General features: G+C 35.8%; 51 protein-coding genes, 2 tRNA genes and 2 pseudogenes (1 of these 55 running past the window's edge). 29 read left to right on the top strand and 26 right to left on the bottom strand.

The features are described 5' to 3' along the window. The 9 genes from ACFIO5_RS03765 to ACFIO5_RS03725 form a co-directional block, all read right to left on the bottom strand. A protein-coding gene (locus ACFIO5_RS03765) for a hypothetical protein (protein ID WP_375634657.1) crosses the window boundary here: on the bottom strand, positions 1–51 show its 5' portion. 309 nt of this gene lie to the left of the window's left edge; the window shows 51 of its 360 coding nt (coding positions 1–51); it begins with the start codon at positions 49–51; the stop codon falls past the left edge of the window. A 108-nt stretch (positions 52–159) separates the two neighbouring features. After that, positions 160–969, bottom strand: a complete 810-nt coding sequence (locus tag ACFIO5_RS03760) for an MBL fold metallo-hydrolase (RefSeq protein WP_375634092.1) — start codon at positions 967–969, stop codon at positions 160–162. A 10-nt stretch (positions 970–979) separates the two neighbouring features. Next, positions 980–1,753: a TatD family hydrolase gene (locus tag ACFIO5_RS03755; RefSeq protein ID WP_375643107.1), complete on the bottom strand. Its 774-nt coding sequence runs from the start codon at positions 1,751–1,753 to the stop codon at positions 980–982. Further along, on the bottom strand, positions 1,743–3,302 hold the full coding sequence (gene metG, locus ACFIO5_RS03750) for a methionine--tRNA ligase (protein ID WP_375705102.1): 1,560 nt from the start codon (positions 3,300–3,302) through the stop codon (positions 1,743–1,745). The genes ACFIO5_RS03755 and metG overlap by 11 nt, the downstream gene beginning before the upstream one ends. A 76-nt stretch (positions 3,303–3,378) precedes the next feature. Beyond that, the gene (locus ACFIO5_RS03745) at positions 3,379–4,422 is read right to left on the bottom strand and encodes a DNA polymerase III subunit delta' (RefSeq protein WP_375636746.1); all 1,044 of its coding nucleotides are present in this window, start codon (positions 4,420–4,422) and stop codon (positions 3,379–3,381) included. Then, the gene (gene tmk / locus ACFIO5_RS03740) at positions 4,419–5,063 is read right to left on the bottom strand and encodes a dTMP kinase (RefSeq protein ID WP_375634099.1); all 645 of its coding nucleotides are present in this window, start codon (positions 5,061–5,063) and stop codon (positions 4,419–4,421) included. Before tmk ends, ACFIO5_RS03745 begins: the two co-directional genes overlap by 4 nt. 28 nt (positions 5,064–5,091) lie before the next feature. After that, a complete protein-coding gene (locus ACFIO5_RS03735; protein ID WP_375677215.1) occupies positions 5,092–6,255 on the bottom strand; it encodes a D-alanyl-D-alanine carboxypeptidase family protein in 1,164 nt (387 codons plus the stop codon). Between the two features lie 1,090 nt (positions 6,256–7,345). Beyond that, positions 7,346–8,245 carry a septal ring lytic transglycosylase RlpA family protein gene (locus tag ACFIO5_RS03730; RefSeq protein ID WP_375634100.1) on the bottom strand — a complete coding sequence of 300 codons (900 nt, stop codon included), beginning with the start codon at positions 8,243–8,245 and terminating at the stop codon, positions 7,346–7,348. Positions 8,246–8,780: 535 nt separating this feature from the next. Further along, a tRNA-Lys gene (locus ACFIO5_RS03725) sits at positions 8,781–8,856 on the bottom strand. Positions 8,857–10,057: 1,201 nt separating this feature from the next. Between ACFIO5_RS03725 and lexA the strand changes: the two genes are divergently transcribed. Beyond that, the gene (lexA, locus tag ACFIO5_RS03720; protein ID WP_375634102.1) at positions 10,058–10,762 is read left to right on the top strand and encodes a transcriptional repressor LexA; all 705 of its coding nucleotides are present in this window, start codon (positions 10,058–10,060) and stop codon (positions 10,760–10,762) included. A gap of 461 nt (positions 10,763–11,223) precedes the next feature. Beyond that, on the top strand, positions 11,224–12,537 hold the full coding sequence (gene rimO, locus ACFIO5_RS03715; protein WP_375634653.1) for a 30S ribosomal protein S12 methylthiotransferase RimO: 1,314 nt from the start codon (positions 11,224–11,226) through the stop codon (positions 12,535–12,537). Positions 12,538–13,075: 538 nt separating this feature from the next. Here the strand turns inward: rimO and ttcA are convergent. The 4 genes and pseudogenes from ttcA to ACFIO5_RS03695 all read right to left on the bottom strand — a co-directional run bounded on the left by ttcA (position 13,076) and on the right by ACFIO5_RS03695 (position 16,665). Further along, positions 13,076–13,951, bottom strand: coding sequence for a tRNA 2-thiocytidine(32) synthetase TtcA (ttcA, locus tag ACFIO5_RS03710; RefSeq protein ID WP_375634106.1), 876 nt, complete (start codon positions 13,949–13,951; stop codon positions 13,076–13,078). A 268-nt stretch (positions 13,952–14,219) separates the two neighbouring features. Continuing rightward, a complete protein-coding gene (rpsD, locus tag ACFIO5_RS03705) occupies positions 14,220–14,837 on the bottom strand; it encodes a 30S ribosomal protein S4 (RefSeq protein WP_273722651.1) in 618 nt (205 codons plus the stop codon). Positions 14,838–15,007: 170 nt separating this feature from the next. Next, positions 15,008–15,835: a glutamate racemase gene (gene murI / locus ACFIO5_RS03700; RefSeq protein ID WP_375634652.1), complete on the bottom strand. Its 828-nt coding sequence runs from the start codon at positions 15,833–15,835 to the stop codon at positions 15,008–15,010. Beyond that, positions 15,828–16,665: pseudogene (locus ACFIO5_RS03695) on the bottom strand (RNA methyltransferase). Before ACFIO5_RS03695 ends, murI begins: the two are co-directional and overlap by 8 nt. A gap of 303 nt (positions 16,666–16,968) precedes the next feature. On the opposite strand from ACFIO5_RS03695, the gene sfsA reads away from it, so the two are divergent. From sfsA to radC, 3 genes are read left to right on the top strand one after another with little or no spacing between them, the layout of a single operon-like run. Then, entirely contained in the window at positions 16,969–17,685 is a 717-nt protein-coding gene (gene sfsA / locus ACFIO5_RS03690; protein ID WP_375634651.1) for a DNA/RNA nuclease SfsA, read from the top strand. After that, positions 17,678–18,508: a type I methionyl aminopeptidase gene (gene map / locus ACFIO5_RS03685; protein WP_375634112.1), complete on the top strand. Its 831-nt coding sequence runs from the start codon at positions 17,678–17,680 to the stop codon at positions 18,506–18,508. The genes sfsA and map overlap by 8 nt, the downstream gene beginning before the upstream one ends. Before the next feature lie 17 nt (positions 18,509–18,525). After that, positions 18,526–19,320 (top strand): RadC family protein, encoded by a 795-nt coding sequence (gene radC / locus ACFIO5_RS03680; protein ID WP_375613419.1) that lies wholly within the window; start codon positions 18,526–18,528, stop codon positions 19,318–19,320. 44 nt (positions 19,321–19,364) lie between these two features. On the opposite strand, the gene ACFIO5_RS03675 is transcribed toward radC, so the two are convergent. The 4 genes from ACFIO5_RS03675 to ACFIO5_RS03660 form a co-directional block, all read right to left on the bottom strand. Beyond that, entirely contained in the window at positions 19,365–19,577 is a 213-nt protein-coding gene (locus ACFIO5_RS03675; protein WP_375621268.1) for a DUF3126 family protein, read from the bottom strand. Positions 19,578–20,196: 619 nt separating this feature from the next. Further along, on the bottom strand, positions 20,197–20,970 hold the full coding sequence (locus ACFIO5_RS03670) for an alpha/beta fold hydrolase (protein WP_375634114.1): 774 nt from the start codon (positions 20,968–20,970) through the stop codon (positions 20,197–20,199). Continuing rightward, positions 20,967–21,479 (bottom strand): DUF192 domain-containing protein, encoded by a 513-nt coding sequence (locus ACFIO5_RS03665; RefSeq protein ID WP_375634116.1) that lies wholly within the window; start codon positions 21,477–21,479, stop codon positions 20,967–20,969. The genes ACFIO5_RS03670 and ACFIO5_RS03665 overlap by 4 nt, the downstream gene beginning before the upstream one ends. Before the next feature lie 248 nt (positions 21,480–21,727). After that, positions 21,728–22,303 carry a cold-shock protein gene (locus ACFIO5_RS03660; protein WP_375634118.1) on the bottom strand — a complete coding sequence of 192 codons (576 nt, stop codon included), beginning with the start codon at positions 22,301–22,303 and terminating at the stop codon, positions 21,728–21,730. A gap of 323 nt (positions 22,304–22,626) precedes the next feature. On the opposite strand from ACFIO5_RS03660, the gene ACFIO5_RS03655 reads away from it, so the two are divergent. The 5 genes from ACFIO5_RS03655 (at position 22,627) to ACFIO5_RS03635 (ending at position 27,485) form a co-directional block, all read left to right on the top strand. Next, positions 22,627–23,760, top strand: coding sequence for an ABC transporter substrate-binding protein (locus ACFIO5_RS03655; RefSeq protein WP_375634120.1), 1,134 nt, complete (start codon positions 22,627–22,629; stop codon positions 23,758–23,760). A gap of 114 nt (positions 23,761–23,874) precedes the next feature. After that, positions 23,875–24,951: a branched-chain amino acid ABC transporter permease gene (locus ACFIO5_RS03650; protein ID WP_375634122.1), complete on the top strand. Its 1,077-nt coding sequence runs from the start codon at positions 23,875–23,877 to the stop codon at positions 24,949–24,951. Next, positions 24,951–26,009 (top strand): branched-chain amino acid ABC transporter permease, encoded by a 1,059-nt coding sequence (locus ACFIO5_RS03645; RefSeq protein ID WP_375613416.1) that lies wholly within the window; start codon positions 24,951–24,953, stop codon positions 26,007–26,009. The genes ACFIO5_RS03650 and ACFIO5_RS03645 overlap by 1 nt, the downstream gene beginning before the upstream one ends. Continuing rightward, positions 26,006–26,788, top strand: a complete 783-nt coding sequence (locus tag ACFIO5_RS03640; RefSeq protein WP_375611930.1) for an ABC transporter ATP-binding protein — start codon at positions 26,006–26,008, stop codon at positions 26,786–26,788. Before ACFIO5_RS03645 ends, ACFIO5_RS03640 begins: the two co-directional genes overlap by 4 nt. Further along, the gene (locus ACFIO5_RS03635; RefSeq protein WP_375634650.1) at positions 26,775–27,485 is read left to right on the top strand and encodes an ABC transporter ATP-binding protein; all 711 of its coding nucleotides are present in this window, start codon (positions 26,775–26,777) and stop codon (positions 27,483–27,485) included. Before ACFIO5_RS03640 ends, ACFIO5_RS03635 begins: the two co-directional genes overlap by 14 nt. A 94-nt stretch (positions 27,486–27,579) precedes the next feature. Here ACFIO5_RS03635 and gatA read toward each other — a convergent pair whose 3' ends face one another. Next, on the bottom strand, positions 27,580–29,064 hold the full coding sequence (gatA, locus tag ACFIO5_RS03630; protein ID WP_375705101.1) for an Asp-tRNA(Asn)/Glu-tRNA(Gln) amidotransferase subunit GatA: 1,485 nt from the start codon (positions 29,062–29,064) through the stop codon (positions 27,580–27,582). Positions 29,065–29,095: 31 nt separating this feature from the next. After that, positions 29,096–29,383, bottom strand: coding sequence for an Asp-tRNA(Asn)/Glu-tRNA(Gln) amidotransferase subunit GatC (gene gatC, locus ACFIO5_RS03625; protein ID WP_375634126.1), 288 nt, complete (start codon positions 29,381–29,383; stop codon positions 29,096–29,098). Positions 29,384–29,530: 147 nt separating this feature from the next. Here gatC and ruvX point away from each other — a divergent pair, with 147 nt between their 5' ends. Further along, a complete protein-coding gene (ruvX, locus tag ACFIO5_RS03620) occupies positions 29,531–30,010 on the top strand; it encodes a Holliday junction resolvase RuvX (protein ID WP_375618120.1) in 480 nt (159 codons plus the stop codon). Here ruvX and ACFIO5_RS03615 read toward each other — a convergent pair. Then, on the bottom strand, positions 29,995–31,614 hold the full coding sequence (locus ACFIO5_RS03615; RefSeq protein WP_375634649.1) for an acyl-CoA dehydrogenase family protein: 1,620 nt from the start codon (positions 31,612–31,614) through the stop codon (positions 29,995–29,997). The two genes, ruvX and ACFIO5_RS03615, sit on opposite strands and share 16 nt — an antisense overlap. 125 nt (positions 31,615–31,739) lie before the next feature. Between ACFIO5_RS03615 and ACFIO5_RS03610 the strand changes: the two genes are divergently transcribed. The 4 genes from ACFIO5_RS03610 to dprA are packed head-to-tail and all read left to right on the top strand — an operon-like array spanning position 31,740 to position 35,839. Then, the gene (locus ACFIO5_RS03610; RefSeq protein ID WP_375634130.1) at positions 31,740–32,705 is read left to right on the top strand and encodes an aspartate carbamoyltransferase catalytic subunit; all 966 of its coding nucleotides are present in this window, start codon (positions 31,740–31,742) and stop codon (positions 32,703–32,705) included. After that, the gene (locus ACFIO5_RS03605) at positions 32,702–34,003 is read left to right on the top strand and encodes a dihydroorotase (protein ID WP_375634648.1); all 1,302 of its coding nucleotides are present in this window, start codon (positions 32,702–32,704) and stop codon (positions 34,001–34,003) included. Before ACFIO5_RS03610 ends, ACFIO5_RS03605 begins: the two co-directional genes overlap by 4 nt. An 11-nt stretch (positions 34,004–34,014) precedes the next feature. Beyond that, a complete protein-coding gene (gene plsY, locus ACFIO5_RS03600) occupies positions 34,015–34,647 on the top strand; it encodes a glycerol-3-phosphate 1-O-acyltransferase PlsY (RefSeq protein ID WP_375634647.1) in 633 nt (210 codons plus the stop codon). After that, positions 34,604–35,839: a DNA-processing protein DprA gene (gene dprA, locus ACFIO5_RS03595; RefSeq protein WP_375705100.1), complete on the top strand. Its 1,236-nt coding sequence runs from the start codon at positions 34,604–34,606 to the stop codon at positions 35,837–35,839. The genes plsY and dprA overlap by 44 nt, the downstream gene beginning before the upstream one ends. On the opposite strand, the gene ACFIO5_RS03590 is transcribed toward dprA, so the two are convergent. Then, positions 35,769–35,975: a hypothetical protein gene (locus ACFIO5_RS03590; protein ID WP_005773510.1), complete on the bottom strand. Its 207-nt coding sequence runs from the start codon at positions 35,973–35,975 to the stop codon at positions 35,769–35,771. The genes dprA and ACFIO5_RS03590 overlap by 71 nt on opposite strands. 264 nt (positions 35,976–36,239) lie before the next feature. Between ACFIO5_RS03590 and topA the strand changes: the two genes are divergently transcribed. The 7 genes from topA (at position 36,240) to ACFIO5_RS03555 (ending at position 44,879) form a co-directional block, all read left to right on the top strand. After that, positions 36,240–38,813, top strand: coding sequence for a type I DNA topoisomerase (gene topA / locus ACFIO5_RS03585; protein ID WP_375634137.1), 2,574 nt, complete (start codon positions 36,240–36,242; stop codon positions 38,811–38,813). Between the two features lie 3 nt (positions 38,814–38,816). Beyond that, positions 38,817–41,093 carry a ribonuclease R gene (gene rnr / locus ACFIO5_RS03580; protein WP_375636763.1) on the top strand — a complete coding sequence of 759 codons (2,277 nt, stop codon included), beginning with the start codon at positions 38,817–38,819 and terminating at the stop codon, positions 41,091–41,093. 276 nt (positions 41,094–41,369) lie between these two features. Next, a complete protein-coding gene (locus ACFIO5_RS03575) occupies positions 41,370–42,542 on the top strand; it encodes an MFS transporter (protein WP_375634644.1) in 1,173 nt (390 codons plus the stop codon). 102 nt (positions 42,543–42,644) lie between these two features. Further along, positions 42,645–42,812, top strand: coding sequence for a 50S ribosomal protein L33 (gene rpmG, locus ACFIO5_RS03570; protein ID WP_004864083.1), 168 nt, complete (start codon positions 42,645–42,647; stop codon positions 42,810–42,812). Positions 42,813–43,144: 332 nt separating this feature from the next. Further along, positions 43,145–43,708: a thermonuclease family protein gene (locus ACFIO5_RS03565; RefSeq protein WP_375634643.1), complete on the top strand. Its 564-nt coding sequence runs from the start codon at positions 43,145–43,147 to the stop codon at positions 43,706–43,708. Between the two features lie 28 nt (positions 43,709–43,736). Continuing rightward, positions 43,737–44,366, top strand: a complete 630-nt coding sequence (locus ACFIO5_RS03560; protein WP_375634145.1) for a uracil-DNA glycosylase family protein — start codon at positions 43,737–43,739, stop codon at positions 44,364–44,366. Between the two features lie 21 nt (positions 44,367–44,387). Beyond that, the gene (locus tag ACFIO5_RS03555) at positions 44,388–44,879 is read left to right on the top strand and encodes an Lrp/AsnC family transcriptional regulator (RefSeq protein WP_375608344.1); all 492 of its coding nucleotides are present in this window, start codon (positions 44,388–44,390) and stop codon (positions 44,877–44,879) included. A 48-nt stretch (positions 44,880–44,927) separates the two neighbouring features. Here the strand turns inward: ACFIO5_RS03555 and cobT are convergent, their stop codons facing one another. The 3 genes from cobT to glpD form a co-directional block, all read right to left on the bottom strand. After that, on the bottom strand, positions 44,928–45,914 hold the full coding sequence (gene cobT / locus ACFIO5_RS03550) for a nicotinate-nucleotide--dimethylbenzimidazole phosphoribosyltransferase (protein WP_375634147.1): 987 nt from the start codon (positions 45,912–45,914) through the stop codon (positions 44,928–44,930). Between the two features lie 391 nt (positions 45,915–46,305). Next, a complete protein-coding gene (gene dusA, locus ACFIO5_RS03545; RefSeq protein ID WP_375634149.1) occupies positions 46,306–47,286 on the bottom strand; it encodes a tRNA dihydrouridine(20/20a) synthase DusA in 981 nt (326 codons plus the stop codon). A gap of 698 nt (positions 47,287–47,984) precedes the next feature. Continuing rightward, positions 47,985–49,514 carry a glycerol-3-phosphate dehydrogenase gene (glpD, locus tag ACFIO5_RS03540; protein ID WP_375634151.1) on the bottom strand — a complete coding sequence of 510 codons (1,530 nt, stop codon included), beginning with the start codon at positions 49,512–49,514 and terminating at the stop codon, positions 47,985–47,987. A 345-nt stretch (positions 49,515–49,859) separates the two neighbouring features. On the opposite strand from glpD, the gene ACFIO5_RS03535 reads away from it, so the two are divergent. The 4 genes from ACFIO5_RS03535 (at position 49,860) to ACFIO5_RS03520 (ending at position 53,117) form a co-directional block, all read left to right on the top strand. Further along, complete coding sequence (locus ACFIO5_RS03535; protein ID WP_375634153.1) at positions 49,860–50,732, top strand: DsbA family protein; 873 nt, start codon at positions 49,860–49,862, stop codon at positions 50,730–50,732. Positions 50,733–50,974: 242 nt separating this feature from the next. Continuing rightward, positions 50,975–51,472: an acetyl-CoA carboxylase biotin carboxyl carrier protein gene (gene accB, locus ACFIO5_RS03530; RefSeq protein WP_375634155.1), complete on the top strand. Its 498-nt coding sequence runs from the start codon at positions 50,975–50,977 to the stop codon at positions 51,470–51,472. A gap of 14 nt (positions 51,473–51,486) precedes the next feature. Next, positions 51,487–52,845 (top strand): acetyl-CoA carboxylase biotin carboxylase subunit, encoded by a 1,359-nt coding sequence (accC, locus tag ACFIO5_RS03525; protein WP_375606916.1) that lies wholly within the window; start codon positions 51,487–51,489, stop codon positions 52,843–52,845. 196 nt (positions 52,846–53,041) lie between these two features. Then, a tRNA-Thr gene (locus ACFIO5_RS03520) sits at positions 53,042–53,117 on the top strand. Between the two features lie 100 nt (positions 53,118–53,217). Here ACFIO5_RS03520 and ACFIO5_RS03515 read toward each other — a convergent pair. Together ACFIO5_RS03515 and ACFIO5_RS03510 are read right to left on the bottom strand one after the other, a co-directional pair. After that, positions 53,218–53,581, bottom strand: a pseudogene (locus ACFIO5_RS03515) (XRE family transcriptional regulator). After that, the gene (locus tag ACFIO5_RS03510) at positions 53,541–54,140 is read right to left on the bottom strand and encodes a hypothetical protein (RefSeq protein ID WP_375634349.1); all 600 of its coding nucleotides are present in this window, start codon (positions 54,138–54,140) and stop codon (positions 53,541–53,543) included. Before ACFIO5_RS03510 ends, ACFIO5_RS03515 begins: the two are co-directional and overlap by 41 nt. Here ACFIO5_RS03510 and ACFIO5_RS03505 point away from each other — a divergent pair. The 3 genes from ACFIO5_RS03505 to ACFIO5_RS03495 all read left to right on the top strand — a co-directional run. Further along, on the top strand, positions 54,120–54,773 hold the full coding sequence (locus ACFIO5_RS03505; RefSeq protein ID WP_375634351.1) for a radical SAM protein: 654 nt from the start codon (positions 54,120–54,122) through the stop codon (positions 54,771–54,773). The genes ACFIO5_RS03510 and ACFIO5_RS03505 overlap by 21 nt on opposite strands. Next, complete coding sequence (locus tag ACFIO5_RS03500) at positions 54,766–56,550, top strand: MFS transporter (RefSeq protein ID WP_375634353.1); 1,785 nt, start codon at positions 54,766–54,768, stop codon at positions 56,548–56,550. The genes ACFIO5_RS03505 and ACFIO5_RS03500 overlap by 8 nt, the downstream gene beginning before the upstream one ends. Before the next feature lie 954 nt (positions 56,551–57,504). Next, positions 57,505–57,671 (top strand): Arm DNA-binding domain-containing protein (locus ACFIO5_RS03495; RefSeq protein WP_375701145.1); only part of this gene is annotated, 167 nt, incomplete at its 3' end.

Below are 57,671 nucleotides of genomic sequence, written 5' to 3'. Positions count from 1 at the left end.
GGAAACCGCTAAAACCACAATACATACACCCCGCTTAAAATTCTTATACATAAAAGCCTCATTTTTGACATAAAAACACTAAATATGTCAAAAATGAAATAAAATAAAGGATAAATTTAAAAGTGTTTTATTTAACTTAAAATATTGCGCATAATAAGCTTACGCATCTGTTTCAAAAGTAAGACCTTGATATGCAGGTTTTACATAGGATGGAACGTAATTTATTACCTTATTGTAATCCAGCGATCTGTCCATATGTGTGAGTATTGCTTGTTTTGGCTTTAAATATTCTATCCACTGTAATGCTTGATCAACAGAAAAATGACTCGGATGGGATTTAAATTGAAGAGCTTCAATGATGAGAACATCTAAATCCATTAATTTGGATAAAGTTTTTTCAGGAAATTTACTAACATCCGTACAATAGGCAACATTCCCAATCCGAAAACCTAAGGAATGAATGTTTCCGTGGTGTTGTAAATGTGTATTGACACTTATTTCTCCGCCCTGCCCCTGAATAATAAATTGGCTATCTTCATTGATAAGATGTTCTTTTAAAATGGGAGAATAAGATGAATCTTTTAGAGTTTGAAAACAATATCCAAAAGCACTTTTGAGATGCTCTAGTGTAAATCTGTCGGCATAGATATCTATTAAACGTTTTTGTGCAAGTGCATAGCTGCGTAAATCATCAATACCGTGGATATGGTCTGCATGAGAATGCGTGTAAAGAGCAGCATCAAGATGGCTTACACGCGCATCGATCATTTGTGAGCGAAAATCTGGACCTGTATCAATAACGATCGTTGTTTTGTCTCCAGAAGGTTTAATACGTTCAACTAATAAAGAACTTCTGTAGCGTTTATTTTTAGGGTTATTCGGATCACATGTTCCCCAATCACCATTAGGTCTTGGCACTCCTGGAGAAGGACCACAACCTAATATTGTAAATCGGTATTGATCACACATATCTTTTGCCTTATTTCATTTTGCTAAATAAACGAAAAGCATTACGCGTTGTTATTTGAGCTATTTCTTCAATGCTTAAGCCAATTGTTTCAGCCAAAACAGCTGCTGTATAACATACAAAAGATGGTTCATTTGTTTTGCCCCGATGGGGATTAGGTGCTAAGAATGGAGCATCTGTTTCCACTAACAAATGCTCATGGGGCACAATTTTTGCTATTTCACGGATTTCAAGTGCGTTTTTAAAAGTAAGAATACCCGAAAAAGAAATATAACCACCAAGTTCAATTCCAGCACGAGCAAGTTGCATTCCAGACGAATAACAATGAAGGATAAAGGGAAAAGCTCCTTCTTTTATCTGTTCACGTAATATTTTCTCCATATCGATATCGGCATTGCGTGAATGTATAACAAGAGGAATCTGTGTTTCTCGAGAAGCAATGATATGTTCTTGAAAAACTTTCTTTTGCTCTTCTGGTGTAGAGTAATCATAATGATAATCAAGGCCCCCTTCCCCAAACGCAACAATTTTAGGGTGATTCGAGAGCTGTATAAGCTTTTCCGCTGTAATATTTTGTTCTTCATGCGCGTGATTGGGGTGTGTTCCAACGGAACAAAAGACTTGATCATAGCTTTGCGCAATGGCTAACAGTTTATCTAACTTATGAACATGGGTTGAAATTGTTATCATACGTTTAACGTCAGCATCTAAAGCCCGTTGGATAACATTATCCAAATCTTGTGAAAAGTCTTCAAAATCAAGATGACAATGTGTATCAATCAACATGATGAGTGTCTTCTTTCTTCAAGATATAACGAGGAAAAATTGGTTCTGGTGGTGGAAGATTAAGCCCTTCTTGAATTTTTGAATGACTTATATGATACAATAACCGATCATCTTCAGCAACCGCAAGGCTATCAAGAAGTTTCGCAGCTGATTGGGGGATGAAAGGCAAAAGCATAATTCCTATTCTCCGCAAGATTTCTACAGTTATATAAAGAACTGTAGAAAATCGCTCTCGATCATTTTTACGTAAACTCCAAGGTTGTTCGTTGGCAAAATAACGATTGGCATCTGCTACAATTGAAAAAATAGCTGAAAGTGCTAAATGCATACTATAAGAACACATAGCTTGGTGTACAGTTTCAAGTACTTGAAGAGATTGTTCTAAAAGCTGTTTATCTTGAGCTAAAAATGAAGCTGGTTTCGGGACTTGTGCATTACAATTTTTGGCAATCATAGACAAACAGCGCTGTGCTAAATTACCAAGATCGTTAGCAAGATCAGCATTAATACGGTTCACAAGGCTTTCATGACTATAACTACCATCTTGTCCGAATGGCACTTCACGGAGAAGGAAATAACGGACCTGATCAAGACCATAGTGATCAACCATTTCAAAAGGATCAACGACATTTCCAATAGATTTTGACATTTTTGCACCACGATTAAGTAAAAAACCATGTGCAAAAATACTTTTAGGCAATTCAATTCCAGCAGACATTAAAAATGCCGGCCAATAGACTGCATGAAAACGAATAATATCCTTACCAATAATATGCGTATTTGCAGGCCAAAAATCACGTTTTTTTGAATTTTCATTGAAAAAACCTATTGCTGATAGATAATTTGTAAGCGCATCAACCCAGACATACATCACGTGCTTTGGATTCTCAGGAACAGCAATTCCCCAGTTAAAACTTGCGCGTGAAATAGAGATATCTTTTAAACCTGATTTGATAAAACTTATAATTTCATTACGCCGCTCAAATGGAGCAATAAAATCAGGATGTTTTTCATAATATTCAAGAAGAGCTTTTTCATAATGAGAAAGTCTAAAAAAATAACTTTCTTCTTCATTCCATTCAACTGGAGAGCCTAATTCCTTCTCACGACGGATGTTGTCTGCTCCAATTTCCGTATCTTTTTCTTCATAATAGGCTTCTTGGCGAATCGAATACCACCCCGTATAATGACCGAGATAAATATCGCCATTTGCTTCCATCTTTTTCCAAATTTCTTGACAAGCTTGATAATGGCGTTCTTCTGTCGTACGGATAAAATCATCGTTAGAACAATTTAATACTGCAAGCATTTTTTGAAACACCGCACTATTACGATCTGCAAGTTGCTGAGGTGATATGCCTAATGCTGCTGCGGTTTGTTGCATCTTGAGACCATGCTCATCTGTACCAGAAAGAAAAAATACATTTTTTCCGTTTAACCGTTGAAAGCGGGCTAAAACATCGCTTGCAATGGCACTATAAGCATGTCCAATATGTGGAGCACCATTAGGATAAAAAATGGGAGTTGTTATGTAATATGTGTCACGCATGTCATACTCGTTGTAAAACGCTATAAATAGAAGATATTATGACATAACGTTTGTTCATCGCATTGTCACGGAAAAACTAATTCTCATGAATGATCTTATGAACTTTAAAAAGTAAGTTAATAACAAACTGCTTTTTATCGAGATTAAACAGTTGTATTTCCTCTATTTCTTGATGAATCTCCTGCCATTTTTCCGCATATTTTTTTGAGAGAAATAAGTCTCCCTTTTCAACGAGCATGATAGCTTTTTTTTGAATTTTATTAAGAATTTCATCACAAAATTGTTGAAATTGAAATGTAGAGTAAGCAGATGAAAATGTTTGTGCAAGAGTATGTACAATTGTTGCGTTACAAACAGGTTTCTCTAGGAAAACATCAATTGTTTTAATAATTTCAAGACCGCCATGGCAAATAAGTAAAGCGGCTTTTCGAGGGCTTCCTTTAGATTTTTTAATAATCATTTCAATTGTTTTTTCATCAGGTAAATCCTGATGGGCGAAAATATGTGTAATAACTTTTTTCATTTCATCGTTATTCAACGGACGAAAAGAAATTTTTTGACACCGTGAATGGATTGTTGGAAGCAATTTTCCTGAAGAATGTGCGATAATAACAAATAACGTTTTTGTAGGTGGTTCTTCAAGTATTTTGAGAATTGCATTCGCTGCATTTCTATTCATATCATCTGCAGAATCAATAATAACAATACGCCATCCATTATCTTGTGATGTTCGGCTTAAAAAATGCATAATATCACGGATATCATCAACGAGTATTCCTGTTTTAAACTTTTGCGTTTTCACATCAAATCGACGTGAAATATACAAAAGACCAGGGTGACTTCCTTGTGTAATTTGGCGCCATGGGGTAGAATAAGGATCGGGTTTCAAGAAAGCACTCTGTTGAAAACTTAAAATGTTCCAAGCAAGATGAAAGGCTAATGTAGCCTTTCCAATCCCATATTCTCCTTCAAATAATAATGCATGATGCAAACGCTCTTCTTTAAGCATTTGTGTCAAAAAATGACGCACATCCTCATGACCAAAGATAACATTGTTCTGGGATGGTGATAAAATTGTATCAATATCATCATATTGGCGTAAGGTATTTAAATTACTCATGAAAGCTGATCCAACAATACCTGATGACAAATATTTTTTATTTGATGAGCAATAGCTTCTACTGAGCCAGTGGCATCAATGACTCGAAATCTATGGGGTTCTTGTTTGGCCAATTGAAGAAAAGCCTGACGCCTTTGTTCTTGAATTTCCAACTGATCTTTTTCAAAATAATCAATTTCTTCTGTTTTTTTTCTTCGCAAATTTGCACGCTTCATACCACACATTGCTGGCATATCTAATAAAAATGTTAAATGAGGCAAAATACCATTGAGCGCAATACACTCTAAAACAGAAAGAAAAGAAGAACTGACTCTATTATTGAGTCCTTGATAAACGCGTGTAGAATCAATAAAGCGGTCACATAAAACGATTTTACCTTTTTGCAAAGAAGGTGCGATAACCTCAGTAACATGGTCGACACGTGCAGCTGTAAACAAAACAGCTTCAATCAACGGTCCATACTGTCGCGCCTGCCCCGACAACAAAATATGCCGGATTGCTTCTGCTCCTGGCGTTCCTCCTGGTTCTCGTGTTGTGACAACATCATAACCTTGGTGAGAGAGAGACTCAGCAAGTAAAGAAATCTGCACCGTTTTCCCTACCCCGTCCCCTCCTTCGAATGTAATAAAATAACCTGACACGTATGATCTTAACCTTATTAGCGCGTAACTATAAATATTTCCGTAACCATCCAATTGTTATTTCATAGAATGCATTTTTTACTTTTGCAAAGAAACTTCCTTCCCAAACATTCATTCCGGCAAAAACTGGTTTTTCCAGAAGAACCTTTTTATCTTCTAAAATTTGAATAACGCCAACTGATTGCCCAGAAACGATGGGAGCTTTCAATGGACCATGATATTTAATTTTTGCTTTAACATTTACTTTTTTTTCATTCGAAAGCATAAAACTTATTGGTGTTTTAACAATGAGTGGAACAAAATTTTTCTTACCACCATAAACAGCAGCACGACCAACTATTTCTCCTTTTCTGAAAATCGTTTTGAGATCAAAAGCCGTCATTCCCCATTGAAGAATGCGTTCTATTTCTTTTGTATATTTTTTACCATCTTGCAAACCATTGATTGCTAAAAAAAGACGTCGATGATTTTTAGAAATAGTGGCAACCATTGAAAAACCTTCTTTTTCACTGTAACCAAAACCAAATCCTTCTACACCAATTTCCTTAGAAATAAGAGGGTTTTTGTTACGTTGAAAAATATTATTCCATGTAAAATGAGACTCACAATAAAGTGCATAATAATCCGGATATTCCTGAACAATATGACGTGCTAATATAATCATATCACGCACAGTTACAAATTGTCCCTCTTCGGGTAGCCCTGTTGCATTAACAAAATGACTCTGAGATAATCCAATCATTTTTGCGCGCTGATTCATCAGTTTTACAAAATGATCTTCATGTCCTGATATTCCTTCAGCAAGAATAATAGCAGCATCATTTCCATTGACAATAATTAAACCACGCAACAGATCAGAAACACTGATTTCTGTTTTTATCTTTGCAAACATAGTGGTTGTACCAGAAGGTGCTCCACCCTTGCGCCAAGCATTTTCACTGACCTTAAATTTCTGCGTACTTTTTAATAATCCTTTTTTTAATTGATGAAATACAACTTCTGCTGTCATCAATTTTACTAATGAAGCAGGAAAAAAAGGAATAGCACTTTGTTTTTCATAGAGTACTGTCTCTGTATCATCATCGAGTAATAACAATTGGTATGCGGGAGTTTGAAAATCTTGTGCTCTCCCCCACGTATCAAATGCCAATACTCCCCATAATATCAATAAGATCCTTAATGCTGTATACATAGCTGCTCCTCCCATCCCAAAGATCAACATAAAGAATCTTATATAGGAAAAAACTTTTTGATTTCTGAAAATTGAGGAATTATTTACAACTCATAAAAAGATTTTATTTTCATTTAGCTTTAGAAAAAATAATATGACACGTTTTTTATCTTCTATATAGGTTCAGTTTAACATTTTAAATGTATGAGAGACAAAAGATTTTTTCCTATTTTTATTGATAGTATTTTGATTTGTTATGATAAATTATCATTTTAAAATTGAAGCTAACTCAAAGATACTGTAAGATTCTCTCATCCCCTCTTCTCATATTGAATTCATTAAAAATCGCTTACTTACGGGTCATAAGTAGGGTTCGTATATGGATAAAAATTATTAAAAAAGAGAGTAAAAATACTTCTTATCAACCTCTCAAGTGTTAAGAATTATCGCACAAAACATTGGGGACTTGCAAAGTGTATGATGGTGTCGATTTATATCTTCATAAGTGTAAAGATGCTGATATCTAAAGGCGTTAACAGTTATACCATTCACAGGCGCTGTCGTAAAATAGGCTTGTAGCGTGTTAAAGTATGTCTCTTTTAAATAAGTCCATGAATTGGCAATGTAAGTGTATTTTGTTTGAGACGCTCTGTTTTTCGTGAGGGAACTTACTCCATTAAAGAACATGATAAACAAAAGCATGAGATAATGCATAATCTTTTCATAAGATATTACCGTAGATACTTTAGAAAGATACAAGGACGAATCAAAAGAAAATATTTTTTTACTTGTTAAGCTTTTTATTCCTCTCAAATCGATTGTACAAGTTGTTTTAGAGATTACAAAAACAGACTTATACAATAATCTACCTTCGTCCAGCAAAAGCTATTACAGCAAGAAAAGTACACGCTTTATTAAGCAAGCAATATCATAAAACGACGAATAGGCCAGCAATGGAGTGGAAAGTCCGTACTAAACTTATAATGATAGAACCCAACCACGCTTTTTGAAAAGGACAACGCGCTTTAAGATAAAAATCCTACACTAAATCCGTAATTTCTTACCTTTTTTACTAAAAAATTATATAGATAAAAAATCAATGCATTTTTTCTTAAAATAGTTGTAGCCAATTAACCTTTGTTTTTTTGTTTAGCTTATTTATAGAAGCAACTTGATCGAATGGTATCGGCTTATCAACCATGATAGGACCAATTTCTGGCAATTTAACTGCAACAGTTTTATTACGTTGTTCTTGTTCAACAGCAGCTGCTTTAGCTAATTCTTTTTTGTTCCCTGTATTGCGCTGCTCTTTTAACAAAACAGTTTCTCTTTTTTTCGCAACATTTTCCGACGCTAATGAATATGGGGCAGCATTTCCAGGAGTATAAGAGGACATTAAATATGCAGCATCATAATAGCCAACAGGTGCTTCAGCAATATATTCTACTTTAACATCTGCGACCCCCCTATCTACATACCCCAGTATTGTCGCAGCTTGCCTTGATAAATCAATGATTCTGTCTTTCATAAAAGGTCCGCGATCATTCACTCTAACAACGATTGAAGATCCATTTTTTAAATTAGTAACACGAGCATAGCTAGGTAAAGGCATTGTAGGATGAGCAGCAGTCAAAAGATTCATGTCATAAATTTCACCATTGGCAGTTAAACGTCCATGAAAATCTGAACCATACCAAGATGCTTCGCCAACACGTTTATAAGTTGGATCACTTTGAGGATAATACCACTTTCCTTTTATTTGATAAGGTTTACCAACAATCACTCGTCCACGCTTTTTTTCTTCTGATTGATTCTTCTTATTGGATACTTGTTGAGGTAGTACAGAAGTGTTTACGTTAATTGGTTTATTATGATAGGAATCTTTTATTGAAAAATTCATAGTTTGGCTTGCGCAACAAGATACCAGTGACTGAGAAATGACAATCATAGAAAACAATTGAAGTGTTGGTTTAATCATAAAAGTAATTTTCTTTTTTCTATTTGAAGGCATCTATTCAGTCCACTTATTTCTGTTAAGTACTACTGTAAAAACCACGTCACGCTTTTGTACGCAACGGAAGAATTTACGTTTTTAAATGATTCCCCTCGCGTATATACCACTCTTGAATTGTCCCCTTTTACCAAGAAATTAACGTATTGTTAATCTTTTTATGGTTTTCATACGAAATAAATGTAGTCTAGTAGATATTAAAAAGATTAAAAGTTAAACAAATCAACATCTTATAGAAAATTCATTTCATAATATAAGTGTGAATAAGTGGTGATTTTAGCAACTGTTTTGCGAATCATGTAATGCAGTGGATATTAAAAAAAACACCTATGGATTGAGAAAATTAGAAACCACATGTGCTGCCAACGCAGGTACAACCCTATCCATAAGCTTAAAGCTCTTTTTTGTTGGAAAGGAGACAGCATAACATCGCTCTATTCCAAAACAGCTGATAAAAATAGAATCAATAAAAACTTCAAAAAGAATCAAAAAAAGATTCTTAAATTTTTTATAGCCTATTGATATTACTTAAATTTGGTGAGCGCGCAGGGATTCGAACCCTGGACCTACTGATTAAAAGTCAGTTGCTCTACCAGCTGAGCTACGCGCTCTCACACAAGCTATCTAGTTTGCATACTATCTAGTTTGCAGAAAGTGAAGGGAACATACGGTTGACTTTCCATTTGGTCAACACCTTTTGAAAAAAAATATTATTATTTTCTTCAGTTATCAATAATTTTCCGTTTTCGCCCCTTTACTTCATCATTGTATAAGTACTCTTTAATCTTCTTTTTGAAGTTTCAATAAAGGAAAAATTTCACTGCAAAATATTGCATAGATTCGAAGCGTTAAAATTATGAGAAATACCCCCTTCCCCTCACATGGGTTGTTGAGCATAATGGGTAGAGAAGAAAAAATACCTTTTATTATAATATTATTTTTATATCTTAGTGTTCAATTTTCAAATATGAATACAGCTTTATAAGATAATATATTGATTTATAATAATTTATCATTTTTTACTTGAGTGAAAAGTCTCAAATAATGTAAGTTTTTCTCATTTCAAATCTTTTTTATATTGAAACAATAAAAAGCATTTTCTTGACCGATATAAGTGAGAGAATAAAACTATAAAAAAGAAATGAAAATACCTTTTATGCCTCCTTTTAATAACCAAAAATTATCGCAACATTAGGGGTCATGAAAATAGTATATAGCGGTTGACACGTTAGACTTGAAAATGGAACAATGAGCAACAATGGCTTTGAGAGTATGATTTTTGTTCATGTATAATGAATAATAACGAAAGCCAATTTATCCTATAGAATAAAGTAGATATGAAGCAAAATTTAGTCTCATTGAAAATATCCCGAATGACTATAAATTATGCTCACTATTAGAGCTGTAGATAATTTTACTAAGAATAAAAAAGCAGAAATAATATGCAGTATGCAAAATGATTTTAAGTGTTCTGAATATATAGAATGCCTTCTAGTTAACTTTTTTATATTAAAATTTACAAAATACGTAAATATATTTTTAGAAGAAAAGGATAATACTAGTCACAAAATTTAGTATTGGATAATTCAGTCAGAACTATAAAGTATATTTATACATTATTTAATATTAATGTATATATACAGTATATAAATAACAATTTAAATATATCTATAAATAAAAATATTGATTTATTAAATTGATAAGATCAAAAACAAAGAAAATAATTTTGATTTGGCGATAAAAATTGTAAAAGTTCTATATATAAATGTATTTTTACTTTACTAATTTTTATTATTTTGATTGGAATATTGAATGTTAACATGTAAACAATATGAGCTACTCTTGTTTATTCATAACCATATAAAAGAAACTGGTGTTCCTCCTTCTTTTGAAGAAATGAAAAATGCATTAGAACTTTCTTCAAAGTCTGGTATTCATAAGCTCATTATAGCCTTAGAACAACGAGGTTTTATACGTCGCTTGCCCAATCGTGCTCGTGCTGTGGAGGTGATTCGACTCCCTGAAAAAATAACATTTAACCTTTCTTTAGCACGTAAAATTTCTCCCAGTATGATAGAAAGAAAGAAAAGAGAAATATCAAAAAGTTTGAGTCCCTTTGATGAAGAAGAAAAAAAAAATATCACCATTCCTATTATGGGACGTATTTCTGCAAGCGTACCCGCCTCTGCTATACTGCAACAAATAAACAGCCTTTCTCTTCCACTCGATATGGTTAATACAGGTGAGCACTACGCATTAGAAGTTAAAGATGATTCTATGATGGAGGCTGGTATCCTTGATAAAGATACGATCATTGTGAAACGTCAAAATACAGCAATAACAGGTGAAATTATTGTTGCGTTTATTGATAAAAAAGAAGCCACATTAAAACGTTATCGACGCAAAGGAGCTTCTATTGCATTAGAAGCTGCAAATCCTCATTATGAAGTACGGACATACGAATCCGAGCGTGTAGAAATACAAGGCAAACTTACCGGTCTTATTCGAAAATATTAAAAAATAAACCTTATAGTACGCGATAGATATCGCAGTAAGAAACTGTTGAGCATTTTTTTATTGTGCCACACGCAATTGACTTCTTCTCCACAGCCAAAGGATGCCCCCAATTAGGTTTATAAACAATCCAGATCCTTATCGAGCGGGTTTCACTTTCCCCTTCCCCTCCATGTCCTTCTCTTACGCAAGGCTTGACAAGTAAGTTTTAAAATATTCACCACGTACTTTGAAAAGAACTTAAATGCTTTGAAGGAAGCAGCCTTATATCATCATCCTCAATGACGGAATTTTACGATATAATAAGACAAAATTGTATGCATGCATAAAAACATATAAAATTTTGTAGAAAAAAATCAAATAACTTTGTAACAGATTGTATTGCATAGGTATAAAAATAAAGAACATTATTTTTAAGTTAATAAAAGCGTAACTCAATCATTCATAGTAATTGTAGGATCATTATGGTAGCACCTCGTATTAGTTTTGTCTCCCTCGGATGCCCAAAAGCACTCGTAGATTCTGAGCGAATTATTACACGCCTTCGCTCTGAAGGGTATGATATTTCACGTCAACATCAAGGAGCTGATGTCGTTATTGTGAATACCTGTGGTTTTCTTGACTCGGCAAGGAGAGAATCATTAGCCAATATTGATGAAGCTCTTAAAAAAAATGGAAAAGTTATTGTAACAGGGTGTCTTGGTGCTGATCCTGATGCTATTCGCCAAACATATCCTAATGTATTGGCTATTACAAAACCGCAAGCTTATGAAAGCGTTATAGAAGCTGTTCATACAGCAATTCCTCCTGTTCATGATCCTTTTCTTGATTTAGTTCCTCCCCAAGGTATTCGTTTAACACCTCGCCATTACGCCTACTTAAAGATTTCTGAAGGATGCTCTAATCGGTGTAGTTTTTGTATCATCCCTACTTTGCGTGGTGATCTCACTTCACGTCCCATCAGCGATGTTCTTCGTGAAGCTGAAAAACTCGTGCAAGCGGGTGTAAAAGAACTTTTGGTTATTTCACAAGATACGAGTGCTTATGGTATTGATCTTAAATATCTCGAAAATTCTTGGAAAGATCGTACAATCAAAACGAAATTCTTTGATCTTTGTCGTGAACTAGGCGATATGGGTATTTGGGTACGTATGCATTACGTTTATCCTTATCCCCATGTTGATGAAGTTATCGAACTTATGGCTGCAAAAAAAATTCTTCCTTATCTGGATATACCTTTTCAGCATGCATCACCGACTGTTTTGCATCACATGAAGCGTCCCGCACTTATGGAAAAAACAAATCGTAGAATTGAAAAATGGCGGAAAATATGTCCAGATCTTACTTTGCGATCAACATTTATCGTTGGTTTTCCTGGTGAAACGAATGAAGATTTTAATATACTTCTAGAATGGCTAGAAGAAGCAAAAATTGAACGCGCGGGGTGCTTTAAATATGAAGAAGTAAAAGGAGCTGCCGCAAATGATTTGGGATTAGAAAATATTCCTGAAGAGGTGAAAGAAAACCGCTGGCATCGTTTTATGGCAAGACAACAACAAATTTCTACACATCTTTTAAAGAAAAAAATTGGAAAAAGACTCCGAGTGCTTATCGATGAAAGTCAAGGAAAAGTTGCCAAAGGACGTAGTCAGTACGATGCTCCAGAAATAGATGGTGTTGTCCATATATCATCACGACGCCCACTGCGTGTTGGTGAATTTGTCACCGTTAAAATCGAACAATCGGATGCCTATGACCTTTATGGTATAGCAGTTTAAAAATTTAACTCCTTCCCTGTCCTCAATGATGAAGATTTCTATTAGCATCGGTTTATAAAAAGATCAGCTACTCACAATCGAACTTGATCACTTATATAGCTCACTTCATGAGAATTTACGAGCAATCCTTGCTCTGAATGTTTGCTATACACTCCCAAAATACAAAGCAGTTATATATTCTCTTAATTTAATGCCTTAAATGAGCTTTAAATGGCGGTGACAGCGGCGCAAAAGAATAAAATCCACAAGGTTCACCATTTTTAATTAACAAAAGAGCAAATCGACAACCGTACTATTTTCCCATTTTTCATATTACGACAGTCATTGGTTAGTGAAAGGAAACTTTTTTCAAGAGTGTTTTATGCACACAAGAATTTCCTTTGTGATATGCAGGCAGATGTTTTTTATAGATGCAATATAAGAGAATTTGAAACAAAACAATCTGACGGTATTTAAATTAAAAAACAATAAATTATCATTATAAATAAGTATCTTATCGTAAATTCTTTGAACTTATTTTTTTAATATCTAATTTTTATTAACACGTTTTAAAATCAAAGAATTTCTTATCAAGCAAATGACTTGGGCGTACATTTGTTAAAGCGCGAATCATCGTATCTTTACGTCCTGGCATTTGTCTTTCTATATTTTTCAGCATTTCTTTCATTGCATTACGTTGTAATCCATCTTGACTACCGCAAAGATTACAAGGAATAATTGGAAATTGCATTTCTTGAGAAAATTTTTCCATATCTTCCTCAGCAGCATAAACAAGAGGACGTAACACAAAAAGATCTCCTTCATCATTTTTAAGTTTTCCAGGCATAGCAGCTAATCGACCACCATGAAACAAATTCATAAAAAATGTTTCTAAAACATCATCACGATGATGACCTAAAACTAATGCAGAACATCCCTCTTCACGTGCAATACGATAGAGATTACCACGTCGTAATCGAGAACAAAGTGAACAATATGTCTGCGACTCTGCCAATTTATCTGTAACAATGGAATAAGTATCCTGATATTCAATACGATATGGAATTTTATAAGAACTTAAAAAATCTGGAAGAATATGCTTAGGAAATCCTGGTTGCCCTTGATCAAGATTACAGGCAAGAATTTCAACGGATAAAAGACCTCGCCACTTTAAGTCTAAAAGAAGCGCTAATAAACCATAAGAGTCTTTTCCACCCGATAAAGCAACAAGCCATTTTTTCCCTGTAGAGAGCATAGAAAAATCATCCAAAGCTTGTCGCATATGACGTAAAAGTCGTTTGCGCAATTTATTAAATTCTACGCTTGAAGGAGCAACACGAAACATTGGATGACAATTATCTGCTTCGCTTATTAAAGGATCATCTCTCCCTTTGTTTTCTTCTATTGCCTGATATTCAACTGAAACATCATTCATAATACCATATCCTGCACAATAAACGGCTCGTTTTGCAAAGATAAAAACAAATATTAAAGCAAGCTTACATTTATGTTTTTTGAATTTATAAATTAGATACATAAAAAAGAAATGGAACTATACAAATTTATGACTATAAAAACATAGCAATAAACTTAATATAGAACCATTTACAAAAAGAACTTATTAACTTCAAATATTGTAAGAATAACACAATATTTTGAAGTTATCATAATAGAAGAGAGAAATAATTTCTCTTACAGAAAAATTATCGAGAATAAAATTCAACAACCAAATTAGGTTCCATTTGCACAGCATAAGGAACATCTGCAAAAGCAGGAATACGTGTAAAGGTTGCTTTCATCTGTTTATGATCTGCTTCAATATAATCAGGGACATCACGTTCTGCCAATTGCACTGATTCTAACACTAAAACAAGTTGTTTCGATTTTTCCCGAACCTCAATAACATCACCTGGTTTACAACGATAAGATTGAATGTTTGTGCGCCGCCCATTGACATTAACATGACCGTGATTGATAAATTGGCGAGAAGCAAAAATCGTAGGTACGAATTTTGCACGATAAACAACAGCATCCAAACGTGATTCTAACAGACCGATAAGATTTTCGCCAGTATCGCCCCGTCGACGAGCTGCCTCTTCATAGGTTTTATGAAATTGTTTTTCTGAAATATCTCCATAAAACCCTTTCAATTTCTGTTTAGCGCGCAACTGAACCCCATAGTCAGAAAGTTTTCCTTTACGACGCTGTCCATGCTGACCTGGACCATAATCACGACGATTGACAGGAGATTTTGGACGCCCCCAAATATTTTCTCCCATACGACGGTCAATTTTATACTTTGTTGTTTCGCGTTTACTCATCGCATTTCCTTATAAAATAAAACACGAGATCTTAAGACCCCAAGGAAACGCGCCCTCCTCTGCCTTTAAATACTAAAGACTGACAGAATACCTTAACATATCAATATGCAAAGTTATCCACGGGACACGTCAATTAATGCTATTTTCTTGAAAAAATAGCTAGATCATCATTATTGGTCTCGTAACCCAAAGTCAACTCCTTTCATGAGTTTTAAGCCAAATCCTTTAAACAAATTCTCCGTTAAAGAAGTGATATTTTTCGATGTCAACAACGCAAAATCTTGATATTTCTTTATATATTGATGGTGTATCTTTCCCGACAATGGTAATAAAGATCTGATATGTTTGGCGATCGCTTTCGCCGGATCAATCCACTCAACGGACCATAAAGCATGTTCACGAAAGAAATTAATCAAAAAAGGATAATGTGTGCAGGCTAAAACAATAACATCCGTATATTGTCCATTTTTTTCCACAAAACATGGCAGGATTTCTTTTCTTAACTCTTCTGAATCGATAGATTTTTCCCGTAAATAATCTTCAGCAAGTCCAGCCAGCTTTTTACTTCCTACAAGCTGAACATGACACTGTCTAGCAAAAGAGTTAATTAATTCATTTGTATAAGCACGTTTAACTGTTCCAGGAGTCGCTAATACGGAAATAAAACCAGATTTTGTTTGTTCAGCAGCTGATTTAATTGCAGGAACCGTTCCTACAAAAGGGATATGAGGAAAATTCTGTCGTAAATCTGCTATCATCAGTGTAGAAACAGTGTTGCAAGCAATCACACATAAAGCTGGATTGTAACGTGTTAAAAGATTTGTAAAAATCTTCAAAATACGCTCTTTCAAAATATTTTCTTTCCAATTTCCATAAGGAAATCCTGCATCATCAGCAACATAGATAAATTGCATGTCAGGGATAAGAACACGCGCTTCCCTGAACACTGTTAAACCACCAATACCGCTATCAAAAAAAAGAACAGGTCGTTCATCCATTAGTTTTCACACTTATTTTTAATTTTTTTACGATCACGCTCTTCCGGTGCTCTACTCCCCCGTGGATATTGTGGCGAAAAATGATCCAAAGAAGATATAATGCCTCGCAATAAACGAACCTCAGGTTCACTAAAGTTAGCGCGCGTAAAAACAGAGCGCAAATTTGCAAGCATTACTTCTTTACGTTCTGGTGGTCTAAAATACCCACGGATATTCAAAGCCTCTTCTAACTGAGATAAAAAACCATGGAATATTGTTTTATTTGCAGGTTCCATCTCTGCTGCACGAAATGCCGTATCGCTGACATTCTCTAAACCAGTTTTCATCCATTCGTAAGACATTAAAAGAACCGCTTGCGCAATATTAAGTGACGCAAAAGCAGGATTAACTGGAAAAGTAATAATTTCATCAACAAGGCTGATTTCATCATTTTCTAGTCCCCATCTCTCTCTTCCAAAGACAATCCCGGTCTTATGTCCGATACTTTCACGCTGACGTAATACGCTTGCTGCTTCGACAGCACTTTTTACAGTTTTAAATCCACATCTTTCACGTGCTGTTGTGGCAAAAACATAGTGTAAATCTGCAATTGAATCACGCAATGTGTTAAAAATTACAGCATTGTTAATGACATGATCAGCTTTACTTGCAGCAGCTCTAGCTTTTTCATTTGGAAACATTTCTCGAGGTTTGACTAATCGAAGCTTAGAAAGCCCAAAATTTGCCATTGCCCTTGCGACCATACCAATGTTTTCAGGAAGCTGCGGTTCAACTAAAATAATAATGGGACCATTTGTTAAATTTTCACGATTCCTATTCGTTCCTGCCATCAATTTTACCTAGTTTCACTTAAACTATCTCCCTCTCCACTGTTTTTACGAAACCTTTTTCACAATACTCTAATGCTGTTTAATAATAAATTATAGATAATCTATCTTTTCATTCAAAGATAATAGTTTCTAAACCTAATAATAAATTTTAAAAGCCATTAAAGTGAACGATGGAATTTATAACAATTTATATAAGATATCGTAGCGTTTTTTACATCAATTTTATCTTTTTTTAATAGGGAACAGCCCCTGTAAATCATAATCTCAGTTGAATTATGAAATCATAAATCCTAAAAAAGGGATATGCACTTTATTCCCAAACTTTTTCCTGCAAAGCTTATCCGTCGTTATAAACGTTTTCTTGCGGATGTTCAACAAGATGATCAGCATGTCCTCACCGTGTCTGTACCTAATACAGGATCAATGCTTGAATTAACAGCTTTCAACACCAATATTTGGCTTTCTTATCATAACAACATCAAACGAAAATATGCCTATCAATTAGAAATTATTGAAGCCGATAATACTTTGGTTGGCATTAATACTTCTTTACCCAATAAACTTGCGTTAGAAGCAATTCAAAACGGATTACTACCAGAATTAAGTGGATATAAAACAATTTTAAAAGAACAACGCTATGGGACACAATCACGAATTGACTTTCTTTTACGTGATGACATTCTTCCTGATTGTTACCTAGAAGTCAAAAATGTTCATTTTATTCGTCAGAAAGGATTAGCAGAATTTCCTGATAGCGAAACAAAACGTGGTGCACGTCACCTTGATGAGCTCGTAGGAGTTGTACAACAAGGAAAACGAGCTGCTATGCTTTATATTATTCAACGAGAAGATTGCTCAGCTTTTACAATTTGTCATGATCTTGATCCACTCTATGGACGTAAGTTTGATTTAGCATTAAAATCAGGAGTAGAATGTTATGCTGTAAAGTGTCATGTAAGTGTAGAAGGCATTTTTCCGATTCAGAGAGTAAAAATAGAAAATAGAAGAAACAATGACTGAGTATATCGAATATAATAAAATCCCTTTAAAATTTAATGGAAAAATCCGCATTTTCGATGATTATGCTTTTGCTAAAATGCGTGAAGTTGGTCGTATTGCTGCAGAATGCCTTGATGCGCTTACAGATATTATTAAGCCGGGCGTTACTACGCAAGAAATAGATGATTTTGTATTTATTTTTGGAGCTAAGCGAGGAGCACTTCCTGCTGATCTAAATTATCATGGATACAGCCATTCATGCTGTACATCTATCAATCACGTTGTCTGCCATGGCATTCCCAATAAAAGACCTTTGCAAGAAGGTGATATTGTAAATGTTGATGTAACCTTTATCCTTGATGGTTGGCATGGGGATTCAAGCCGAATGTATCCTGTTGGAAAAATTAGGCGTGCAGCAGAACGCTTGCTAAAAATAACCTATGAAAGTCTTATGCAAGGAATCGCTGTCGTTAAGCCTGGAGCAACGACAGGTGATATTGGGGCAGCCATTCAACAGTATGCTGAATCTGAACGCTGTTCAATTGTGAGAGATTTTTGCGGACATGGTATCGGCCAGCTTTTTCATGATGCTCCCAATATCCTCCATTATGGAACCCCTGGAGAAGGAGTTGAATTAAAACAAGGTATGATGTTTACAATTGAGCCTATGATTAACCTTGGTAAACCACAAGTTAAGATTTTATCTGACGGTTGGACTGCTGTTACCCGTGACCGCTCTCTGACAGCACAATATGAACATACAATTGGTGTTACAAATGAAGGGTATGAAATATTTACACAATCTCCTAAAAATATTTTTTATATTCCAAATTCGCATACCTAACGCAATGTAGAGATGTTATGGCTAAAAAATTAAATCAAAAGGAAGATACTCAAAGTAATCACTTTGCATTAACATCGAGTTCTCCACTCACCCCAGTATCAGAAAGAAAAAGTGAAGAGCCTCAGAAAAACGCACAGCTTCATAAACATTATCAAGGCCATCGTGAACGTCTTCGGAAGCGCTATTTAAAGTCAAAAGGAAATGCAATTGAAGATTATGAATATCTTGAATTATTGCTTTTTCGCACAATACCCCGTGCAAACACAAAACCCATAGCTAAAAATTTGATAGCACGTTTTGGTTCATTAGCTGATGTGTTGGGAGCGGATATTCACCGACTTCAAGAAATTCCAGGATGTGGTCCCGCCACTGCAGTTGATTTAAAAATTATTTCAGATGTTGCTGGACGTCTTGCTCGTGCGCAATTGTTTAAGCGCGATATTTTTTCATCATGGGATAAAGTGTTAGCGTATTGTAAAGCTGTTATGGCTCACGAAACACGTGAACAATTTCGTATTTTGTTTCTTGATAAGAAAAACGGCTTACTTGCTGATGAGGTACAACAAACTGGAACCATTGATCATACCCCTGTTTATCCTCGTGAAGTTATTTCTCGAGCTTTAGAGTTATCCGCATCAGGACTTATCTTAGTCCACAATCACCCTTCTGGCGATTCCACCCCCTCTAATGCAGATATAACAATGACATATAGATTAAAAGATGCAGCAAATGCATTAGGAATTATTATCCATGACCATCTTATTATTGCACGAAATAACCATACGAGTTTTAAAGCGTTAAAACTTATATAAATCTTATGGGATAAAAAAGACTTCATTCAACTATGAATAACGAATCAATTTTCTAAATCAATATCTAATATAGCCATTGAGAAATTATAGGAGAGCTCATCTTCATCTTCATCTCGATAGATAATGCCTAAAAACTCATCTCCCATATAAACCTCACAAGAATCACTCTTTTTAGGCCGTGCTCTGACTTGCAATGCTGAGTTTTGGAATATATTTTTAAAATAATTATCAAGTTTTTTTATTTCATCAGCATTCACTATGCTCTCCTGTTTTTTGAAACGATTAAAATAATTGCGTGTCGTGCAAATAAGACACTCTTATGATTCTGTAACGTCAGTAAAAAAGCATAATCTGAATATTTACTTAATATTACATATATTCACAACGTTCTTTATGCATTCATAAAGAACGTTTACAAAAGGAGTCTATCATTATTAAATATACCCGTATAGATTAAAAAATGGCAAAAAAAAACTGTATATTTTTAATAATTTTACTTTATCTCCAATTTTAGCATCTGTATTTAAAACGCATATTCGTAAAAATAAATTGATCAATAATTTATAATTTTGTTTATTTTATAAAAAATACAAATAAAAATATTTTTTTATTTAAAACTACATTTTTTAGCAAAAAATATTTATTACATCATTCGAAAATAATTCTTTTTAATAACCTTTAAATTATAATTATCTAATCTTAGAAGAATTACGTCTCTGGAAAATATACAAAATAAGCTAATAAGAGTTTATTTTTCTTTTCATTTTTTATAAAAACTTATGTCACAACAGAAAGATTTTTTAATAAGCTTTTTTCAATTTATACGAAATAAAAATATTGGGTATTTCTGTAAATTCTAAAAGCTATGAAGAGTTCTTATTTTATAGGATAACGAGAAAGAAAATCGATAACGCCTTTTTTATAAACTTTATCGCCTACAGCAAACATATGATCTCGATCAGGAATTGATAAAGCTTTACCACAAGGCAACAAGGCTGCCAATGGCTCTGCATCACCGCCAATTTCATCTAATGAACCAACGGCAACAAGTGCTGGTTGTTTGATTTTGTAAACTTCAGACACCGTTAACTCCTGTTTTGATGTAATGATACAAGCAGCAAGAGCACGCCTATCGCTTTTCGTTTGATCTGCAAATTTACGGAACATTAAACCGCGCGTATTGGTAATAGTGGAAATATCTTCTGTTAAAAGGGCCTCAGCAACAGGCTCCCAATTTCCTGCTCCCGTCACCATACCAATACCTAAACCACCAAAAATAACACTGTGTACATATGTTGGATGCAAAAGAGCCATGAAAGCACTAATACGAGCCCCCATAGAATATCCCATAACATGGGCTTTAGATAACTCTAAATGCTGCAGTAACTTTACTGCGTCGCCAGCCATAGCTTGAGGTGTATAAAAGACAGGATCATAACTTTTAACTGAATCTCCGTGACCGCGATTATCAAGAGCAATAACACGATATCCTGCTTCAGTGAGAATACGAAACCAACCCGTTGCATACCAATTCACCCGTGCAGAAGATCCAAAACCATGGATCAACAAAATAGGCGCGCCCTGCCCTTCTTCTCGATAAGCAAATCGCAAACCATTATATTCAAAAAAACGAATATCTTCAGCGGTCATTTTTTATTGCACTTTCCACAAAGTACAGGATGAATAACACGTTGTCCTTTTTGTATCTTTTTTTTAGAAACTTCACCAGCGTTAATTTCAAGTGCAAAAGCTGCAGGAACTTCTGATGAAATGGTATTTGTTGAAAGTGGAGAAGTATTTTCAATAATCGATACAATAATTCCCTCAGAGTTTAAGAAAATCATATCTAAAGGTAAAGGCGTATTTGCCATCCACATAAAAATTTTCTGCTCATCTCCCGATCGAGAACTTTTTAGCTGCTTAAAGAGCATTGCACGATCGCGTGGAAAATCAGTTCGATACATTAAACCAGCTGCTGCTTGAGATGGCGTAAAAGCAATCTCTACCTTATAAAAAACCGAACCTTGCTTTGTATGTATTTCTAAAGGAATTGGATGCACAGGAATCTCTATGGGCTCCTTTGCTACAACAACACGCATATCTAACATAAAAAGCATCACCAATAAAACAATATGCCCCTTTTTAAAAGGCTTTAACATTCTTGTCTCCACCACAGAAAAATTTTAAATTTTGTTTCTAAATAAAAGGTACCAGAGTTTAAAAGTCAAAAAAAGAGGATTGCTTCCTTGTTATTTTCTAGTTTCTTTCAACGTAATATGCGAAATTTTCTTCATTTGGTTTATGGATTCACGAGAGCCATATTTTCTTTAAAAATCTACCTCTATAGCAATTTACGGAACAACAATCTTTAAAAATATAGAAAACATACTGATTTCACTCGTGAAATTCAATGCGTAGCTAAAGGAATGCCTATGTCCGGATAAATCTCTGCTGTCATTAAACCTTTTTCTCCTTTACCAAAACGTACAAGAACAACTTGGCCAGAACGAAGCTCTGCTAAGCCAAAACGGCGCAATGTTTCCATATGAATAAAAATATCTTCTGTTCCTTGCCCACGGCTAAGAAAACCGTATCCTTTGTCACGATTAAACCATTTAACAATTGCTCGTTCTAGTCCACTTTCTGGAGTAACAACAACATGGGTACGGGCAGGAACTTCTGATGGATGAATTGCTGAAGAACAATCTATAGATTTCACCTGAACACACTTTAACCCTCGTTCAGTTTTTTCCACAGCACAAATGACTTTAGCTCCCTCTAAAGCTGTTTGAAAACCATCCCTTCGCATTACCGTAACATGCAATAATATATCGGGAAAATGAGGTAAATCAGGTACAATAAATCCATACCCCTTACTACCATCAAACCACTTAATGACACCACTGATTTCGATAATCTCCCCACAAGCACCTATACTATCCTCAGATGGGGAACAACCCTTTAATGCATCCTTACTCGTCATAATAACGTGATCCTGTAGCTTATAAATTGTACGATATTGATTCTCTAAGTTTAAGTAAACATTGCTCTTGTATCAACACGCAAGCCCCAAGATAAGATTTCCCCACATTGTCGTATCTTCTATGTTAATGTCAGAGAATATCAACATGAATATTTATAAAACTATTTGATTGTACACTTTACATACCTTACAAGGGGTGCCCTACAAAAGAGGTCATATAAAAGTTTTTTTACATAATGATATTTTGATTAATGTGTAACTTGCATGATGAAGAAGTTCAATATAAGGTGAAAAAACGACAATTCAATTAAGGAAAATGCGCAATGCAATTGAAGAAAATCCTTACGATAATCGCAGCATTTATGGCATTTACAGCAAATGTTTATGCGAGTGAACCTATTAAGATTGGTGTTTATCTTCCATTAAGTGGTCAAAATGCATTTGGAGGTCAGCTTGAAATTAGAGGTATAGAATTAGCCCATAAAAAAGTTCCAGAAATTTTAGGACGTAAAGTGGAACTTGTTATTATTGATAACAAATCTGATAAAGTAGAAGCGGCTAATGCTGTTATGCGTTTAACAGCAAGTGAAAAAGTGAGTGGAATCATTGGTAGCTATGGTTCTTCACTCTCGTTAGCAGGTGGTGAAATATCTGAAAAGGCAAAAACTCCAACCATTGCAACGTCCTCAACAAGTCCCCTTGTTACACAGGGTAAAAAATATTACTTTCGTGCTTGCTTTATTGATTCCTATCAAGGAGTAGGAATCGCAACTTATGTAAGCCAAACTTTACACGCAAAAAAGGCTGCTATCCTTAAAGATATTTCAAGCGATTATGCTATTGGTCTTGCAAGTTATTTTACGCGTGCTTTCAAAAAATTAGGTGGTGAAGTTATCTCAAATTTAAATTATAATTCTGGAGATCAGGACTTTTCAGCTGTTCTCACGCAAATTATCGCCCAGAAACCTGATATCTTATTCATTCCATCTTACTTTTCTGAAGGTGCTATCATCATGAAACAAGCACGAGAATTAGGGGCGAAGTTTCAAATTATGGGTGGAGATGCTATGGATAATCCAGAAACCATTACGATTGCAGGAAAAGCTGCAGAAGGTTTCTTACATACGACACTTCCCTATAGTGAGTATATGCCAAATATGTCAGTAGCTGCGCAAGAATTCACAAAAGAATGGAAAAAAGCTTACCCGGACAAAGAGCCAAATATCAATTCTGTTTTGGGATACACGAGTTATATGATGTTTATGAAGGCTATTGAAAATGCTGGTAGCACTGATCGTGAAAAAATTACTATCGCACTTAGCAAATTAAAAGATTTTCCTACCCCCTTTGGGGATATGTCAATGGATGAAAATCATAACCCTAAAATTCCTATTGGTATCATTAAAATACAGGATGGAAAACGTGTTTATTTAGAAGAAGTTAAACCTGCTTTTTAATTAAAAAGTTTTATTTACTAAAATGCAAGAATTGGTTGAGGATTTTTTTCTCAACCAAAAACTTAGAAATTTCTTATTATCCTATGTAAATTAACAAATGTGGAAGGATGAGAGATGAGCACTGAAATGTTCATCCAGTACTTTTTTAATGCACTGGCATTGGGATCTCTTTATGGGCTTATTGCTATTGGCTACACCATGGTCTACGGTATACTGAGACTCATTAATTTTGCTCACGGTGATATCTTTATGCTGGGAGCATATTTTGTTTTCTTTTCCACAATTGGCTTTATGCCTGCTTGGGTAGCTTTTCTTCTTTTGTTTTTTGCTGCTCTTGTTTATTATTCGGTCTTTATAGGCTTTAAAAGGCGTCCTCCAATTTATTGGATTGCTGCTTTTTTAATTCTTGCGCTAGGATTTGTTTATTATTTTAAAATTTCCCCGCAAGATTTTACACCGATTTGGGTTTTAGCTCTTTGTTTTTCCATTTTTATTACAAGTGCTGTGGGTGTTGCTGTTGATCAATTTGCTTATAAACCTCTACGCCATGCTCCGCGTATTTCGGCACTTATCGGTGCAATTGGTGTTTCTTTTTTTATTGAAAATCTTGCTACTGTACTCTTTAGTGGTGTTCCGAAAGGTGTACAACAGCCAGATTTTCTTGTAACACCATTTTTATGGCATCTAGGATCAGGAGCAGATGGTATCATCAGAATTGCTCCCATGTCTCTGATCGTTCCCTTTGTGTCATTAATTCTTATTTTATTACTATTATGGATTATCCATAAAACAAAACCGGGTCTTGCTATGCGCGCAATCTCCCATGATATTGAAACAACACGTTTGATGGGTGTGTCTGTCAATAAAGTTATTGCGTTTACATTTGGAATAGGCTCAGCTCTTGCCGCCATAGCTGGTATTATGTGGTCTTTACGTTATCCTCAAATTCAGCCTTATATGGGTGTTCTTCCTGGTCTCAAAGCATTTATCGCTGCTGTTATTGGGGGTATTGGTTCGATACCAGGTGCAATGTTGGGAGGATTATTATTAGGGTTTATTGAAATTATGATTATCGCATTTTTCCCTGCGCTATCTGGATATCGAGATGCCTTCGCTTTCATTTTATTGATTCTGATTCTATTGATATTGCCCACAGGATTAATGGGTAAAAGAAATCAGGAGAAAATCTAATGGCAAAGTCAGCGACAACTGTTTTATCGTGTATAAGTGTTTTAGTTCTCATAGGTTTTTTATTTTATGCTGATAGCCATTTTAATGACTATACGCTTCGTATCATCAATCTGATTGCTATTAATGCGATATTGGCAATTTCGCTTAATTTGATTTACGGTTTCACAGGTATGTTTTCTCTTGGACATGCTGGATTTATGGCTATTGGTGCTTATGTTTGCGCAATTTTACTTCTTTCCCCTGAACAAAAAGAAATGATGTGGATTCTTGAGCCTATTGCTGAACCATTATATCATTTGCAGTTACCTTTTTTTATCGCTGTTGTTGTAAGTGGTTTGTGTGCTGCTGTTGTAGGTTTATTAATTGCTTTACCAATATTGCGTCTTGGTGGCGATTATCTTGGAATTGCAACATTAGGTTTTGCGGAAATTATTCGCATTGTCATTACGAACGCAACATCGCTCACAAATGGCTCTTTGGGAATCAAAGGAATACCTCAAAATGCAACATTATGGTGGAACTATGGTTGGCTAGCATTTACAGTTCTCTTTATTGTCCTCTTACTGCAAAGTAATACTGGTAACGTATTACGTGCTATTCGTGATGATGAAATAGCTGCGAAAACTATGGGAATTAATGCTTTTTTCTACCGTAGTTTTTCCTTTACTGTTGGAGCGTTTTTTGCAGGTATAGGTGGCGCATTAATGGCGGCTCTTATTTCAACCATTGATCCAAAAATGTTTAATTTTCTTCTGACTTTTAATATTTTAATGATTGTTGTTGCTGGTGGTCTCGGTTCAATTACAGGGAGCATTATTGGCAGCATTATTATTACAGTCATGCTTGAATGGCTTCGTATTATTGAAAGTCCATTTGACTTAGGTTTTATACATATTCCAGAAACCCCAGGGCTTCGTATGGTTGTTTTTTCCCTTTTATTGCTGGTAATTATCTTGTTTTGGAGAAAAGGGTTAATGGGACAACGAGAATTTTCATGGAATGGAATTTATAGCTTTTTGACACGCAAAAAGCTTTCTAATACTGAGGGAAAGCTATGAACGACAATATCCTTTCACTCAATAATATTGTAATGCGTTTTGGCGGATTAGTTGCTGTAAATAATGTTAATATGGCAATTAAACGAGGAAGTATTACTGGATTAATTGGTCCCAATGGTGCTGGAAAAACAACAGTTTTCAATATGATTTCTGGATTTTATGCTCCTACAAGCGGCATCATTCTTTTTGATGAGAAAAAAATTTCTGGAGCGTCTCCTTATATTATCTGTAGAAGCCATATTGCCAGAACATTTCAAAATATTCGTCTTTTCTCAGGGTTAACGGTTTTGCAGAATGTTATGGTAGGAGCGCATGTTCGACAAAAATATCCTTGGTTTTCTTCAGCTCTCTTTTTTTCAAAAGCAATAAAAGAAAAGAAGGAAGTTTATAAAAATTCCTTGGAGCTCCTTGAACAGCTACAACTTGATCACCTTGCCAATCAATCGGCAACAGCTTTACCTTATGGTGTGCAACGACGTCTAGAAATTGCACGTGCGTTAGCCACAAAGCCCAAATTGCTTCTTCTTGATGAACCTGTTGCTGGCATGAATCCACAAGAAAGTGAAGATCTTAGAAAATTCATAGCAAAAGTGCAAAAAGACTTTGATCTTACAATTCTTCTTATTGAGCACGATATGAAAGTGGTTATGGGACTTTGCCAACATATTTTGGTTATGGAATATGGCTGTTGCATTGCCAGTGGTACACCAGATGAAATTCGTAATAACCCTAAAGTTATTGAAGCTTATCTTGGCGGAGATGTTTATGGATATTCTTAAAATAAAAAATCTTTACGTTCATTATGGCGCCATTAAAGCTGTCCAAAATCTTTCTATGTCCATAAAGCGGGGCAGTATTGTCACTTTAATTGGAGCCAATGGTGCAGGAAAAAGCAGTATTGTACGTTCTATTACAGGGCTTAATCGCTCTGTTTATGGAGAAATTACCTATAATGGCAAATCTATTATTAAAAAATCACCAGAAGAGATTTTGCGATTAGGGATTGCTCTAAGCCCTGAAGGACGACGTATCATGCCCCATCTCACTGTTTTAGAGAATCTTCATCTAGGCGCTTATATTCGTCACGATAAGCAGGGAATTTCCCGTGATATTGAATGGATATTTGACCTTTTTCCGCGCCTACGTGAAAGAGCAAAACAGTTGGGAGGAACAATGTCAGGTGGTGAACAACAGATGGTTGCTGTGGGCCGTGCACTTATGAGCAATCCTGATATGGTCATATTAGATGAACCCTCGTTGGGGTTAGCACCACTTCTCGTTCAAGAAATTTTTTCGATTATTCGAAAAATTAATGATATGGGAAAAACTGTTCTTCTTATTGAACAAAATGCATTTGCTGCACTTTCCATAGCTGACTATGCTTATATTTTAGAGGTAGGACATATTTTATTTCACGGTGAAGGAAAAACTATGCTCTCTGATTCGCGTGTTAAAGAAGCCTATCTTGGTGGGTAAGACTACGAATTAAGGAAATAGAGCTCATCCCTCCACCTTTTAAAAAAGCATTTCTCATTAAGGATGAGAAATGCTCCTTTGTGAATTTTGACTATTACATCCACCATTTTTCTGCACTGAATATTCCTGCTTCTTGTTCAATAATGTGCGCTATCTGAAAAATGACTTCTTCAGAAAAAGGTTTACCAATCAATTGCAATCCTAGAGGTAAACCATTTGATGACAGACCAGCAGGAACAGAAATTCCTGGTAAACCAGCCATATTAACTGGTACCGTAAAAATATCATTAAGATACATTGCTACAGCATCATTTTTTATTTTTTCATCAGCAATACCAAAAGCAGGTGTTGGTGTTGCTGGTGTCAAAATAGCATCAATGCCTGAAGCAAAACATTGATCAAAATCACGTTTTACGAGTGTTCTTACTTTTTGAGCTCTTAAATAACAGGCATCATAATAACCTGATGAAAGAACATAAGTCCCAACCAGAATGCGCCGTTTGACTTCATCACCAAAACCAACAGAACGCGTATTTTCATACATCTCAATGATGTCTTTTCCAGGAATGCGCAAACCAAAACGCACACCATCATAACGCGCTAAATTAGAAGAGGCTTCTGCAGGAGCTATAATGTAATAAGAAGGTAGAGCATATTTTGTATGGGGCAAAGAAATATCTTTAATCTCAGCACCTGCTTCTTTTAACCAATTTATTCCTTTTTGCCAAAGCTCAATAATTTCTGAAGACATTCCATCCACATGATATTCTTTTGGAATACCGATTTTCATTCCTTTGATTGATTGACCAAGATAACTTTCATAATCAGGAACTGGTAAATTGACGGAAGTAGAATCTTTTTCATCAAAAGAGGCCATTGATCTGAGTAAGATAGCACAATCACGAACATCTCTAGCAACAGGTCCAGCTTGATCAAGAGATGAAGCAAACGCGACAACGCCCCATCGCGAACAACGTCCATAAGTTGGCTTTATTCCTACAGTTCCAGTAAAAGCTGCTGGTTGACGTATTGAGCCACCTGTATCGGTTGCAGTTGCACCAGCACAAATTTGTGCAGCAACAGCGGCTGCGGATCCCCCCGAAGAACCACCGGGTACGAGTTTTTCATTTGAGCCTTTTTTTCTCCATGGACTAATAACGGGACCATAATATGATGTTTCGTTGGATGAGCCCATAGCAAACTCATCCATATTAAGTTTTCCTAACATCACAGCACCATCTTGCCATAAATTAGCCGTGACAGTTGATTCATAGTGCGGTTTAAAACCATCAAGGATATTTGAACAGGCTTGAGTATGAACACCATAGGTTGCAAAAAGATCTTTAATCCCCAAGGGAATTCCTTCCAAAAGCCCTCCCTGTTCTTTCGCTAAGCGACTGTCTGATTCAGCAGCCATTTTCATTGCCTGTTCTGCTGTTATTGTTACATAAGCATTCAAAGTTGGATTTGCCAACTCTATTGCTTGTAAATAAGCTTCCGTTAATTCTGTTGCTTTGAGATTTTTCTTTGTTAGAGCATCACGAGCTTGCGCAATTGTGAGAGTTGTTAAATCAGTCATATTGGTTCTCAAATTTCAAAAATATAAAAAGTTACTCAACAATTTTTGAGACAAGAAAAAAATTTTCTTCTGTAACAGGGGCATTGGCTACAATATCTGCTGCTTTATCGCCATCTGTAACACTATCTTCACGCATTCGTAGTGTCATCGGCATCACAGATGTTAATGGCTCAACTCCACTGACATCAACTTCATTCAATTGCTCTACAAAACCTAAAATAGCATTGATTTTTTTTGTCACAGGTTCTATCTCATCATCGTGGAGGGCAATCCTTGCTAAATGTGCTATCCGCTTGACTGTCTCTTGATCAACAGACATACTCTTTACGCCTTTCTGCTTTTTTGTTTATTTATTGATCTTTATTCTGGCTATACAAGGCTGCACTTGTAAGTGCAAGAATATTAGATAACATGAATAAAGAATATAACTATAGATCTGAAACATTAAAAAACGTATTATACCTTTATGACTGTTATTAATATAGATGAAGTTATAACACATCTTTTGCCTAGACAAACAATAGCAGGCTTAGATTTAGGGACAAAAACTATCGGAATTGCGATTTCTGATAGGGGGCTGATTGTCTCAAATCCGCGTCCTGTACTACAGCGAAAAAAATTTACAGAAGATGCTTACACACTTATTAAAATTTTTGACCGTGAAAATGTAGGCGTTATTATCATTGGCTTACCTCTTAACATGAATGGAAGCAGTGGCTCTCGTGTTCAAGCAACCAGAGCTTTTGTGAGCAATATGAAAGCTTATACAAAAATTCCATTTGTTTTTTGGGACGAACGTTTATCAACAATTGCTGCGGAACGGTCTCTTTTAGAAATGAATGTATCGCGCGCTAAACGAGCAAGCCGTATTGATTCGGCAGCCGCCGCTTTTATATTGCAAGGTGCTCTTAATAGAATTCAAAACTTTCATCATATGGAAGGATAGAGGACATTGAGCAAATGCCCTGCATTATATCGTGCAATGAGCATCCCGTAAGAAGATCTCCATTGTCCTCCAAGGCGGCTTTCCATATAGGCATTCGCAACATGTTCTATGTCTGTAGAACGTAATGCTGCTGCTGCTGCTGCATAAGCTACTTGTTCAACAAAAAATCTTCCTGCACCTTCATTTGCTGATGCCATATCACCTGCTGACTTAATAATTTCAATTGCTCGTGGTCCCGCTGGTCCAATATCAAGAGCAATTTTTTCTAACAATTTCTGAAACAATCCCGGTGCTTTTTCAGCAATAAGAATGGCATCCTTTACCAATTGATTAGCAGAACTATTTCTCACAATTCGCGCAGGCCCATTATGCAACATTTGTGATAATGGATTATTCTCTATAAAACTTTCAATACCAAGTTGTGCAATAATTTCACCAATAATAGGCACAACCAATTGACTTACATGATAAGCAATAATAGGTGTCATAATGCGGGCAAAAGCTGCTTCAGAACGGTCATTTGCTGCATTGTCAAATGCTCTCGCTAAACGCAAAACCAATGCTTGTGAGGCAGCTATATCTAATGCAATATCTGCAAAAATACGTTCTGTCAGTGGAGGTAAAGGCTGATTGGGCATTTTTTTCCGAAAAAAATCCATACCAAATTGAAGAGCCGCTCGTAAAACACCTGCCGATATGACAGATTGATCGAAACGCATCATCGTCTCGATATCTTTAATAACTTTAAGCCCTTCTCCAGCATTTCCCAAAAGCCAGCCATAACTGCCTTGGAAATCGACAACCCCCTCTGGTGTTAAAAGTTCTCCAGAACGCTGAATTAAATGACGAATCGATATAGATCCATTTAATGCGCCATTTTCTTGTATGCGTGGAATAAAAAAACAACTTAAATGACCATCTAAATCTGCACTAACAAGATATCCGTCAGCGGCAGGATTAATAACGTTGGTTTTTACAACATTTAAACGATATAGATCACGTTCCATACTTTCATCGAAAGAAATTTTCTTAACACTTGGAAAATTGAAAGCGTATTTTTCAATATCGTCAAATGCACAAGTTAGAGAAGCAGCCTTTTTATGATGAATAGGCTTTGATGAGGAATCATATTGGCGTGATAAAAGTACATTTTGCCATTTTTTGAAGAGCTCAATATCACTAATTAAAACAGCAATAGCTGCACTCGTTATGATAACTTCATTCAAATGTCCTGTTTCTAAACCAGCAGATAAAGCTAAACGAATCGCACGCGCTTGATAGCGTACTCCATTTTCTGAGCTCGTATTTTCCCAAAGCGAGGTAACCAAACCTGCTTGTCTAGAATATTGTTGAAGAGCTTGATAGGAAGAATGGATCTCTAATCTTTCTGTTGGTTGCCCCCATTCATCATTATAGCATAGTAAAGGCTTATAATGATTCGCTAAGTAAGAAAGTTTCCATGCTTCTCGACTCGCGGCAAAATCCCCTATTTCTTCAAAACTTGCTAACAAAAACTTAGGCAAAGTAGAAGCAATACGAAACATAAGCGTATCGCTAAGAAATGTATTTTTTCGACGAGTGTTTTGCGCAGATACAGCACTCATAGGTATATTCCTACATTCAAATCATTCATATCATAGACTATTTGTCTTTTTAGAGTTAAGAAACATTTATCATATTCAAACAAATGCTTGTTTAACCTGTTTAGAGAGAGATAAAGAAGAATGCTATGATGCAAAATAATTTTTTTCCACTTTTCCCTCATCAACATCTTTTAGCTATTAAAGATCTGAGTGTACAAGATCTTAATACATTGCTTGATCGTGCAGAAGCAAATGTTATCCTTTCTAACAAAATTGATAAAATAAAATCTACTTTGCATGGACGGACTCAAATTAATCTCTTTTTTGAAGCCTCTACGCGAACACAATCTTCTTTTGAATTAGCGGGTAAAAGGCTAGGTGCACACGTGATGAGTCTTGCGATCAGCAACTCATCTGTAAAAAAGGGAGAAACATTACTTGATACTGCTACAACTCTCAATGCGATGAAGCCAGATATACTTGTTTTTCGCCATAACAGTGCAGGAGCGGCAGCTTTATTAGCGCAAAAAGTTGATTGTTGTGTTATTAATGCAGGTGATGGTGCCCACGAACATCCAACCCAAGCTTTATTAGATGCTCTAACCATTAAAAGGGCAAAAGGTCGTATTGAAGGATTAACTGTTGCGATTTGCGGAGATATCTTACACTCACGTGTTGCCCGTTCCAATATCCTGTGTCTCAATGCTTTGGGTGCTCGTGTTCGTGCTGTTGCTCCCTCAACACTTTTACCCGCAGAAATTGCTCATATGAGTGTTGAGGTTTTTAACACGATGAAAGAAGGTCTTAAAAATGCTGACGTTATCATGATGTTGCGCTTACAGCATGAACGGATGACAGGCTCTTTCATTCCTTCTACGCGTGAATATTTCCATTATTTTGGCTTACATAAAGAAAATTTAGCCTATGCCAAAAATGATTCTATTATTCTGCACCCTGGACCAATAAACCGTGGTGTAGAGATTGCATCCGATATAGCAGATGGACCACAAAGTATGATTCAGACACAAGTAGAAATGGGAATTGCAGTGCGTATGGCTGTCATGGAGGCTTTATTAGATTCACGCGCAAAGATCAGTGGAGAAAAAAAATGATAAAACCAATTGTTTTTCAGAATGCTCGTATTATTGATCCTTCGCGCGCAATCGATGAAATTGGTACAGTTATTGTTAAAAATGGACGAATTATAGCCGCTGGAAAAGAAGCTCTGAATCAGGGATTCCCTGAAGAAGCAGAAGTTATTAACGCACAAAACAAAGCAATTCTCCCTGGACTTGTTGATGCGCGCGTTTTTGTTGAAGAATTAGGGAATGAACATTGTGAAACAATTACATCAGCAAGTTACGCGGCCGCAGCAGGTGGTATTACTTCCTTTCTTATGATGCCAAACACGCATCCAGTTATTGATAATGTAGCACTCGTTAAATTTATTACGCATACAGCACAGGAAATGTCATTGGTCAATATTTATCCCGTTGCTTCAATCACACAAGGTTTCAACGGACAAGAAATAACCGAATTTGGTTTGCTCAAAGATGCAGGAGCCGTTGCTTTTAGTGAGGGAAAAAAAACACTTCAAAATTCATCTGTTATGCGGCGTGCAATGACTTATGCACGTGATTTTGATGTTCCATTGATACATGAAACGCAAGATAAAGATCTTACAGGGCAAGGTGTGATGAATGAAGGACTGCTTGCCAGTTGGCTTGGTCTTTCTGGCATCCCTCGCGAAGCAGAAGTTATCCCTCTTGAAAGAGATCTGCGATTAGCAGTATTAACGCAAACACGCTATCATGCTGCTCAAATATCGACAGCACTCTCTGCTGATGCACTTCGTTTAGGTAAAAAACGCAGTGAGAAAATTTCAGCGGGTGTATCTATTAATCATTTATCTTTCAATGAAAATGACATTGGTGAATATCGCACCTCTTTTCGCTTAATGCCCCCATTGCGTACAGAAGAAGACCGTATAGCAATGATTGAAGCAATAAAGGATGGGATTATAGATGTTATTGTCTCTTCTCATGATCCTCAGAGTATCGACACAAAACATTTACCATTTAATGACGCGGCAGTTGGCGCTATTGGTATGGAGACCTTATTGAGCGCAGCCTTACGCCTTTATCATAATGAGAGCCTATCTCTTCTACGGATAACGGAACTTTTGTCAACGGCGCCTGCAAAGCTCTTTGGACTCAATGCAGGAACACTCAAAAAAGGGGCTCATGCAGACCTTATTGTGGTTGATCTTGAAGAACCATGGGTTGTTTCGAAAGAGAAGCTCTATTCACGTTCAAAAAATACCCCTTTTGAGAATGCACGTTTTCAAGGACGCGTGCTCCAGACCTTTGTGAAAGGGAAAAACGTTTTTAAACTTGATCAACAAATTTAATGAGATTCTTAATGAATGAAGCAGAAATATTTTTTCAATCCACTCCATGGTTTATTTTCCTCATATCTTATCTCATTGGCTCGATTCCATTTGGTCTTCTTTTAACGAAATTGTTCAAAATTGGTGATATAAGAACAATCGGTTCCGGCAATATTGGAGCAACAAATGTTTTACGAACAGGAAATAAAAAGCTTGCTGCTCTAACACTTCTTTGTGATATGTTGAAAGGAACTATCGTTGTTTTCGTTATAAAGTTTTTTAGTGATCCGCTAGACAATAGTATCCTTGTTTCTCTAGCAGGCTTTTTTGTTTTCTTAGGACATCTTTTCCCCGTATGGCTTAAATTTAAAGGTGGCAAAGGTGTTGCTACCTATCTAGGAGTCTGCTTAGGAATCTATTGGCCTGCAGCAATTATTTTTATTATTGTATGGATAACGATTTTTCTCCTCATGCGTTATTCTTCATTATCTGCGCTTATTGCTGTTACGATCACACCGATATTTGTTTTTTATTTTTCCGATTCTTATTTCTATTGTATGCTGATTGTGATGAGCGTATTTGTGTTTATAAAACATTCTGCAAATATCGGTAGATTATTAATTGGGGAAGAAAGTAAGATTGGCACGCAACACGGAGATAAATAAAGGAATCCTGCTTACTGATCGTCAACGTCTAAGCTGGTTACGGTTATTGCGTAGTGAAAATATTGGAGCTGTTAGTTTTCGCAATCTCATTGATCATTATAAAACAGCAGAAAAAGCTCTGGCAGCACTGCCAGAGCTTAGTAGAAAAGGTGGTGGTTCTGCATCTATTAAAATAGCAAGCTTAGAAGATGCAGAAAAAGAAATACAAAAAGCTAAAAAATTAGGTGTCCGGTTTATCGGTATGGGAGAACCAGATTATCCAGCTTTTCTTAAGGTTACAGAAGCCCCTCCGCCGCTTATTGCTATCAAAGGTAATGTTTCAATTTTTCAAAAAACTTCTATTGGAATTATAGGTTCTCGAAATGCTTCAGCTGCTGGAAAAAAGCTTACGGCTCAATTTGCACGTTTTCTCGGAGAAGCAGACTTTGTAACAATTTCTGGGCTCGCTCGTGGAATTGATAGCGTTGCGCATCAAGCAAGTTTAAAAACAGGAACTGTTGCAGTCATGGCTGGAGGAATTGATCATATCTATCCTCCTGAAAATAAAAAGTTGCATGAAGATATTATTGCCAACGGTGGAGCCATCATCAGCGAAATGCCCATTTCTTGGAAGCCGCGTGCTATCGATTTTCCAAGAAGAAACCGTATTATTGCAGCTCTATCACTTGGTCTCTTGGTTGTAGAAGCAGCCCTGCGCTCAGGGTCCTTAATTACCGCACGTCAAGCAGCTGAAATGGGACGGTTAATTTTTGCCATTCCCGGTTCTCCACTTGATCCAAGATCTGTTGGTACAAACAATCTTATCAAAGACGGTGCTCTACTCACCACACATCCTTCTGACATTATAGAAACACTTACGCCATTAATTTTACCGCTTCCAAATTCGCAACTCAATTTTTTTGAGGAATCATCCTCTTTACAACTTGAAAAGGAGAATTTTAATTTAGCAGATGAAAAAAACAGCAGCCTCTCTTTAGCAGATGATGATGACGCAGCACGTGCAGCAGTTTTCTCCGCTCTTTCAACAACGCCAATCGACTTAGACACACTCAGTATCCACTCCGGTGTTTCACTCCCAACTCTCTACCTCTTGTTGGTAGAACTCGAGCTTGCTGGAAAGCTTATTCGACACTCTGGTGGTTGTGTGTCATTGTCGAATCTTGATCTTCCCCAAGAGCCTCAGCACTATTAATAATGCTTTGCCCTTCTTTGGCAACCATATCCAAAAGCAATGCTAAAAGCGGACTGTGCGCCTGACGCGCCATCTGATTCATTTGCTTTGACATGTCTGTAATATATTGGATAACTTTTAAATGATTTATAAACATAATCCTCTATCCTTGAGCATTTCCCCTCCTACCTCTCAATAGACGTTATCTTAGTATTTCGCCGTATGTTTTTGTAATAACAGTGGAAAATAAATCGTGTAATTCTATATAGGGTGTACTCTAATAATGACAATCATAAGTTGTACAATATTCATGTTTTTTATATGGCTAATATTTTTTTATGTGCTCTTAAGCAATTGGCATTAGCTATTCGCGTAAAAGGCGTTTATAAAAAAATTTTTATTTCAATATTTGGGTAAAATTATGAATATCGTTATCGTTGAATCTCCAGCAAAAGCAAAAACAATTAATAAATATCTTGGGTCTCAATACAAAGTTGTCGCATCATTTGGACATGTTCGTGATTTGCCTGCAAAAGATGGTTCTGTTTTACCGGATCAAGATTTTTCTATGAAATGGGATATAGATTCTGCTGCCGCTAAACGTTTAAATGAAATAGCAAAAGCCGTTAAAGAAGCTGATAGCCTTATATTAGCAACAGACCCTGATCGTGAAGGGGAAGCTATTTCATGGCATATTCTGGATGTTCTCCGTCAAAAAAAAGTTTTAAAAGATAAACCTATTAAAAGAGTTGTCTTCAATGCCATCACCAAAAAGTCTGTGCTTGATGCTATGAACAATCCACGTGATATTGATACATCACTTGTAGATGCTTATCTTGCACGTCGCGCTCTTGATTATCTCGTTGGTTTTACACTTTCACCTGTTTTATGGCGTAAACTCCCTGGTGCGCGTTCAGCAGGACGCGTTCAATCGGTTGCTTTGCGTATTATTTGTGATCGTGAATCAGAAATAGAACATTTTATCAAAGAAGATTATTGGTCCATTACAACACAGTTAAAAACCATCCGAAATGATAGTTTCCAAGCAAGATTGACAATGTTTAATCAAAGAAAAATAGGCAAGCTTGATATTCAATCTCAAGAACAAGCAGACCAAATTCGCTTTATGTTGGAGCAAGCCCAATACCATACACTCAGTGTTGAAGCAAAACCTACAAAGAGAAATCCTTTTCCTCCATTTACAACCTCCACACTACAACAAGCAGCTTCTTCAAAATTAGGATTTTCAGCTTCTCGCACTATGCAAATTGCCCAAAAACTTTATGAAGGCATTGAAATTAATGGTGAAACGGCAGGGCTTATTACTTATATGCGTACCGATGGTGTGCAGATAGCACCTGAGGCTATTGATTCAGCAAGAAAAGTTATTCATGAAACTTTCGGAAAAGACTATATTCCTGAAAAGCCACGTTTTTATTCAACAAAGGCAAAAAATGCACAGGAAGCACACGAAGCGATCCGTCCAACAGATTTTCAACGCAATCCTAGTCAAGTCCGTAATTTTCTCGATAGCGATCAAGCAAAGCTCTATGAGCTGATATGGAAGCGTGCTATTGCCAGCCAAATGCGCTCTGCTGAAATTGAACGTACAACTGTTGAAATTGAAGCACAGACAGGAGAAAACTGTGCAAATCTACGGGCAACAGGATCTGTTATTCGCTTTGATGGCTTTATTTCCGTCTACACGGATCAACGAGACGAAGAAAATAATGAAGAAAATGAAACAACACGTTTACCACAAATAAACACTGGTGAAGCACTTACAAAAGAAAAAGTTGAATCTGTACAACATACCACAGAGCCCCCTGCTCGTTATTCTGAAGCTTCATTAATTAAAAAGCTTGAGGAGTTAGGAATTGGTCGTCCTTCAACTTATGCATCCACATTGGCGACATTGTGTGACCGTGGATATATTGTCATTGATAAACGAAAGCTTATTCCCGATGCCAAGGGACGTATTGTTACAGCCTTTCTTGAAAATTTTTTTAATCGCTATGTAGAATATGGTTTCACAGCAGATCTTGAAGAAAAGCTGGATCTTATCTCTGATGGCAAACTTTCTTGGAAAGACGTATTGCGAGATTTTTGGGATGGATTTAATGCATCTATTATCAATATCCAAGAACTCCGTATAACTAATGTTCTTGATGCTTTAAATGTAACATTAGCACCTCTCGCCTTTCCTGAACGCGAAGATGGAAGTGATGTACGTTCCTGTCCTCTTTGTAAAAATGGTCAATTATCATTAAAACTTGGGCGTTATGGTGCTTTTGTTGGCTGTTCCAATTATCCCGAATGTAAATACACACGCCAACTTGGTACAGATACTGGAGAAGAGAATGAAGCTGTACGCAATGATGAACCTGTTATACTTGGTATTGCCCCTGAAACAGGAAAAGAGATCTCTCTTCGTAATGGCCGGTTTGGTCCCTATATTCAACTTGGTGAAAGCAAAGAAGTTAAGCGTGCAGGATTACCAAAAGAATGGCAGGCAGAAAATGTAACCCTTGATAAAGCCTTGGCTTTACTATCCCTTCCCCGTGAAATTGGCATTCATCCTGAAACTGGAAAAACAATCACGGCTACGATTGGACGATATGGTCCCTATCTTAGCCATAACGGAAAATCTGCGCGCCTTCTTCATGCAGATGAAGTTTTTGATATTGGTATCAATCGCGCTGTTACAGTATTAGCAGAACAACAAGAAAACAAAACCAGGCAAAGCAGAACAACACCTGAAGCATTGGCAACATTAGGAGAGCATCCCGAAGGAGGAACCATTACCGTGCGCAACGGGCGTTATGGTCCTTATGTCAATTGGGGTAAAATTAATGCAACATTGCCAAAAGATAAAGATCCCATTAGTGTAACTCTTCCAGAGGCACTAGAACTTATATCGGCTAAAGCATCGAGTAAAAAAACAACTTCAAAAAGAGCTTCTTCTAAAACAAAAGCAAAAATAAAAGAGACATAAATTTTGGCTAAAGGTGAAAAAAACATAAAATATCTCTCTTCATTCAAGGGGAAAACTTTTCCCAATAAGGAAGCAATCCTTTCCTTTATAATTGAGAATCCTAACCACTCAAGTAAACGAGAAATCGCTAAAGCTTTTAACTTAAAAGGCGATTCTCGTATCTGGCTTAGAGATATGTTACGTGAGTTAAAGGATCAAAATCTCATATCTAAACACCACAAAAGAGCAATAAACAAAGGAAAATTACCCCCTGTTACTTTAGTGAAAATTAGTGGACGTGATAAAGATGGAAGTTTTATTGCACAACCTCTTGAATGGGAAGATTCTCCAAAGCCCAATATTGAAATACACTCTTTTCATCACATAAAAGGAAGTAATATTGGTGTTGGAGATCATATTCTTGTAAAAGTTTTTCGAAATAAAAATTCTGAAAGCTCAAGTCATCCTTATACGGGACGAATTATTCGTAAAATTGACGTATCTCCCAAAAGCGCATTTGCTATTGTACGAAAATTGGAAAATAATCAATGGCGCCTTGATCCTATAGACCGCAAAACCAATGAACTCATTGTTGAAATGTCTCCAGAAATGAAGATTCAAATTGGTGATCTCGTTGAAGTCGAAATAAAAAAAAATACTGGTTACGGATTAAAGAGCGCAAAAATAAAGAATGTTTTAGGGCACATTAAGAGTGAGAAAACACTCTCAATGATAGCGCTTCTTTCGAAAGGAATTCCTTATATTTTTCCTGAAAGTGTTCTTGAGCAAGCCAAACATATCAAAGCTGCCAATATGGATAATCGTGAAGATTGGCAACAATTACCCTTTATTACAATTGATCCACCAGATGCAAAAGACCATGATGATGCAGTTTATGCAACCAAGGATAAGGATCCAGCAAATAATGATGGTTGGATTATTATTGTAGCCATTGCAGATGTTTCTTATTATATCAAAACAGGAAGCGCTTTAGATAAAGAAGCATTGAAACGTGGAAATTCTGTTTATTTTCCCGATACCGTTGTGCCAATGTTACCTGAACGCCTTTCTCATGATTTATGTTCTCTGCGTGAAGGAAAAGAAAGACCAGCTTTAGCCGTTCGTATGATTTTTGATGCAAACGGTAATAAACGAAAACATAGTTTTCATCGTACTATGATTCGTGTAAGAGCCAAACTTTCTTATCAAGAAGTACAATTGGCAATTGAAGGTAATATAAATGAAAAAATAGCCCCTCTTTTTGAGAGCATTTTGCACCCCTTATGGGAAGCCTATGCATGCCTTAAAGCTGCGCGAAATCGTCGCCAACCACTAGAATTAGAAATTGCAGAAAAAAAGATTATTCTTGATCAAAATGGATGCATAAAAGATGTTGTGAGTGAAACACAATTAGAAGCGCATCGTTTAATTGAAGAGTTTATGATACAAGCCAATATTGCAGCTTCTGAAACATTAAAACAACATCACCAGCCGCTCATTTATCGTATTCATGAAAAACCTTCTCTTGCTAAGCAAGAAATACTTCGGAGCTTTCTTCAAAGTTTGGGGATACCACTCTCCCGCGGAAGCGAACTTACCTCAGCGCGCCTTAATAGAATTTTAGAAAAGGTCGCTCATACTCAACAACAAGAACTAGTCAATCAAGTTATTTTGCGTTCACAATCACAAGCAGAGTACAACCCTAAAAATAGTGGCCATTTTGGTTTGAATTTGCAGAACTATACACATTTTACATCACCAATCCGTCGTTATGCTGATCTCATTATTCATCGAGCACTCATTAAAGCTCTCAAATTAGGAAATGATCAATTAACAGATACACAAGAAAAAAATCTTGCAGAAATTGCTACGCAAGTTTCTTTATACGAACGCCGTGCAATGATGGCTGAAAGAGAAACGATAGATCGGCTTGTTGCTCACTATTTAACGAATAAAATCGGTCGTATTTTTACAGGCCGCATTTCCGGAGTTACAAAAGCAGGTCTTTTTATCTCACTTGATAAACTCAATACAGATGGTTTTGTCCATATTTCTACACTTAAAAATGATTATTATCATTTTGATGAAGCACAACATGTTCTTGTAGGACAGCGTAGCCATAAAGGCTATCAGCTCAGTGATGTTGTAGAAGTAAAACTTATAACGGTACAACCTTTTGCTGGCGCTTTATGCTTTGAACTGTTAACAAAACCTCGTCCAATAAAATTTTCACCGACATCCTACCATAAAAACAAATTAAAAAAACAAAAGTATACTCTTTATGGGAAAAGAAAAAATTAAGCTTCTTGCCCTCAATTAAATAGAATATGAATAATAAATTCAATTTAAGAAATGACTTATATTATATAATATTTATATTATTTTATATATACAATATTCTTTCTCTAGTATACAAGAGGATAAATTTTATTATTAAGTCTATAATAACCATATAAAAATCTTGCAGTTTTTTATACTTAGAAAATGAGAGAAACTGCAAAGGATAGTTTTGGCTTCCTTTCATTTCAGCTCATCTTTTCATTGTTTAAATAAACAAGAGTACCTTAAGCCATTCTCATGAAAAAAAAACCTTTTGACTCTCAAAATAATTCTTTGCGTGCAATTATTGCCGCTATTGCAACCATTGGCACTGTTGGAACAGCATTGGCAATGGGAACACAACTTGTTTCTCTTCTTATGGCAGAGAAAGGACTTTCCAACAGTACAATCGGCTATAGTGGAACAGTTGGTGGAATCGCCACAATTATTGCAGCTATTTTTACGTCTCGAATCGCCTTATGCTTAGGAATCGCTCAAACAATATTACTTATGATGGCGATAGGATCTTTAAGTTTTTTAGGATTCTATTTTTTTGATCCCATATGGGTTTGGTTTATTTTAAAGTTTATATTACATTTCAGCATGACAGTTATGTTTATCCTGTCAGAGTTTTGGATCAACAGTTATGCTCCCCCCAAAAAACGCGGTTTGATCCTTTCTATTTATGCTATTGTCTTAGGATTAGGGTTTATAATAGGTCTAACGCTGCTAGCAAAAGTGGGAACACAAGGATTTATTCCTTTTGCTGTTGGATATAGCCTTATTATGCTTGCTACTATACCAATTCTTACCGCTTGGAAATTAAGTCCAGAATTTCAAAAAAATCAATATATGCCATTTTTTCGTTATCTTTTTCACGTTCCAAGTGCAATGATGGCGGTCCTTGTTTACGGGGCCATTCAAATGGGCGTATTAACTCTTATAATACCCTTTAGTTTATCCATTGGTTATAATGAGAATGAAGCAGCACATTTTATGGCAACCCTTGCACTTGGGAATATTTTCCTCTTAATTCCTATCAGCATTATAAGCGACTACGCCAAAGATCGACGCTACCCACTGATGAGTTGCGCTATTCTAGGTTTTATAGGAACTTTTATAGTACCATGGATTCTTCAATATCCATGGATTCTGATGCTTGATTTGTTTTTTCTGGGTGGTGTATCAGCGAGCCTTTATACAATTAGTCTTGCACATTTAGGAGCCCGTCTCAAGGGGCAAGAACTTGCTGCTGCTAATTCTGCTTTTATTTTTTGTTATGGAATTGGTATGCTCATCGGACCGACCTTTATCGGAAAATCCATGGATATCTTTAAACCCTTTGGTTTTTCAATAGCCATGGCTGTTTTTTTCGGTTTATATGTCATTTTGGTGTTTGTCCAACTTATGAGAAAATTAATCAGCTCTTGACTTTTTTGAGAACATCCGTAGTGTTGCCGGAAAATCTGATGATGTCGGAAATAAATTTTGACAGAAATAATATTTTTTCAGTATAAATAGGGTATTTACATTATGGCTAAAGCAGCAACCATTAAGATCAAGCTTTTATCAACTGCAGATACTGGTTTTTTCTATGTAACAAAGAAAAACAGCCGTACAATGACAGATAAAATGAGCAAGCGTAAATATGATCCAGTTGTAAAAAAGCACGTTGAATTTAAAGAAACAAAAATTAAATAAATAAAATTATTATTAAATTGATAGATTTTATACTCCAAAAGAAATGTGGGAGTATTGCTCTTCAAAGTTATTTTTTGAGGGGTGTTTTTTTTATTTCCTTAAGTTTAAAAAGTTTACTTTAAACTTTGTATGTTTTGTACGGATTTGGATAAGTTGATTTATTATTTAAGTTGCTTACATATATTTTGCATGAGTATTTGATTATTGTGATATCTAACGAAAATTTTGTCATTAAAACGAGACATTGTTTCGTCATATGAATAAAGCTTCTCGGATGAATTATAAACAATACTAAAATAGAGTTATAGTAATGTTAGCAGTTTCTTTATTTCATGAAAAAATCTTTTTCTCATTTTGATCTAAGAATCTTTAATCTAAAAGTTATCGGTTTCAGTATTTTTGTCGCTGCTAGCATTCTTATCATTATGTCAACTTATTTTAAGCAGACTCAACGGTTGCCTCAAAAAGAAAATTTTTCTTCTCAAAACTCTGTTAAAGGAAATGCTTTAATTATTGATGGCGATACCATTATGATTTCTTCAATTAAGATTCGACTAGCTGGAATTGATGCTCCTGAACTCCACCAATTTTGTGGAAAAAAGGAAGCACGCTACCCTTGTGGGCTTGAAGCAAAGAAATATTTAGAACAATTATTAAAAAATCAAATTGTTACATGTCACTGGCAAAAAACAGATAAATATCGCCGTATTCTTGCAACATGTAAAACAAAACAAGTTAGCAATATCAACGCAACACTTGTACATAATGGTTGGGCTGTAAATTATTATGAATACCCCAAAGAAGAGCAAGAAGCTAGGAAGAAAAAGAAAGGAATATGGGTATCAAGTTTTCAACGACCAAAAGAATGGCGCAAAGCAAATCCTCGCACAGAATAAGAAAAATATTTTTTAATTTTATTTACTAATGAAACAATGTAGCCCAATTATCAAACTTGAAAAAGAGATCTATTCCTGTCGTGTTTGCGTCCAACAACCCCATTATTTTCCTCCTCTTCCTCATGAACCAAACCCTGTCGTTTATTTATCCGATACTGCTTCGATTGCAATTGCAGGCCAAGCACCAGGGTTGCGTGTCCATGAAACTTCTATCCCTTTTAATGATCGCTCTGGTGAAAAATTGCGTAATTGGCTGGGTGTCACGAAAGAAGAATTTTATAATAAATCTCTTTTTGCTATTGTTCCTATGGGATTTTGTTTTCCAGGTTATGACAAAAATAAAGCTGATTTACCACCAAGACGGGAATGTCGAGAAATATGGCATGAAAAGATATTTCAGGCAATGCCTCAAATAAAGCTTGTTCTTGCTATTGGCAGTTATGCGCAAAAGTGGCACATTACAGAATTAAAACATAAAACCGTTTCTGCAACTGTTGGTGATTGGAGAAATATTCTTTCCATTCCTCAACCTCGAGGCTATAATGTTATGCCTTTGCCTCATCCGTCATGGCGAAATACTTCTTGGTTACAGAAAAAACCATGGTTTAACGATGAGCTTATTGTATATCTGCGTCGTTTAGTGCGTAAATTTTTATAAATTAAAATATTGAGAAAAAATATGGATCGTCTTGACCGAAAAATTTTACATCTTTTGCAAGAAAATGCGACACTTTCTGTTGCTGATATTGCTAAAAAAGTGGGGCTTTCTACCACTCCTTGCTGGCGTAGAATTCAAAAACTTGAAGAAGATGGCGTCATTCAACGTCGTGTTGCTGTTCTTTCTCCAGAAAAAGTAAACGCACACGTCACTGTTTTTGTGTCTATTCGCACAAATACACATAGTCATGAATGGTTTAAGCGTTTTTCAAAAATTGTGCAAGAATTCCGTGAAGTCATTGAATTTTATCGAATGAGTGGAGATATTGACTATTTATTGCGTGTTGTTGTGCCCAACATTGAAGCTTATGATCTTTTTTATAAAAAATTAATTTCTAAAATTGACATCCGTGATGTCTCTTCTTCTTTCGCAATGGAACAGATTAAATATACAACAGAACTTCCACTTAATTATATTAAATTACACGACAAGACGCATGAACAAAGCTCTTAAGATTTTTTATATCCGTCTTATGATCTTTTAGGCATTCAAACTTTCTTGTTAAAAAACCACCATTTGTGCATGTGTTAAAACAGCAGCTTTGACAATACCAGCTGCTATAGCTGCTCCTGTCCCTTCACCAAGACGCATCCCCAAATCTAGAAGTGGTTCTTTGCCAATTTTTTTTAAAAGTTTACGATGAGCTGTCTCAGAAGAAACATGTCCAACAAGGGTATGATCAAGAGCTTTTGGATGCATTTTATAAAGAACCGCTGCTGCTGCTGTTGCCACAAAACCATCTAAAATAACGGGTATTTTTTCTATTCTTGCTGCTAAAATAGCACCAACCATAGCAGCAATCTCACGTCCTCCTAAGCGACGCATTATCTCAAAAGGATCATTAAAATAATCCTTATGCAAAGAAATGGCTGTCTTAACCGCTGCAATTTTACGCTGATAAAAATCACCTTCTGATTCCATACCATTTCCTGTCCATTCTTCCACTTCCCCTCCAAACAATGCTAAGCATAAAGCTGAAGCTATTGTTGTGTTTCCAATTCCCATTTCTCCAATACATAAAAGATCTGTCCCACCCGCAATGGATTCCATTCCAAATGCCATTGTAGCAGCCGCACTCCGCTCATCCATTGCGGCATCCTTCGTAATATTCATTGTTGGATATTCCAATGCTAAATCAAAAATTTTTAATCCAAGATCATAAGCAATACAAATTTGATTGATAGCAGCTCCACCAGAGGCAAAATTTTCTACCATTTTTTGTGTCATAGATTGTGGAAATGGTGTAATATTCTCCTCTACAATACCATGGTTTCCAGAAAAAATAGCAACCAAAGGTCGCGTTACGATAGGTTTTTCTGTACCCCTCCACCCCGCATACCAAACAGCAATATCTCCTAGTTTTCCCAATGTTCCTTGCTCTTTTGTTAAGTTTTTTTGCCATTTTTTTGCCAAAATTATAGAAAACTCATCAGCAACAGGTAAATTTGTAAGCAAAGCACGAAAATCATCAAATGGACTAGCGATCATAAGGATACCTTTTAAAATCTACAATGTTTATGAAAATCACGTCATATATACAGGATATGAATAATTTATTGTTTTTTTAACAGTGCTTTAAAAATGTTAAATACTATGAAAGCAATAATTTCTACATTCTATTTTCTACCCCAATAACAAACGTGCAAGATTCAAAATGTTATTAATATCTTATGACTACTTTACAGTGATACCCTTAAGCTATTTTTTATTTAATAGGCATAATCAGCATGCCGTTTAATATATAAATTCTAACATTCTTATTCATAATAAAAGTTATAAACTTTCAAAAACTTATAAAATTGAAGGGATCAAAATTATCGCAAAGAAATCAAAACGCAAAGGATCTCAACTTTAATATATGTTAATTGTCTGACTGTTATTAAATGAGAGCATAAAAAGCTTCTTTTAAAGTACATATATCTGCGTTTGGTTTTGTCGCATCATTTGATAGTATTTGCCGCCATCGACGTGCCCCACCCCGCCCATGAAATAAACCAATCATGTGACGCGTCACATGAGAAAGCCGTCCCCCCGATGCAATATGTCGAGCCGCATAATCACACATAACCTCAATAAGATCACTCTCACTTAGACTATTCTGCGACTCACCATAGAGTTCAAAATCAATATGTTTTAACAAAGTTGGATCATGATAAACTTGGCGACCAACCATGACAGCATCACAGAAAGTTAAGTGTTCTTTGATCTCATCAATCGATTTAATTCCACCATTTATCCCAATGAATTTATGAGGATATTGACCTTTTAATTTGTAAACCCTTTCATAATTAAGGGGCGGAATATTGCGATTTTCTTTCGGACTCAATCCTTGTAGCCATGCCTTGCGTGCATGTATCCAGAGCGCATCACATCCAGCATTCCAAACCTGATTAGCCAAAAGATCTAACGCTAACTCTTCATCTTGTTCGTCCACTCCAATCCGACATTTGACAGTTACAGGTATAGTAACCTCTCGTTTCATTGCTTCTACTGCATTTGCCACAATGTCTGGATGTAGCATCAAACAAGCTCCAAAGACCCCTGCTTGAACACGATTTGATGGGCAACCAACATTGAGATTTATTTCGTTGTAGCCAAAATCCTCAGCAATTCGTGCAGCTTCTGCTAACTTTTTCGGATCTGCCCCCCCTAATTGTAATGCAACTGGACGTTCTTTGTCGCTAAAAGCCAACAATTGTTCACGAACACCATGAATGACAGCATCTGCTACCATCATTTCCGTATAAAGGAGAGCTTTTTTCGTTAAAAGACGATAAAAAAACCTGCAATGTCGGTCTGTCCAGTCCAACATTGGTGCTACTGCAAATTTTATAGGCGATGGAAGGTTGTAAAATATCATGAGGGTATTACTCTCATGTCCCTATAGCTCTCTCTTTATACATAAAAAAATACTTACTTTTAGTTTACGGAAAATTTTATTCTCTTATACTATCATGAGTATAATAACAGCTCATTATTTCCAATTGATATCAAGGTTTACTACAATCAATCATGCCAAAACACAATATCGCATTTCTCATAGATTAGTGTTCAGGTATATAAACATGAAAAAAGAAGATTTTTACTATAATATAAAAATCTCATTTATAAGTTCTTCTTACGCTCTTCAAGCCTCTCCCCTTACATGATTTAGTACAGCGTTTAAGATAATAAATGCTAAACTAACACATTATACAATTTTTCATGATCGATTTAATTTTCTTTAGATTTTTTTAACTCATTGTGCAAATAAACGATACAGAAAGTAGCTTTATCTTCTCCTAAAGAAGAAAAAAACCTTATTTCACACGAATCTAATTATAAATTATTTTTTATCAATGAGTTCTTTTTGGTGATATTCTTAGATTTCACTTTATAAGATAGACAAATTTCATCTTAAATATTCTATCTAATTTTGCCATTTTGTGATTCTTGCAAAAAAAAACTAAAATCAGGGTATAGACAACCATTGCCTTTTTAATATCTATAACTAATATCAGTATCTCTCGAAGGAAAATATTTTACAATATTGCAGATACAATTTGTAAAATGAAATGATCATAAACGTTGTTCAATCTCTTGTTGGCTTTGCATATAGGAAGAAAGAGTATCAACCTCTTGTTCATTAAATAGGAGCCCCAGTTTTGAACGACGCCATAACACATCTTCACATACTTTAGCCCATTCTTTTTCCATCAACCATTTTACTTCTACTTCATAAAGCCCATGTCCAAAATTTTTTCCTTTATTTGCCTTACCATGTGCAAAGATCACCAATGCTTCCGTACCGTAGGAGCGTGCAAGCCTGCGATGTGTAAAAGCATCTAAATCTGGCATTAAAAGAGCAATCCTATTTTCGATTGTATCTAATTTGTTATAGGGAAAATCACCCCCTGGAAGTACTGCCTTAGCCGTCCATGATGCTCCCTTTTTACCAAGCTCTTTTTCAACAAATTTCATCGCATCTTCAGCCAACTTACGATAAGTTGTAATCTTTCCACCATAAAGATTAAGTATCTTTGGTGTCGTTCCTGTTCCCATTTCTTTTAAAACATAATCGCGCGTAATTTTTTGTGCTTTTGAAGCTCCATCATCATAGAGTGGACGAACTCCAGAGTAAGACCAGACAATCGTTTCAGGCAACACTGGTTGTATGAAATATTCACTGGCTGCTGCACAAATATAATCAATTTCTGTATCAGTAATATGAACGTCAGCCGGATCTCCTTGATAATTACAATCTGTTGTTCCAAGTAAGGTAAACTCTTCTTGATACGGAATAGCAAATATAATACGCCCATCACCATTTTGAAAAATATAAGCACGATCATGAGTATAAAGCTTGGGAACCAAAATATGAGAACCTCTAACAAGCCGTACTGGTGGATGTTCTTTACAATCTAATATGCTTGCCAAAACATGATCAATCCAAGGTCCTGTCATATTCGCGATATAAGAAGCTGTGACACTATATTCTTTGCTACTTAACTTGTCTTGAAGAAATATATGCCATTTATTGTCTTCTTTTTTTAAAGAGAGAACTTCTGTTCGTACTTTTATATCAGCTCCCCACTTTTCTGCATCACGAGCATTGCCAATAACTAAACGCGCATCATCTACTCTTGCATCAGAATATTCAAAACCTCTCTGATATTCTTTCTTCAGTGTAGAGCAAAATTTTTGTGAAAAATTAATCGTTTTACTGCGCCACAATTTCTGATTCCAATTCCCTAAATAATCATAAATAAAAAGTCCAAAACGCAACATCCAAGCAGGGCGCAATTCTTTATGATAAGGAAGGAGAAAACGCAAAGGACGCACAATATGTGGAGCCATACGTAAAATGATCTCGCGTTCTTTCAATGCTTCACGAACAAGTTTGAACTCATAGTGTTCAAGATAACGAAGCCCACCATGAATAAGCTTTGTTGACGCACTTGAGGTCCCAGATGCAAGATCGTTCATTTCAGCCAATCCCACTTTAAATCCGCGTCCTGCTGCATCTCTTGCCAATCCACAGCCGTTTATCCCTCCTCCAATGATAAACAGCTCATAATGTGTTGTAGTTTTCATAATTTCACTTTTCATTATTTAATTTTGTTTCTCAGTATTCAATAAAGCAACAGGAAAAAATAATACAAGTGTTCTTCATTGTATTATCAACGTACTTTTTCTTAAAATAAACACGCACAAAAAGCTTTTGATATCCTTATACATCAAAACAACATTTGACAAATTAAAGAGAATTTTTTTATCTTTTACAAAACATAATCCTTGCCAAGCCAAGGTTCATCATATGAAATCTTTTTAGAGAAAAATTGATGTTTTTTCTCATTCTTAAAGATACACTATAACTAAATGCTTCATTGCACATAGATAGCACTTTTCATATAGTTCACTCAATGACACCCTAGAAAATGTGAAGGTATCCAAATGAATTATCACTCTCAAAACTCGAAAATAACACTTCTTTCAAAAATTTTAGTCATAGTTATGTCGAGTATTTTAATCTTTTTACCTTCTTTATCAAACGCAACGTCACGCTCAAAAACAGCAAATGATTTAAGCTTAGAAAAGCTTAAATCACAACTTTTAGAAGATTCTAGCTTTTTATCTAAGCTTAAAGAAAAAATGATACCACATACTGATTCTCATCATATTCAACAAATCGTCAGAGAGTATCTTCTTACTCATCCAGAAATTATGATTGAAATGCAGCTTATTCTTCAAGATAAGCTGGAAAAACAGAATGAATACGAAAACCAAAAACAAACTTCAGTCATTCATTCATTAGAAAAAGAGATTTTTCATTCTCCTCATGACGCTGTTTTGGGAAACCCAAATGGTAAAAGAGTGCTTGTCAATTTTTTTGATTACAACTGTGGATATTGTAAAATTTCCTATTCAAATATAGAAGACTTGATAAAAGAATATCCAGATTTAAAGGTTATTATCAAGGACTTACCAATTTTAAGCTCTGATTCTATGGCAGCCCATACTGTTGCCTACGCATTTCGAAAACAATTTCCAGAGAAATATCCTCAGTTTCACAAAACGCTTTTAATGTATCAGGGTCGTGCAAATGAAGCTAAAGCTATTAAAGTAGCTGTTTCATTAGGAGCAGATGAAAAAAAACTACATAATGCAATACAAGATCCCACTCTGCAAAACGCTTTTAAAGAAAACATTCAAATTGCCTCTGCACTTCATATTACGGGAACACCTTCTTACATCATTGGTGATAAAATATTCATCGGCGCTGCCAAACAGGATATTCTAAAACAAGCGATAGATAATACACAGTGAATACCTGATCCGTTTTAGGAAGAATACTGTAAATGAGGTAATTTTATGCTTTCTCTTTTTTGATAACAGGCTTATAAGTGCAATTTTGCGTAAAGCAGATACAAGTTTTAAATTGCAAAGTATAATGATTTAAAGGAAATAAAAATCTTTAAAGCCTCAAAAGATGTCATCCCTAATCTAGAGATATTCGGTCATAAAATGAGATAATGACGATCTTCATTGATCAAGGAGTTAGAAATAAAATGGCAACAAAAAAAATGGATTCGGCAAAAAACGCAATTGATACGAAAATTATTCGTGATCTTGCTGAAATTTTGAATGATACAAATTTAACGAACATTGAAGTTGAACAAGGGGAGCTTCGTATTTGTGTCTCACGCCAAAATACCTTAACTTCTTCTGAGCAAGCAATCTATGCTCCTGTTTCTACTCCTACTTTTTCTGTAACATCTTCTCCAGTTCCAACAGCTGAATCTCCTATACAATCTATCCAAGAAGATAGATCAAAAAACACAATAACCTCTCCAATGGTTGGAACAGCTTATCTTGCACCTTCACCAGGCGCGCAACCTTTTGTAGAAGTAGGGCAAAATGTTTCTGAAGGGGAGACATTACTTATTATTGAAGCCATGAAAACAATGAATCAAATTTCATCACCGCGCTCAGGTACGGTAACCACTGTTCTTGTCAAAGATGGTCAACCTGTTGAATTTGGTGAACCACTTATTATTGTTGAATAAAGCGAGGGGCAACCATGATTCGAAAAATCCTCATTGCTAATCGAGGAGAAATTGCTCTTCGCGTTTTACGTGCATGTAAAGAACTTGGCATAAAAACCGTGGCTGTTCACTCTACCGCTGATGCAGATGCAATGCATGTTCGTCTTGCTGACGAAAGTGTTTGTATTGGCCCTCCTCCCGCTCGTGATTCTTATTTGAGTATTCAGCAAATTATTGCTGCTTGTGAAATTACAGGAGCGGATGCTGTTCATCCAGGTTATGGCTTTCTTTCTGAAAATGCAAAATTTGCAGATGTTCTAGAAGCCCATGATATTACATTCATCGGTCCAACAGCTACTCACATCCGAATCATGGGCGATAAAATCGAAGCAAAGAAAACCGCCAAAAAACTTGGTATTCCTGTAGTTCCCGGTTCAGATGGAGCAGTCACTGAAGAATCAGATGCTTTACGCACTGCTCGTGAAATTGGTTATCCCGTTATTATAAAAGCTTCTGCAGGTGGTGGTGGACGTGGTATGAAAGTCGTTCATTCTGAACAAGAATTTTCTATAGCTCTCAAAACAACGCGTTCAGAAGCGAAAGCTGCTTTTGGTGATGACGCTGTTTACATAGAAAAATATTTAGAAAAACCCCGTCATATTGAAATTCAAGTCATAGGTGATGGTGCGGGAAATGCTATTCATTTAGGAGAACGCGATTGTTCACTTCAACGACGGCATCAAAAAGTATGGGAAGAAGCTACATCACCTGCACTTAATGAAACTGAACGGAAAAAAATTGGAAGTATTGTTGCAAATGCCTGTGCCCAACTTGGATATCGTGGAGCTGGTACTATTGAATTTCTTTATGAAAATGGCGAATTTTATTTTATTGAAATGAATACACGTTTACAAGTCGAGCATCCTGTAACTGAAGCAATTACAGGTATAGATTTAGTCCACGAACAAATCCATATTGCATCAGGCTGTAAGCTTTCAGTAACACAAGATGAAGTCTGTTTTTCTGGTCATGCCATTGAATGCCGTATTAATGCAGAAGATCCTATTAACTTTACGCCATCACCTGGAACCATTACACATTTTCATACACCTGGAGGTTTAGGGATTCGTGTTGATTCAGGCGCTTATTCAGGTTATCGTATTCCTCCTTACTATGATAGCATGATTGGAAAGCTGATTGTTCATGGACGTACCCGTTTAGAATGTATGATGCGTTTACGGCGTGCTTTAGATGAATTTGTCGTCGATGGGATAAAAACTACACTGCCTCTTTTTCGCGATCTTATTAATAATCAAGATGTTGCTGATGGTAATTATAATATTCACTGGCTAGAAAATTACCTTGCTCATCAATCAAAGTCTTCAGATTCGTAATTCGATAGCAAAACGGTGCATTCTTATAAAAGATTCTATAAGATATCAACATAAGGATAGTTCCAACCTTGCTGTAAAAAGTGGAAAAAAGGAAATAAATTGGTTATTTTTTATATAGTTTTCTTTTAATATGCATAAAATTTAATAATTTTCTGTTTTCCTTTTTGTTAGTTTGTGCTAACTCCTACATGGTTATGCCCTTATAGCTCAGTTGGTAGAGCACCTGATTTGTAATCAGGGGGTCGGGAGTTCGAGTCTCTCTGGGGGCACCATGCTCTTTTTTATCCAAAATAATTTATTGATTTTCCATATATTTTGTACAGTGAGGGACGCGTAAATAAAAGTGAGGGAATAGGATTTTTCAACCTATCTCTATAGGACGCCTCTTTTTTTGCAAACTTTCTCAAGAAGGTCTTTTAATTCTGCTAAGTTTTGTTGTGAAAAATTCTCTAAATTTCTAACAAACTCACCAACAGCTTCACGCCTCAACGGATCAGAAGTCTTGATTGTAAAAGTTTTGCGACAAGCATAGGCTGCTTTTCTTAAGAGTAAAGCCTTCTCTTGATAAACCATAAAGCTCTATGATCTTTTCCTCCAGTCCTACAGGAACAGATTTTTTGCCAATCTCGACAGAAGATAAAAATCCTACAGATATGTCTAATTTCTTAGCCATATCTAAGAGGCGTTCGGAGTGATCAATGCGCAAAATTCCGCGCAAATTCACCATTACTAGCATCACCGGACCAATCGCCTCCTCCCAACATAACATTTACGTCTACACGTAAACTGCTTCCTTGTTCCCCTGTATGCCATTTCGTCACGGGATAACAACCAGACAAAAATTGCCACACATAACCGCAACCATCCTCACAACCGATATACGAAATCATACGACGATTTTCTGTATCAACGTGTCCTCCAGACGTTTTGGGAGAAGGCGCTTTATTGCCTATAATACTGGTTCCCGAATTGATTCCATACATGCAAGACGCGAACTCATCACTCGTCAAAAATCTCTTATTAACAGACGAAAAATCCACGTGATGGTCAGAATAGCTACGATTGGTTGTAATCGGAACACCATAGGCAGACTTCGTATTTTCATCTGTCCCTGATTGAAGATAAATATCAACCCAAATATTCTTCCACGGATCGTAAACCATTCCCTCTGGATCACTCCTCGGATAGTGATTTAAACACCAAACAGAATCAGGGAGAATATCCCCCGCTTGATAACCCGATAACGGATGATCTTCAAAGAAATTGTTATTTCTATGGATTCGACTAGTGTCCAAGGATATTATGATATACGGGGGGCGAATAAATTTGATCGCGTGTGGAAAAACATTGAAACAGTTAAGAATCTTCAACCTCTGCAAAGTATAGGAATAAGAGCGACAGTTACCAAAGAGATTCTAGAAAATATTATTAATTTTATCGATTTTTGTATAAGCAAAGATGTCGATTATATCGGATTCAGCCCGCTCGATACGTCGTCATTTAGTTTTTCTAGAAAAAATAATACAAAGGATCGATCTAAGGCTTTAAGAAACAAAACTCTTCCGCCAAACGCTTCACTTTTTCATTTGAGAGATGAATTATCAAGGAAAGAATCCCCCCTCCAGATTTATATAGATAAAAAGTTCCAAGAAAGGAAAATCTCATGGACGTCACAAAATTTTGTAAATTGTATTAATTATTACTTAGGCGAGAATTCTACGTACGTTTCGTCGCCGTTAATGTGTTTATTTCCATTTTCATCCTTGGTATTGGACTATAATGGAGATTTAAAAAATTGCTTTTATTCAGAAGCTTTTGGGAATCTACAAAATTATGGGGCAATAGATTGGTCTGCTCAAAGCGTTTTAAAATCTTTGAAAGAATCTGGCGCATGTAGCGGATGTCATGGGAAGGTGTTTTGTGGATAAGGTTAAGCAATTTAAGATTTATAGTGTTAGCAAGTCTACTGCTCTAGTGGTTGCTGTTTTACCACTTTTTTTGTCGGAAAAATTGCATTTGTCGCAAGCGGATATTGTTTTAATCGGTAGTTATTTTTTATTGCTTCCTTTGATCTTAGAAGTCCCCTTGGGTTTATTATCAGATGTTTATGGAAGTAAGCGCGTTATTTATACTGGGCTGTTTTTCTTTCTTTGCGGTTTTTTAGCTCTTTTTATGAATTATGCATATTTTGCTTACGCCACTTATTTGTTGTGTATTACATTAGCAGCCGCTTGTTTCTCAGGTGCGGAAGATAGTTTACTCTTTTCTGTAGTACCAAAGCATCGCACACTGTTTTCCGTTAAGTCCGAAGTGGCTGCTGTTACCTATAGTGTGACAACGGTACTTATTTTTTTAGGAGGAATACTTTATTATGTGCATCCTGCATTGCCTGTGATTTTTCAAGTCCTTTCATTAATTTTTGCTATTTTTATGTTTTCAAAACTGACGAAGGGATTAGATAGTTTTCATATCAACGCTCATCCGAGTATTTTCACAGTTATGTGCGCCAGCCGTAAAGAAGTCAAAAATCCTTATCGCTTCACTCTTATTTTTTTAAGTGCAGTTTCAGCTTTTGCTATTTTGGTTAATAATCGAACTGTTTCTATCGCATTTTCTGATTTTTTGCCATTTCAACCTGCTATTTTGGTTTCGATTATTTTTATCATTGGGAATTTTTTTTCAGCAAGTTCCAATATATTGTTTCAGAAGTATTTTTCAAAGTTTCAAAATCCTATTTTTCCCGTCTTAATGATTGGTTGTATGGTAACCATTGCTTTTTTTCTCATGTCATTTCAAATCATTGCGGCTCTTATATTAGGATTTTTACTGCTATGTGTTTTTAAATCTGCTTATCGATCTTATCTGTCGTCTCTTCTTATAAATTCACTGCTTGATCCCAAAGCTATCGCGACTGTTTTATCATTTACAGCCATTATTACAGCTGTTGTATCCTTTGCATTCAGTTTTTTATACGGTCATATTTTTTCAACATTCTGGCAAGCTAATTTGTGGTTGGCAGTGGTTATGGCTGTGATTTTTGGGGTGTCTGCTTTAATTATTTTTGTCAGAAAACAAGAAATCATTTGGTTACAGCCTGAAAATGCACAATCGTCAAAACAACATTTCTTGAAACGCAAGCATCAAGAATTTTGCTATGGGCAAATTTATCCGGAAGCATCGTGCATTAATGAAAACATCAAGGATGGCTCTTTTCGACAAAGTCTCTATCCTGCACCAAATTTGATAACACTTTGCGATGAAGTAGTCGAATGGGAGTTTATCCGGGGTACTGTATTGAGTCAAATGGATTTGCTACATCAAAAGGCGATTATTGATCAAATCAATAAGATCTTTCAAGATCGATTAAGCAAAAATATAATCTTATCACATGGAGATTTACATCCTGATAATATCATTGTTACTCCTGATAGTTCTTTTATGGTAGTGGATTGGGATTTATGTCAAGAAGCCAGTCCGGAATTGGATATCTTAACATTTTTCACCAGTCCAAGATTATCTCTCAATTTAGAAGAACGGATAGACTATATTTCTCATTTGCTGTCTATATCAAAGGATGAAGCTTTACCAATGATAAAAGCGTTTGTGGCTAAAAAAATTTCTGATCTTTGTCTATACCAAAATATTTTCATGAAACAATTAGTATTGGATTATATGAACTTGAATAAGGAATTTCATGGGCGATAATATTGTAATTTGTAATGAAAATTGCAGTGCGAGCTGCAATCATTGTCCGTATTCGATGGAATGTATGGTGAGAGATGACGCGTTGCCTGAATTTTTATATACAATAAATGACATAAAATCTGATTTTATTATTCTTTCTGGTGGAGAGCCTTTTGAGTTCGATTATGATTTACTTCATAAATATACTTGTATGTGTCTCATTTGTAAAAAATATTTTCGGATTGCAACAGGGGGCACATCTATATTCAACCATATTTGAAGCTATTAAAGAGTAATCCGTTCTTTTTAGGGATACAAATAGGCACAGATGTTATTTCAGAGATAAGAAATCTAGACAGTAAAAAATATAAACAAACGTGGGTGCGTAACATAGAATGTATGAAAAAAGATAGCGTACCATATAGTGTGACGATTACTTTATCGGAGAGATTCGATTTGGCAGAAGTGTTAGCTCTAATACGTATCGCTACTCCCGAGTTCATTTTATTTAATTTTGAAAATAGAAAAAAGTATGAGAATACATTTCAGTTAAATATGATACGGGATTTTTTTTCTGGCTGTGAGATAAAATATGGATATACGCATCAGAGTTTACACCAATAAATATAAACTATCGGATTCTTTTCACAGTTCTTCTGGTGTATTAGTTGAAAAAACAGAACTGATAATTTTATTTACTACTCAGGATAAAGTTATTTCGCCCTTTGCTATGGAGTTGCCATTGTCACCTAGTCACGGAGAAATGCCGGACGATTTTATAAAATCTATAAATGAACGATACAAGATATTGATTTATAATGATAATCTAGCTCTGTTCATATTGAATTAGACGCCCGAATAACGTAGGATTCTCTCATTTCAAATCTGTTTATCTTGAATCAATCAAAACCACTTGCTTGCACGTCACAAGCGGGGTTGATGTGTGGGTAAAAATTGTACAAGAAAGGAGTAAAAATGGTTCTTATGAATCGTCTTAATGCAAGGGCTGTAGCAACATTGGGAGCTGGTAAATATAATGATGGTGCCGGCTTGCTACTTCACAAACGTAAAGATGGTGGTGCTCAATGGCTTTATCGTTATACCATTCACGGTCGGCGCCGTGAAATGGGCTTGGGCGCCTT

The sequence above is a fragment of the Bartonella sp. AA86SXKL genome, assembly GCF_042196885.1.
This window is presented reverse-complemented; position numbering and strand designations above follow the sequence as displayed.

Coding starts and splice junctions, on each gene's coding strand:
- ACFIO5_RS03760 (WP_375634092.1), bottom strand. CDS start 969: ATGTGTGATCAATACCGATTTACAATATTAGGTTGTGGTCCTTCTCCA.
- ACFIO5_RS03755 (WP_375643107.1), bottom strand. CDS start 1,753: ATGTTGATTGATACACATTGTCATCTTGATTTTGAAGACTTTTCACAA.
- metG (WP_375705102.1), bottom strand. CDS start 3,302: ATGCGTGACACATATTACATAACAACTCCCATTTTTTATCCTAATGGT.
- ACFIO5_RS03745 (WP_375636746.1), bottom strand. CDS start 4,422: ATGAGTAATTTAAATACCTTACGCCAATATGATGATATTGATACAATT.
- ACFIO5_RS03735 (WP_375677215.1), bottom strand. CDS start 6,255: ATGTATACAGCATTAAGGATCTTATTGATATTATGGGGAGTATTGGCA.
- ACFIO5_RS03730 (WP_375634100.1), bottom strand. CDS start 8,245: ATGCCTTCAAATAGAAAAAAGAAAATTACTTTTATGATTAAACCAACA.
- lexA (WP_375634102.1), top strand. CDS start 10,058: ATGTTAACATGTAAACAATATGAGCTACTCTTGTTTATTCATAACCAT.
- rimO (WP_375634653.1), top strand. CDS start 11,224: ATGGTAGCACCTCGTATTAGTTTTGTCTCCCTCGGATGCCCAAAAGCA.
- ttcA (WP_375634106.1), bottom strand. CDS start 13,951: ATGAATGATGTTTCAGTTGAATATCAGGCAATAGAAGAAAACAAAGGG.
- rpsD (WP_273722651.1), bottom strand. CDS start 14,837: ATGAGTAAACGCGAAACAACAAAGTATAAAATTGACCGTCGTATGGGA.
- murI (WP_375634652.1), bottom strand. CDS start 15,835: ATGGATGAACGACCTGTTCTTTTTTTTGATAGCGGTATTGGTGGTTTA.
- sfsA (WP_375634651.1), top strand. CDS start 16,969: ATGCACTTTATTCCCAAACTTTTTCCTGCAAAGCTTATCCGTCGTTAT.
- map (WP_375634112.1), top strand. CDS start 17,678: ATGACTGAGTATATCGAATATAATAAAATCCCTTTAAAATTTAATGGA.
- radC (WP_375613419.1), top strand. CDS start 18,526: ATGGCTAAAAAATTAAATCAAAAGGAAGATACTCAAAGTAATCACTTT.
- ACFIO5_RS03670 (WP_375634114.1), bottom strand. CDS start 20,970: ATGACCGCTGAAGATATTCGTTTTTTTGAATATAATGGTTTGCGATTT.
- ACFIO5_RS03665 (WP_375634116.1), bottom strand. CDS start 21,479: ATGTTAAAGCCTTTTAAAAAGGGGCATATTGTTTTATTGGTGATGCTT.
- ACFIO5_RS03660 (WP_375634118.1), bottom strand. CDS start 22,303: ATGACGAGTAAGGATGCATTAAAGGGTTGTTCCCCATCTGAGGATAGT.
- ACFIO5_RS03655 (WP_375634120.1), top strand. CDS start 22,627: ATGCAATTGAAGAAAATCCTTACGATAATCGCAGCATTTATGGCATTT.
- ACFIO5_RS03650 (WP_375634122.1), top strand. CDS start 23,875: ATGAGCACTGAAATGTTCATCCAGTACTTTTTTAATGCACTGGCATTG.
- ACFIO5_RS03645 (WP_375613416.1), top strand. CDS start 24,951: ATGGCAAAGTCAGCGACAACTGTTTTATCGTGTATAAGTGTTTTAGTT.
- ACFIO5_RS03640 (WP_375611930.1), top strand. CDS start 26,006: ATGAACGACAATATCCTTTCACTCAATAATATTGTAATGCGTTTTGGC.
- ACFIO5_RS03635 (WP_375634650.1), top strand. CDS start 26,775: ATGGATATTCTTAAAATAAAAAATCTTTACGTTCATTATGGCGCCATT.
- gatA (WP_375705101.1), bottom strand. CDS start 29,064: ATGACTGATTTAACAACTCTCACAATTGCGCAAGCTCGTGATGCTCTA.
- gatC (WP_375634126.1), bottom strand. CDS start 29,383: ATGTCTGTTGATCAAGAGACAGTCAAGCGGATAGCACATTTAGCAAGG.
- ruvX (WP_375618120.1), top strand. CDS start 29,531: ATGACTGTTATTAATATAGATGAAGTTATAACACATCTTTTGCCTAGA.
- ACFIO5_RS03615 (WP_375634649.1), bottom strand. CDS start 31,614: ATGAGTGCTGTATCTGCGCAAAACACTCGTCGAAAAAATACATTTCTT.
- ACFIO5_RS03610 (WP_375634130.1), top strand. CDS start 31,740: ATGATGCAAAATAATTTTTTTCCACTTTTCCCTCATCAACATCTTTTA.
- ACFIO5_RS03605 (WP_375634648.1), top strand. CDS start 32,702: ATGATAAAACCAATTGTTTTTCAGAATGCTCGTATTATTGATCCTTCG.
- plsY (WP_375634647.1), top strand. CDS start 34,015: ATGAATGAAGCAGAAATATTTTTTCAATCCACTCCATGGTTTATTTTC.
- ACFIO5_RS03590 (WP_005773510.1), bottom strand. CDS start 35,975: ATGTTTATAAATCATTTAAAAGTTATCCAATATATTACAGACATGTCA.
- topA (WP_375634137.1), top strand. CDS start 36,240: ATGAATATCGTTATCGTTGAATCTCCAGCAAAAGCAAAAACAATTAAT.
- ACFIO5_RS03575 (WP_375634644.1), top strand. CDS start 41,370: ATGAAAAAAAAACCTTTTGACTCTCAAAATAATTCTTTGCGTGCAATT.
- rpmG (WP_004864083.1), top strand. CDS start 42,645: ATGGCTAAAGCAGCAACCATTAAGATCAAGCTTTTATCAACTGCAGAT.
- ACFIO5_RS03565 (WP_375634643.1), top strand. CDS start 43,145: ATGAAAAAATCTTTTTCTCATTTTGATCTAAGAATCTTTAATCTAAAA.
- ACFIO5_RS03560 (WP_375634145.1), top strand. CDS start 43,737: ATGAAACAATGTAGCCCAATTATCAAACTTGAAAAAGAGATCTATTCC.
- ACFIO5_RS03555 (WP_375608344.1), top strand. CDS start 44,388: ATGGATCGTCTTGACCGAAAAATTTTACATCTTTTGCAAGAAAATGCG.
- cobT (WP_375634147.1), bottom strand. CDS start 45,914: ATGATCGCTAGTCCATTTGATGATTTTCGTGCTTTGCTTACAAATTTA.
- dusA (WP_375634149.1), bottom strand. CDS start 47,286: ATGATATTTTACAACCTTCCATCGCCTATAAAATTTGCAGTAGCACCA.
- glpD (WP_375634151.1), bottom strand. CDS start 49,514: ATGAAAAGTGAAATTATGAAAACTACAACACATTATGAGCTGTTTATC.
- ACFIO5_RS03535 (WP_375634153.1), top strand. CDS start 49,860: ATGAATTATCACTCTCAAAACTCGAAAATAACACTTCTTTCAAAAATT.
- accB (WP_375634155.1), top strand. CDS start 50,975: ATGGCAACAAAAAAAATGGATTCGGCAAAAAACGCAATTGATACGAAA.
- accC (WP_375606916.1), top strand. CDS start 51,487: ATGATTCGAAAAATCCTCATTGCTAATCGAGGAGAAATTGCTCTTCGC.
- ACFIO5_RS03505 (WP_375634351.1), top strand. CDS start 54,120: ATGGATTCGACTAGTGTCCAAGGATATTATGATATACGGGGGGCGAAT.